Source organism: Acinetobacter indicus CIP 110367, from assembly GCF_000488255.1.
Classification (GTDB): domain Bacteria; phylum Pseudomonadota; class Gammaproteobacteria; order Pseudomonadales; family Moraxellaceae; genus Acinetobacter; species Acinetobacter indicus.
The window spans coordinates 748,769-805,853 of record NZ_KI530745.1 but is presented as its reverse complement, the minus strand read 5'-3'; the positions used below and the strand labels follow the sequence as shown (position 1 = coordinate 805,853).

Annotated in this window: 57 protein-coding genes and 3 pseudogenes (2 of these 60 cut by a window edge); 32 read left to right on the top strand and 28 right to left on the bottom strand. The window is 45.0% G+C overall.

The genetic code is table 11. The annotated features are described in order from the left end of the window. The 4 genes and pseudogenes from P253_RS03920 to P253_RS15975 all read left to right on the top strand — a co-directional run. Window positions 1–2,148: the 3' portion of a TonB-dependent receptor gene (locus P253_RS03920; RefSeq protein WP_016658152.1), read on the top strand. The gene continues 42 nt to the left of window position 1, outside the view; only the last 2,148 of its 2,190 coding nucleotides appear in the window; its start codon lies beyond the left edge, outside the window; it ends in the stop codon at window positions 2,146–2,148. Between the two features lie 246 nt (window positions 2,149–2,394). Further along, window positions 2,395–3,729, top strand: coding sequence for an ISNCY family transposase (locus P253_RS03915; protein ID WP_016658153.1), 1,335 nt, complete (start codon window positions 2,395–2,397; stop codon window positions 3,727–3,729). A gap of 166 nt (window positions 3,730–3,895) precedes the next feature. Beyond that, a pseudogene (locus P253_RS15980) lies at window positions 3,896–4,612 on the top strand (ISNCY family transposase); the annotation flags it as partial. After that, a pseudogene (locus tag P253_RS15975) lies at window positions 4,613–5,224 on the top strand (M15 family metallopeptidase); the annotation flags it as partial. A 14-nt stretch (window positions 5,225–5,238) separates the two neighbouring features. On the opposite strand, the gene P253_RS03900 reads toward P253_RS15975, so the two are convergent. From P253_RS03900 to P253_RS03875, 6 genes are all read right to left on the bottom strand, one after another. Continuing rightward, complete coding sequence (locus P253_RS03900) at window positions 5,239–6,003, bottom strand: alpha/beta fold hydrolase (protein ID WP_016658156.1); 765 nt, start codon at window positions 6,001–6,003, stop codon at window positions 5,239–5,241. A gap of 141 nt (window positions 6,004–6,144) precedes the next feature. Beyond that, entirely contained in the window at window positions 6,145–7,020 is an 876-nt protein-coding gene (locus P253_RS03895) for an MBL fold metallo-hydrolase (RefSeq protein ID WP_016658157.1), read from the bottom strand. Continuing rightward, window positions 7,017–7,439: a DUF6691 family protein gene (locus tag P253_RS03890; protein ID WP_005177782.1), complete on the bottom strand. Its 423-nt coding sequence runs from the start codon at window positions 7,437–7,439 to the stop codon at window positions 7,017–7,019. Before P253_RS03890 ends, P253_RS03895 begins: the two co-directional genes overlap by 4 nt. Window position 7,440: 1 nt before the next feature. Continuing rightward, window positions 7,441–7,857: a YeeE/YedE family protein gene (locus P253_RS03885; protein ID WP_016658158.1), complete on the bottom strand. Its 417-nt coding sequence runs from the start codon at window positions 7,855–7,857 to the stop codon at window positions 7,441–7,443. A gap of 495 nt (window positions 7,858–8,352) precedes the next feature. Continuing rightward, window positions 8,353–9,099, bottom strand: coding sequence for an ATPase (locus P253_RS03880; protein WP_016658159.1), 747 nt, complete (start codon window positions 9,097–9,099; stop codon window positions 8,353–8,355). A 3-nt stretch (window positions 9,100–9,102) separates the two neighbouring features. Then, complete coding sequence (locus P253_RS03875) at window positions 9,103–9,360, bottom strand: hypothetical protein (RefSeq protein ID WP_005177774.1); 258 nt, start codon at window positions 9,358–9,360, stop codon at window positions 9,103–9,105. Between the two features lie 1,063 nt (window positions 9,361–10,423). Between P253_RS03875 and aroQ the strand changes: the two genes are divergently transcribed. From aroQ to accC, 3 genes are read left to right on the top strand one after another with little or no spacing between them, the layout of a single operon-like run. After that, window positions 10,424–10,879, top strand: coding sequence for a type II 3-dehydroquinate dehydratase (aroQ, locus tag P253_RS03870; protein ID WP_016658160.1), 456 nt, complete (start codon window positions 10,424–10,426; stop codon window positions 10,877–10,879). A gap of 16 nt (window positions 10,880–10,895) precedes the next feature. Then, window positions 10,896–11,318 carry an acetyl-CoA carboxylase biotin carboxyl carrier protein gene (accB, locus tag P253_RS03865; protein ID WP_005177770.1) on the top strand — a complete coding sequence of 141 codons (423 nt, stop codon included), beginning with the start codon at window positions 10,896–10,898 and terminating at the stop codon, window positions 11,316–11,318. A 17-nt stretch (window positions 11,319–11,335) separates the two neighbouring features. After that, window positions 11,336–12,700: an acetyl-CoA carboxylase biotin carboxylase subunit gene (gene accC, locus P253_RS03860; protein WP_016658161.1), complete on the top strand. Its 1,365-nt coding sequence runs from the start codon at window positions 11,336–11,338 to the stop codon at window positions 12,698–12,700. Window positions 12,701–12,765: 65 nt separating this feature from the next. Here the strand turns inward: accC and P253_RS03855 are convergent, their stop codons facing one another. Then, window positions 12,766–13,257 (bottom strand): hypothetical protein, encoded by a 492-nt coding sequence (locus P253_RS03855; protein WP_034597534.1) that lies wholly within the window; start codon window positions 13,255–13,257, stop codon window positions 12,766–12,768. A 197-nt stretch (window positions 13,258–13,454) separates the two neighbouring features. On the opposite strand from P253_RS03855, the gene P253_RS03850 reads away from it, so the two are divergent. Continuing rightward, entirely contained in the window at window positions 13,455–14,942 is a 1,488-nt protein-coding gene (locus P253_RS03850; protein WP_016658162.1) for an amidase, read from the top strand. 48 nt (window positions 14,943–14,990) lie between these two features. Here the strand turns inward: P253_RS03850 and P253_RS03845 are convergent, their stop codons facing one another. Continuing rightward, window positions 14,991–16,151, bottom strand: coding sequence for an MFS transporter (locus P253_RS03845; protein WP_005177761.1), 1,161 nt, complete (start codon window positions 16,149–16,151; stop codon window positions 14,991–14,993). A gap of 456 nt (window positions 16,152–16,607) precedes the next feature. Between P253_RS03845 and P253_RS03840 the strand changes: the two genes are divergently transcribed. The 3 genes from P253_RS03840 (at window position 16,608) to P253_RS03830 (ending at window position 18,026) form a co-directional block, all read left to right on the top strand. Next, window positions 16,608–17,144, top strand: coding sequence for a cytochrome b (locus P253_RS03840; protein WP_035363082.1), 537 nt, complete (start codon window positions 16,608–16,610; stop codon window positions 17,142–17,144). Window positions 17,145–17,400: 256 nt separating this feature from the next. Then, window positions 17,401–17,640: a DUF2171 domain-containing protein gene (locus tag P253_RS03835; protein WP_005177756.1), complete on the top strand. Its 240-nt coding sequence runs from the start codon at window positions 17,401–17,403 to the stop codon at window positions 17,638–17,640. A gap of 38 nt (window positions 17,641–17,678) precedes the next feature. Further along, complete coding sequence (locus tag P253_RS03830; protein ID WP_016658164.1) at window positions 17,679–18,026, top strand: four-helix bundle copper-binding protein; 348 nt, start codon at window positions 17,679–17,681, stop codon at window positions 18,024–18,026. A gap of 375 nt (window positions 18,027–18,401) precedes the next feature. Here the strand turns inward: P253_RS03830 and P253_RS03825 are convergent, their stop codons facing one another. The 4 genes from P253_RS03825 to P253_RS03815 form a co-directional block, all read right to left on the bottom strand. Further along, on the bottom strand, window positions 18,402–18,638 hold the full coding sequence (locus P253_RS03825; protein ID WP_005177751.1) for a hypothetical protein: 237 nt from the start codon (window positions 18,636–18,638) through the stop codon (window positions 18,402–18,404). A 401-nt stretch (window positions 18,639–19,039) separates the two neighbouring features. Beyond that, complete coding sequence (locus P253_RS03820; protein WP_005177749.1) at window positions 19,040–19,372, bottom strand: hypothetical protein; 333 nt, start codon at window positions 19,370–19,372, stop codon at window positions 19,040–19,042. Between the two features lie 118 nt (window positions 19,373–19,490). After that, window positions 19,491–19,634 carry a hypothetical protein gene (locus P253_RS15840; RefSeq protein WP_005177747.1) on the bottom strand — a complete coding sequence of 48 codons (144 nt, stop codon included), beginning with the start codon at window positions 19,632–19,634 and terminating at the stop codon, window positions 19,491–19,493. A 177-nt stretch (window positions 19,635–19,811) separates the two neighbouring features. Further along, window positions 19,812–20,045 (bottom strand): hypothetical protein, encoded by a 234-nt coding sequence (locus tag P253_RS03815; protein ID WP_005177745.1) that lies wholly within the window; start codon window positions 20,043–20,045, stop codon window positions 19,812–19,814. 209 nt (window positions 20,046–20,254) lie between these two features. Between P253_RS03815 and P253_RS03810 the strand changes: the two genes are divergently transcribed. Then, complete coding sequence (locus tag P253_RS03810) at window positions 20,255–20,737, top strand: CinA family protein (RefSeq protein ID WP_005177742.1); 483 nt, start codon at window positions 20,255–20,257, stop codon at window positions 20,735–20,737. 74 nt (window positions 20,738–20,811) lie between these two features. Further along, window positions 20,812–21,432: a hypothetical protein gene (locus tag P253_RS03805; RefSeq protein ID WP_016658166.1), complete on the top strand. Its 621-nt coding sequence runs from the start codon at window positions 20,812–20,814 to the stop codon at window positions 21,430–21,432. A gap of 76 nt (window positions 21,433–21,508) precedes the next feature. Here the strand turns inward: P253_RS03805 and prpC are convergent, their stop codons facing one another. Further along, window positions 21,509–22,648 carry a bifunctional 2-methylcitrate synthase/citrate synthase gene (prpC, locus tag P253_RS03800; protein ID WP_016658167.1) on the bottom strand — a complete coding sequence of 380 codons (1,140 nt, stop codon included), beginning with the start codon at window positions 22,646–22,648 and terminating at the stop codon, window positions 21,509–21,511. 4 nt (window positions 22,649–22,652) lie between these two features. After that, window positions 22,653–23,537, bottom strand: coding sequence for a methylisocitrate lyase (gene prpB, locus P253_RS03795; protein WP_016658168.1), 885 nt, complete (start codon window positions 23,535–23,537; stop codon window positions 22,653–22,655). A gap of 226 nt (window positions 23,538–23,763) precedes the next feature. On the opposite strand from prpB, the gene P253_RS03790 reads away from it, so the two are divergent. Next, window positions 23,764–24,414, top strand: coding sequence for a TetR/AcrR family transcriptional regulator (locus P253_RS03790; RefSeq protein WP_035363013.1), 651 nt, complete (start codon window positions 23,764–23,766; stop codon window positions 24,412–24,414). A gap of 114 nt (window positions 24,415–24,528) precedes the next feature. Further along, window positions 24,529–25,443 carry an ornithine carbamoyltransferase gene (gene argF / locus P253_RS03785; protein ID WP_005177730.1) on the top strand — a complete coding sequence of 305 codons (915 nt, stop codon included), beginning with the start codon at window positions 24,529–24,531 and terminating at the stop codon, window positions 25,441–25,443. Between the two features lie 76 nt (window positions 25,444–25,519). On the opposite strand, the pseudogene P253_RS03780 reads toward argF, so the two are convergent. Beyond that, window positions 25,520–26,773, bottom strand: a pseudogene (locus P253_RS03780) (MFS transporter). A 358-nt stretch (window positions 26,774–27,131) separates the two neighbouring features. Between P253_RS03780 and P253_RS03775 the strand changes: the two are divergent. Then, window positions 27,132–27,605: a hypothetical protein gene (locus P253_RS03775; protein WP_016658171.1), complete on the top strand. Its 474-nt coding sequence runs from the start codon at window positions 27,132–27,134 to the stop codon at window positions 27,603–27,605. A gap of 83 nt (window positions 27,606–27,688) precedes the next feature. On the opposite strand, the gene P253_RS03770 is transcribed toward P253_RS03775, so the two are convergent. From P253_RS03770 to rpiA, 7 genes are all read right to left on the bottom strand, one after another. Beyond that, window positions 27,689–28,042 (bottom strand): YnfA family protein, encoded by a 354-nt coding sequence (locus tag P253_RS03770; RefSeq protein ID WP_005177718.1) that lies wholly within the window; start codon window positions 28,040–28,042, stop codon window positions 27,689–27,691. A 111-nt stretch (window positions 28,043–28,153) separates the two neighbouring features. After that, on the bottom strand, window positions 28,154–30,430 hold the full coding sequence (gene clpA, locus P253_RS03765) for an ATP-dependent Clp protease ATP-binding subunit ClpA (RefSeq protein ID WP_005177712.1): 2,277 nt from the start codon (window positions 30,428–30,430) through the stop codon (window positions 28,154–28,156). A gap of 9 nt (window positions 30,431–30,439) precedes the next feature. Next, on the bottom strand, window positions 30,440–30,856 hold the full coding sequence (gene clpS / locus P253_RS03760) for an ATP-dependent Clp protease adapter ClpS (protein ID WP_035363010.1): 417 nt from the start codon (window positions 30,854–30,856) through the stop codon (window positions 30,440–30,442). An 18-nt stretch (window positions 30,857–30,874) separates the two neighbouring features. After that, complete coding sequence (locus tag P253_RS03755; RefSeq protein WP_016658173.1) at window positions 30,875–31,621, bottom strand: DUF6776 family protein; 747 nt, start codon at window positions 31,619–31,621, stop codon at window positions 30,875–30,877. A 79-nt stretch (window positions 31,622–31,700) separates the two neighbouring features. Further along, window positions 31,701–32,756, bottom strand: a complete 1,056-nt coding sequence (gene argC, locus P253_RS03750; RefSeq protein ID WP_171066689.1) for an N-acetyl-gamma-glutamyl-phosphate reductase — start codon at window positions 32,754–32,756, stop codon at window positions 31,701–31,703. A 183-nt stretch (window positions 32,757–32,939) separates the two neighbouring features. Next, complete coding sequence (locus P253_RS03745) at window positions 32,940–33,620, bottom strand: M48 family metallopeptidase (RefSeq protein ID WP_016658175.1); 681 nt, start codon at window positions 33,618–33,620, stop codon at window positions 32,940–32,942. 109 nt (window positions 33,621–33,729) lie between these two features. After that, window positions 33,730–34,401: a ribose-5-phosphate isomerase RpiA gene (gene rpiA / locus P253_RS03740; protein ID WP_005177689.1), complete on the bottom strand. Its 672-nt coding sequence runs from the start codon at window positions 34,399–34,401 to the stop codon at window positions 33,730–33,732. 107 nt (window positions 34,402–34,508) lie between these two features. Here rpiA and ilvA point away from each other — a divergent pair, with 107 nt between their 5' ends. The 3 genes from ilvA (at window position 34,509) to P253_RS03725 (ending at window position 38,218) form a co-directional block, all read left to right on the top strand. After that, a complete protein-coding gene (gene ilvA / locus P253_RS03735; RefSeq protein WP_016658176.1) occupies window positions 34,509–36,047 on the top strand; it encodes a threonine ammonia-lyase, biosynthetic in 1,539 nt (512 codons plus the stop codon). A 144-nt stretch (window positions 36,048–36,191) separates the two neighbouring features. Beyond that, a complete protein-coding gene (locus tag P253_RS03730; RefSeq protein ID WP_016658177.1) occupies window positions 36,192–36,842 on the top strand; it encodes a potassium channel family protein in 651 nt (216 codons plus the stop codon). Window positions 36,843–36,853: 11 nt separating this feature from the next. Beyond that, a complete protein-coding gene (locus P253_RS03725) occupies window positions 36,854–38,218 on the top strand; it encodes a TrkH family potassium uptake protein (RefSeq protein ID WP_016658178.1) in 1,365 nt (454 codons plus the stop codon). A gap of 71 nt (window positions 38,219–38,289) precedes the next feature. Here the strand turns inward: P253_RS03725 and P253_RS03720 are convergent, their stop codons facing one another. The 3 genes from P253_RS03720 to P253_RS03710 all read right to left on the bottom strand — a co-directional run bounded on the left by P253_RS03720 (window position 38,290) and on the right by P253_RS03710 (window position 42,991). Beyond that, window positions 38,290–39,435, bottom strand: coding sequence for a phospholipase A (locus P253_RS03720; RefSeq protein ID WP_016658179.1), 1,146 nt, complete (start codon window positions 39,433–39,435; stop codon window positions 38,290–38,292). 21 nt (window positions 39,436–39,456) lie between these two features. Beyond that, window positions 39,457–42,396 carry an insulinase family protein gene (locus P253_RS03715; protein WP_016658180.1) on the bottom strand — a complete coding sequence of 980 codons (2,940 nt, stop codon included), beginning with the start codon at window positions 42,394–42,396 and terminating at the stop codon, window positions 39,457–39,459. 145 nt (window positions 42,397–42,541) lie between these two features. Continuing rightward, window positions 42,542–42,991 (bottom strand): GNAT family N-acetyltransferase, encoded by a 450-nt coding sequence (locus tag P253_RS03710; RefSeq protein WP_005177673.1) that lies wholly within the window; start codon window positions 42,989–42,991, stop codon window positions 42,542–42,544. Between the two features lie 136 nt (window positions 42,992–43,127). Between P253_RS03710 and P253_RS03705 the strand changes: the two genes are divergently transcribed. The 8 genes from P253_RS03705 to P253_RS03670 all read left to right on the top strand — a co-directional run bounded on the left by P253_RS03705 (window position 43,128) and on the right by P253_RS03670 (window position 49,153). Further along, entirely contained in the window at window positions 43,128–44,132 is a 1,005-nt protein-coding gene (locus P253_RS03705; RefSeq protein WP_016658181.1) for an adenosine kinase, read from the top strand. 14 nt (window positions 44,133–44,146) lie between these two features. Then, the gene (locus tag P253_RS03700; protein ID WP_171066698.1) at window positions 44,147–44,455 is read left to right on the top strand and encodes a Rieske (2Fe-2S) protein; all 309 of its coding nucleotides are present in this window, start codon (window positions 44,147–44,149) and stop codon (window positions 44,453–44,455) included. Window positions 44,456–44,482: 27 nt separating this feature from the next. Continuing rightward, window positions 44,483–45,100 (top strand): OB-fold-containig protein, encoded by a 618-nt coding sequence (locus tag P253_RS03695; RefSeq protein WP_016658183.1) that lies wholly within the window; start codon window positions 44,483–44,485, stop codon window positions 45,098–45,100. A gap of 699 nt (window positions 45,101–45,799) precedes the next feature. Further along, window positions 45,800–45,991: a cytochrome oxidase putative small subunit CydP gene (gene cydP, locus P253_RS03690; RefSeq protein ID WP_005177663.1), complete on the top strand. Its 192-nt coding sequence runs from the start codon at window positions 45,800–45,802 to the stop codon at window positions 45,989–45,991. Next, the gene (locus P253_RS03685) at window positions 45,991–47,577 is read left to right on the top strand and encodes a cytochrome ubiquinol oxidase subunit I (protein WP_005177660.1); all 1,587 of its coding nucleotides are present in this window, start codon (window positions 45,991–45,993) and stop codon (window positions 47,575–47,577) included. The genes cydP and P253_RS03685 overlap by 1 nt, the downstream gene beginning before the upstream one ends. Next, window positions 47,574–48,719, top strand: a complete 1,146-nt coding sequence (gene cydB, locus P253_RS03680; protein WP_005177659.1) for a cytochrome d ubiquinol oxidase subunit II — start codon at window positions 47,574–47,576, stop codon at window positions 48,717–48,719. Before P253_RS03685 ends, cydB begins: the two co-directional genes overlap by 4 nt. A 26-nt stretch (window positions 48,720–48,745) precedes the next feature. Next, entirely contained in the window at window positions 48,746–48,847 is a 102-nt protein-coding gene (gene cydX, locus P253_RS15400; protein ID WP_002120988.1) for a cytochrome bd-I oxidase subunit CydX, read from the top strand. Window positions 48,848–48,850: 3 nt separating this feature from the next. Then, window positions 48,851–49,153 (top strand): cyd operon YbgE family protein, encoded by a 303-nt coding sequence (locus P253_RS03670; protein ID WP_005177656.1) that lies wholly within the window; start codon window positions 48,851–48,853, stop codon window positions 49,151–49,153. A gap of 364 nt (window positions 49,154–49,517) precedes the next feature. Here P253_RS03670 and aroC read toward each other — a convergent pair whose 3' ends face one another. The 3 genes from aroC to P253_RS03655 all read right to left on the bottom strand — a co-directional run bounded on the left by aroC (window position 49,518) and on the right by P253_RS03655 (window position 52,180). After that, entirely contained in the window at window positions 49,518–50,609 is a 1,092-nt protein-coding gene (gene aroC, locus P253_RS03665) for a chorismate synthase (protein WP_016658184.1), read from the bottom strand. Between the two features lie 14 nt (window positions 50,610–50,623). Then, window positions 50,624–51,634: a 50S ribosomal protein L3 N(5)-glutamine methyltransferase gene (gene prmB, locus P253_RS03660; protein ID WP_016658185.1), complete on the bottom strand. Its 1,011-nt coding sequence runs from the start codon at window positions 51,632–51,634 to the stop codon at window positions 50,624–50,626. Window positions 51,635–51,802: 168 nt separating this feature from the next. Next, complete coding sequence (locus tag P253_RS03655) at window positions 51,803–52,180, bottom strand: lysozyme inhibitor LprI family protein (RefSeq protein ID WP_035363079.1); 378 nt, start codon at window positions 52,178–52,180, stop codon at window positions 51,803–51,805. Between the two features lie 197 nt (window positions 52,181–52,377). Between P253_RS03655 and P253_RS03650 the strand changes: the two genes are divergently transcribed. From P253_RS03650 to P253_RS03630, 5 genes are all read left to right on the top strand, one after another. Next, window positions 52,378–52,683 carry a hypothetical protein gene (locus P253_RS03650; RefSeq protein ID WP_005177647.1) on the top strand — a complete coding sequence of 102 codons (306 nt, stop codon included), beginning with the start codon at window positions 52,378–52,380 and terminating at the stop codon, window positions 52,681–52,683. 165 nt (window positions 52,684–52,848) lie between these two features. Continuing rightward, window positions 52,849–54,222, top strand: coding sequence for an ABC1 kinase family protein (locus P253_RS03645; RefSeq protein ID WP_005177645.1), 1,374 nt, complete (start codon window positions 52,849–52,851; stop codon window positions 54,220–54,222). A 224-nt stretch (window positions 54,223–54,446) separates the two neighbouring features. After that, window positions 54,447–55,742 carry an acyl-CoA dehydrogenase family protein gene (locus tag P253_RS03640; RefSeq protein WP_016658187.1) on the top strand — a complete coding sequence of 432 codons (1,296 nt, stop codon included), beginning with the start codon at window positions 54,447–54,449 and terminating at the stop codon, window positions 55,740–55,742. A 26-nt stretch (window positions 55,743–55,768) separates the two neighbouring features. After that, the gene (locus P253_RS03635; RefSeq protein WP_016658188.1) at window positions 55,769–56,968 is read left to right on the top strand and encodes an acyl-CoA dehydrogenase family protein; all 1,200 of its coding nucleotides are present in this window, start codon (window positions 55,769–55,771) and stop codon (window positions 56,966–56,968) included. Between the two features lie 115 nt (window positions 56,969–57,083). Then, on the top strand, window positions 57,084–57,085 hold a 2-nt sliver of the coding sequence (locus P253_RS03630) for a GNAT family N-acetyltransferase (RefSeq protein WP_016658189.1). Its footprint extends 502 nt past the window's final position; just 2 of its 504 coding nucleotides fall inside the window; only part of the start codon is in view: it crosses the right edge, with 2 bases visible at window positions 57,084–57,085; its stop codon lies beyond the right edge, outside the window.

Here is a 57,085-nt window from a genome sequence, read left to right as displayed (position 1 = left end):
ATTTCTATGCATCTTTATGCAAAAGAGAGTAGCCCAGCAGCTGCACCAGAAAAACCGGATATCACTCAACTTTCAACAATGGTGATGACCGCCACACGTACACCTAAAACAATCGCCGAGATCGCAGGGACAGTACAAACCATTCATGGCGAAGCAATTGTTCAACAAGCTGGCGCAGGTCGAAAAGTCGCGGATATTTTAGCGCAGCTTGTACCATCTTTAGCACCTAGTAGTGGAACTACAAGTAATTATGGTCAGACCATGCGTGGACGTAATGTACTGGTCATGATTGATGGAGTTTCACAGACAGGTTCACGGGATGTTGCTCGTCAACTGAATAGTATTAGTCCAAATATGATTGACCATATTGAGGTGGTTTCCGGCGCATCCAGTATTTATGGTTCAGGTGCTACGGGTGGCATTATTAATATTATTACCAAACGCGCAGATAAATCTGAACCCGTAAGTTTTCAAACCAAGCTGGGCATCACATCAGCCGATAATTTCCGCCGTGACGGTTTAACTTACCAAGTAGGTCAAACTGCCTCATTTAGTAATGATCAAGTGGATGGATTTTTAGGCCTAGATTATACCCGCCGAGGTTCTCAATTTGATGGTCGAGGAGAGCGTATTTCATTAAGTCCTTGGCAGGGTAGCACAATGGATACCGATACCCTTGACATCAATGGTCGTTTAAACTTTGACTTAACAGATACGCAAACTTTCAGTGTAGGGGCGCAATATTATAAAGATAAACAGGATACAGAATATGGACCAGACTATTCCTACTTACAAACTGGTACTGAGCCTTCCCATAAAGCAATAAAAGGATGGAGCCTCGATAATCAGCCCTTTACAGAGCGCTATGCCGTTAATACCCAATATCAAAATCAAGATGTCCTTGGACAGACTTTGAATGTGGAGGCATATTATCGTAATGAAAAAGCACGCTTTGTACCTTACGGCTATTCGAAAGATGGGAGTAAGGTAAAGCAAAGCCAATCCAATATTGACTATGCCGGTATTCGTTCTACCATTCAATCTAATATACAGGTCGCAGATCGAGATTTAAAACTGACTTATGGCCTCGACTATGACTGGGAAAAAGACCATCAATGGGCAGATTACTATACACCTAGTCATAATGGTCTGGTTTATACCGCTACAGGGGAAAAACAGGGTTTCGGTCCTGATACAGAAATTCAGAATATTGGCACATTTGTCCAAGGAGATTATGCCTTAACAGATCGTCTAAATATTCAGGCCGGTGTGCGTTATCAATATGTTCAGGCAGACACTGACAGTTATTTAACCGCACGTAAACCGATTACTTTAATGGCGGCTGACTCCACCCATTCGGACAAATTTCTATTCAATTTGGGTGCAGTCTATGAGTTAACAGACGCGCAGCAAGTTTATGCTAACTTCTCACAGGGTTATAGTTATCCAGATGTACAACGGGTGCTGCGTGATGTGGCTGCTTATACCTTAACGACTTCTGGTATTGCACCGATTACAGTAAACAGCTATGAATTAGGCTGGCGTTTAAATCAGGACACGGGCTTAAATCTTGGCTTAACCGGCTTTTATAATACCTCGGATCAGGTGGTACAGTTTAATGCTGACCGTTCTGTAAACGTAGTAGATGCTGATCAAAGAGTATATGGTGCAGAAGCGACTGTCAGCTATTCATTTATGCAAAACTATAAGGTCGGAGGTACTCTAGGTTATACACGTGGGCAGTATAAAGATGTTGCCGACAATTGGCATGAATTAAATGCTTTTGCCATTTCTCCAACCAAAGGAACTTTATTCGCTGAATGGAATAACGACGCTGGCTATGGTGTCCGTGCACAAATACAGGCCATTAAAGGTACCAATAAAGCCTATAAGGATGACCAGCAATTAAAAACAGCCGGTTTGACTGACAGCAATAGTGCTGCAGATATTAAAGGCTACACTACTATGGATGTATTGGCCCATTTTCCAATGGCAAAAGGGCGCGTAGATTTTGGTATTTATAATCTTTGGGATAGCCAATACAAAACTGTATTTGCTCAACAGGCTGCGGTAACAAATGCCAATTCTTTATTAGCAATTCCTGCCGAAGGCCGAACTTTCGCCTTAAGTTATACCATTAACTATTAATTTTAATAATGGTAGTTCTTGAACAAGTATTTAAGCATCGGATTATGAGTTCACAGCTCATATATCTCCAGTGGAGTTGTGCCAGCATACAGTTTGTATAGGGCACAATCCCCGACATTCTATTTAACATAATATACATTATACGAAATATAGCTGTTAGAACCCATTCAAAATGTCTATATTCTCACCAATAAAAATGTCTAGTTTATGATGGTTTTTATCACCATGGACTGGATATAAATATAGATGCTGATCACTATGTCTGACAAAGAAATTCAACGGCTTGCAGTTCTGCAAGACGTTCGAGATCAACGTATTACCCAAGTCCGTGCTGCTGAAATCCTCAATCTTTCAACCCGTCAAATTACCCGGTTATTGCAGAAGCTCAATCAAGATGGTGTCTCAGGTATGGCACATGCCAGTCGTGGTCAACCTGGCCATCGTCGCCATGATGACTTGTTAAAATCAAAGTGCCTTTCCATTATTGCTGAACATTTGCTGGGTTTTGGACCCACCTTGGCGCATGAGAAGCTCAGCAGCATGTTTGACCTGAATATCCCGGTAGAAACGCTTCGGCGCTGGATGACGGCCAATGACCTGTGGATTCCTCGATCCAAGCGCCTGAAGCGTCCATATCAGCCACGTTATAACCGTGATTGCTTCGGTGAACTGATTCAGATTGATGGCTCATATCATGACTGGTTCGAAGGACGCGCTGCTAAGTGCTGTTTATTGGTGTATATCGATGATGCTACTGGCAAGCTGTTGCATTTGCGCTTTTGTGAGGCGGAAACGACCTTTGACTATATGCTTTCAACCCGAGCCTACATTGAGCAATACGGCAAGCCCTTGGCCTTTTATAGCGATAAACACTCGGTATTTAGAGTCAACCAGAAATCCAGGCAAGACAGCCAGATCACGCAATTTGGGCGGATTCTGAATGAGTTAAACATTGATATTATCTTCGCCAATTCACCCCAGGCCAAAGGTCGCGTAGAGCGAGCGAATAGAACCCTTCAGGACCGTTTGATCAAGGAGATGCGTCTGGAAGGTATCAGCTCGATTGAGCAAGCTAATGCCTGGTTGCCCTGCTTTATTGAGCAGTTCAATCAGAAGTTCGCCAAATGTGCGCGAAACTCAAAGAACCTGCATCGACCATTAACCGAATCTGATCTTGAACTGGATGATATTTTTACCTGGCAGGAACCGCGTAAGGTCACCAAGAACCTGACGATTACCTATGACAAATGTATTTATCTGCTTGAACCGACAGAGCTGAATCATAAGCTTGCTGGGCAATACATTTCATTTCTGGAGTATCCGGATGGCACTGTGGCCCTCATGCATGAAGGACGAAAGCTCAACTACAGCATCTTCAATAAATTGGCTGGGCTGCAGCAAAATGAGATTGTTGAGAATAAACGGTTAGGTTCAGTCCTGGCGCATATCCAGCAACAACATGAAGAATTGGAGAAACAGAATAAACGTTCCCGTGCCAAGAAAAGTATGCCGAGCCGTAAAGCTCAGAAAGCTGTTATTGAACAAAGAAATTTAAATCCTGTGCTTGACTCTTGTGGTTAAAAACAGGACATTTTAAATGGTTTTTCGCATAGACATTTTAATTGGTGAATAACAATAGCTGTAACTCCAAAATAGAAATGTCCGGTTTCTCCAAAGTAAAAATGTCCGCTTTTAGAATATGCACTTTTGCAATTTTCTTAGCGGACGGTTTGATATGTTGGTGTCTATGTCGGATAAAGAACTTAAACGATTGTCGGTCTTGCAGGAAATCTGCGATCAACGCATAACTCAATCCCAAGCTGCTCAGCTACTTCATATTTCAGAACGTCAGATCAGACGCTTACTGCAGAAATACAAAGCCCAAGGTCCAGCTGCATTAGCCCATGCCGGTCGTGGCTAAATCAGCAATTCTAAACTTCCTGAAGAACTCAGACTCAAGTGCCTCAATATTGTTTCTGACCAACTCCATGGTTTCGGACCCACTTTAGCGCATGAAAAGCTCACCACCGTACATGGATTCGATCTTTCAGTAGAAACCCTGCGTTCTTGGATGATTGCAGCTGACTTATGGATGCCTCGATCCAAGCGCCTGAAACGACCGTATCAGCCTCGTTACAACCGGGATTGCTTTGGTGAACTGATCCAAATTGATGGCTCACACCATGACTGGTTTGAAGGACGCGCTGCTAAATGCTGTCTGCTGGTGTTTATCGATGATGCTACAGGAAAATTGCAGCATTTACGCTTCTGTGAGTCAGAATCAACCTTTGACTATATGATTTCAACACGCTTATATGTCGAACAGCACGGTAAGCCTTTAGCGTTTTACAGCGACAAACATTCAGTCTTTAGAGTGAATCAAAGCAGCAAGAAAGACACCAAGATTACCCAGTTTGGACGTGTACTCAGCACCCTGAATATCGATATCATCTTCGCTAATTCACTGCTGTCGCCACCACCTGAAGTAGAAGAAGCACTGGTTGAAGCCGCCGTGGTTGAGGCCATGCAACTGGAAAATCAGTGGGCGGCTGTGCCGGCAGATCAGCATAGTTATGATCCAGCGGTGGAAGATTTACATGCTCATTCTCATGTCAATCCATCAATTGTGAGCGCTGACCGAAAGTGGCATAAGATGAATCCGCGTTATAAACAGCGCCTGCTGATGGTGTTTAAAATCATGAAAGAACGCCACGGCTATGAGCTGGTGCTATTGGAGGGTTATCGTAGTCCGGAGCGACAAAACTCGCTGTCCAAAAATAAAAACACCACCCGTGCCCGTGGTTATCAAAGCTATCATCAATTTGGTTTAGCCGCCGATGTGGCCTTTAAACGCAATGGCAAAGTGGTGATTTCCGAGCGTGACCCGTGGGCAATGCGCGGTTATGAACTGTATGGCGAAGTGGCGGAGTCGGTTGGTCTGACCTGGGGTGGCCGCTGGAAATCCATTAAAGATTATGGTCATACCGAATACCGGATGCCAGGCTTAAAGAAAACCCGGGAAATGGCAGAAAAGCTTACCTCGGAAGGTCAGCTGATGGCCAATGCACTCGATTAAAAATAATACCGGGCTTATGCAGATAAAAACTGCTGGATTTTATCGACCACTTCAGCAGTTTTCTCTGCATGCAGCCAATGGCCAGCATTTTCAACAGTTTCAATGCTGGCCTGACTGAACTGCTGTTCAATGGCAGCATAGTGTTCCGGTTTAGATAAATATGGAGATGCACCGCCACGAATAAATAAACTTGGTGCATCCACCTGAACTGGCTGCCAAGATAAAATTTTCGAATAAGATGCATAAAGCGCATCGACATTAAATAACCACTGCCCTTTACTAAACGATTTCATCAGAAACTGAATCACCGCATCTTCACGCAAATGCTGCTGCATAATCTGGGTGGCATCCTGGCGCGATTCCACTTGTGCTTTTTTGACGGCAAATAGCGCATCAAACACCTGATCATGATGATTTTCCTGATAGGCAAATGGCGTCATGTCCAGCACTACCAGTTTTTCTACCCGCTCTGGTGCAAGGTCAGCCAGTTGCATGGCAATTTTTCCGCCCATGGAATGGCCAATCACGATAAATTTTTGTACCTGAATCGCATCCAGGGTTTCCAGTACATCTTGCGCCATCTCGGTATAGCTCATGCTCTGGCGATGTTCTGATTTTCCGTGGTTACGCACATCAATCTGGATGACCGGATAACGTTCCTGTAACGCACGTGCCAACATACCCAAATTACTCAGGCTGCCAAATAAACCATGAATAAGAACAACCGGAATGTCGGTGCTTGATAGATGTTGTTGTGAAGTCTGGAAATTGAGCAGCATTTTTGATTCCTTGAATGCATCGGTTTTGGCTTTCTCGATATTATAGGATAAGTGTTTTATTAAAATTGTATTTCTGCTTAGGCTATTTTGTATCAGGCCAAAAATATCGGCCAGTTGCACGAAAGCATTGGCCGATCCAGTTTATTTGTTGAAATAATTGAGTGGCAGTTTCAGATAGCGCGTGCCATTGGCTTCCGGTTCAGGGAAATGTCCGGCCACCATATTGATCTGAATGGCAGGCAGAATCAGTTTTGGCATCGATAAACCGGCATCACGGCGATTACGCATTTCTACAAACTCAGCTTTTTGCGTGCCATCGTGAATATGGATATTCTCGGCTTTTTGCTGCTGGATACTGGTTTCGTGTATAAAGACCTCACGCCCTTCAGGTAGATAGTCATGGCATAAAAATACCCGTGTCTGCGCTGGCAGCTCATACAGTTTTTGCACGGAATCAAACAGTTGCTCTGCACTACCCTTCGGGAAATCGCAGCGCGCAGTGCCATAATCCGGCATAAACAAGGTATCGCCGACAAAGACTGCATCACCAATCACATAGCTTAAACAGGCTGGTGTATGCCCTGGTGTTGGAATATTGTAGGCCGTTAATTCACCAATACTGAATTGCTCATGATCATCAAACAGATAATCAAAGGCTTGATGCGCATTCAAATATTTCAAATCCAGATTATAAATACGGCCAAACGTATCCTGCACCACAATAATCTTGTTACTGATGGCAATTTTTCCACCCAGCTTTTCTTTTAAATACTGGGCTGCGGTCAGATGATCTGCATGCACATGGGTTTCTAAAATCCATTCAACGCTTAGGCTATTTTGCTGAATATAGCTAATAATTGCGTCTGCACCTTCAGTCGAGGTAGATGCCGAAGCCGCATCATAATTCAAGACGCTATCAATAATTGCACATTGCTGCGTGGCCGGATCGGTCACTACATAGCTGAATGTATTGGTCTCTTTGTCAAAAAAATGTTGTACAACTGGCGTAGCGGTCATGATTTTTTCCCTAAAAGTCGATGATGGAGATACATGCCATACATCATCGCAGCAATAAAGTACAGCGCCTGATAATAGCCCAAACCAATTAACGTAAAGCTAGGTGCAGGACAAATGCCGGCAATTCCCCAGCCAATCCCAAACAAAGCGCTGCCGATAATCAGTTTAGAATCTAGCTGATTTTGCCGCGGTAACTCAATGGCCTCATGATACACCGTCTTAGGTTCGGCCTGACGTACTGCCTTTTGAAACGGAATAAAAGCCACGGCGATGGCACCCATCATCACAAAAGCCAGACTGGCATCCCAATCCCCAAAAATATCCAGAAAACCTAGTACTTTTTCCGGATTGGACATACCCGAAATCATCAGGCCCAATGAAAATAATCCGCCAAATAGAAACGCCCAGATATTTTTCATTTTAGAATGCTCCTGTGATATGGCGGATGACATACACTGTCAATACGCCCGTCAGCATAAAGGTCAAGGTCGCTACCATCGAACGTTTGGATAAACGGCTGATTCCACAAATACCATGACCACTGGTACAACCCGAACCTAAACGGGTCCCAAAACCAACCAAAATACCGGCCACCACCATCATGAGTGGTCTGGCGTCAAGTTCAATCTGTGGCTGCTGCCAGATTCCATAAATAAACGGCGTAACAAACAGTCCCAATAAAAACCACAGCGCCGGTGTTTTAAAGATGGTGCTTGGCTGCATCACCTGAGCCAGCAAACCACTAATCCCTGCGATTCGTCCGTTCACATATAAATAGCCGACCACGGCGGCCCCTAATAAAAGACCACCTAAAAACGCAATCAGGAAATCATGCATCGCCATACACTCAAAACATTATATGTTTTTATAATATATAAAATATCAATAAATAGCTATCCTTTCTTACAAAGAGCTAACCATCTTCCCCCCTTCCTTTATTCTGGCTTTTGCGTTGTCATTTGCTGATTAAGGAGAGTATTGCTTAGGCTATTTTAGGGATAAAGGAATGAGAATGAAGCGTTTAAAAAATAAGGAAAATAAAAAAGCTTCCACTGACTAGAGGCTTAGCGCGGCCAGCACATCTCTAAAATAGGACTTGGATAAAGACTATTTTAGTTTAATAAACCGCCTTACAGGTCGTAAATGGAAAACAGTTTGCTAGAAAAATCATGTGAATTAATTAGCTGATCTTGATAGTTGGGCAAATCCCCCGAATATATCCTCGGGGAATTTTGTACTTCGGCAGAATATTATGTAGTTTGGCTTTAATTTCTTGGCGTTTTAAAGCTGCTGATCAGAAATAGAGATGAGTACCCATCCAAGTGAACTGACTTACTCAAAAGCATTTAAAACTTTCTCTACAAACCACTCTGGCAACACCTGCGCCTCGGGATTTATTTTTAACAGCTCGGCATTTTCAATCTCGGCCAGAAAAGATGCGGCTTGACCATCCGTCGAGTTATCAAAAAAGTAGGTTCGATCTGTGGCATCCACCGCCTGCATTAATAAATCCATACTGCGGTAGTAACGCTGTTTAATCTTTTGTTCAGGCACGCCATGCCCGCCCTTCTCTACGCGATACTGCACCCGCGCAATATTAATCAGCGGATCAACCGTGGAAACATAGTACAGATAGGTTTTAAATCCGTGGCGTTTTGCCTCATGTAAAAATTCCACTTTGGAAATATGCGACATCACTGTTTCAAAGGTAAAACTCACCTTTAAACGTAAAAATTCCAGGCGAATATAATCAATAATACGCGCGCATAAATAGGAATCGATTTCTGCAGGATCAAACTGTACGCAGCTTGCACTGATTAACACCGGTGGCTGACGTAATAAAGGCACCCATGTATTTGCCTGCGGTCGTTGTTTTTGTTCTAGAAAGGAAATTAAAGCGGCTGCATTCAATGCCCGATGATAATGGTCCAAATGCAAAACTGCAGAGTGTTTAAGCTGATATTCGAGTTCATCTGCATTTAAATATGCCCCAATATGATGGGGCAACAAATATTCCTTAATGGTACTTTTTCCTGAACCATTCGGACCTGCAAACATCCTGATGCGGGGTTGTGGCATAAATTAGTGAACGGTCTGTAATTTCTTTTTGCGTGTCAAGGTTTTTGGAAGATGCTGCGCACTACGATAAGCCGCCGATACATCTTTCATTACGCTTTCCTGACCATTCGGCTGGCGCTGTACCAGTTGCTGATCTTTCACATACACCACAGTTGAAGACGCACATGCCTGCTTAAAGGCATCACGAAATGCGTGAATCGCCAGTTTTGGAATCATATCATCCTCCACCTTGCCTGCTTTCATAATCGTATAAGCTGTCATTGGACAACTCCTGTTCACACTGTGTGTAATATGTCTTTATCTTAGCACATCAGGGCTATTTGTCTATTTATACAGCACTTCGCCGATACAGAGTTGTCACAGGCTGAATTAGATAGATCTGTCTTACTTAGGCTAAATTAAGATATTTGTCGCTTTTAAGAAGATTTCCCCTTAATTAAAGCAATACTGTTATTTTTTAATTCTAAAATCAAGGCCCTACTCGCCAAACCAGTTTAGGCAATACGTGAACTATCAAATTTTGCCAACCTTGCCTGAACGGCTTTCGTACAGAAAGACACAAAACTGTCTTTTTCAATGAAAGAATTGGTCAATGACTTCCTGAAAATAAATCTAACGCTTTTGACTTCAACCTGCTCTCGTGTTCGTCACAATGACTATCCATGATCAGGATTGCTCTTTTCCTATTGGTGCTTTAAATACTCGAATACACCCTCTATCTGAAAGATCAGCCCAACTATAAAGCACATGCTAAACTGATCTAAACAGCACGCTAATGACTGATCTAAGTACTATATCCCAAGCACAGAATAAAGATAAATATTTGTAATTCAATAATAAATTAAGATAGCAACACGGTAGTTTAAAGCCAGATAAAACAGAATCTATAGCGGCAACCTCTCAGCAGATATATTCAATGGTATAAATTTTAAAACGCGGCCAATTCAATATAGAAATCAGGAGGAGGATAAAAACTCCCCAAATTCAGGGATAGCATTCCGGGGGAAATCCAGAGATAAAACCGGATGCACATGCAGGCCATCTACTTGGGCTTAAACTCATCAAACTATTTTGCGGCAAACCTGTGAATGGTTTTGGTCAATTCTCATTACAATGTAAAAAACCGTAATTTCGTGCAAATTTGGAATCTTTTAACATTGCGAATTGTATGCAAAGTTTGCATGATATAGCCATATTTTGCGACATGCTTTTCACGTAAATTTAAAGAAATTATAAAAAAAATGTGGAATTTCATGCCATAATAAGCAAACTTTGCAGACATCTTGCAAAGACTATTTGCAACTTATTAATTGGAGCAGGCTGGATGAGTTCAACCATTTTGGTTATTCATGGACCGAATTTAAATTTGCTAGGAAAGCGAGAACCTGAGGTTTATGGACACCTTACCCTTGAGGATATAAATCAGCAGCTCATGACACAAGCGCAAAATGCATCATTTTCGGTAGAAACTTTCCAGAGTAACTGGGAAGGTGCCATTGTCGACCGAATTCATCAGGCAGGTCAAGAAGGCGTTCAATTCATCATTATTAATCCTGCAGCCCTGACCCATACCTCAGTCGCAGTACGTGATGCACTTCTTGGCGTTGCCATCCCGTTTATTGAAGTCCATCTGTCTAACGTGCATGCACGTGAAGCATTTAGACATCATTCATATTTGTCCGATAAAGCTGTAGGCGTGATCTGCGGATTGGGTGCAAAAGGCTATGCTGCTGCACTTGACTACGTTATCGAAAAAATTCAACTCACTTCGCAATCTTAATTAGGAATACTGTCTCATGGATATCCGTAAAATCAAGAAACTCATCGACCTGATGATTGAATCTGACTTACAAGCGATTGAAGTTAAAGAAGGCGATCAGGCGATTGCGCTTACTCGTCGCAGTCCAGTAGTAGCGGCAGCAGTTCCAGCAATGCCTGCTCCAGCAGCAGATCTGCCATCAGCACCGAAATCTTCTCCACGTGGCGCAGTTGAAACTTCTCCAATGGTTGGCGTGTTCTATGCAGCACCAAGCCCAGGTGAAGCACCTTTTGTGAAAATCGGTCAAACCGTTTCTGCAGGTGAAACCTTAGGTATTATCGAAGCCATGAAAATCATGAACCCGATTGAAGCAACTCAAAGCGGCGTGATTGAAGAAATTCTAGTTAAAAATGGTGAAGTGATTCAGTTTGGTCAACCACTCTTCCGCTACCGCGCTTAAGACCACGGGGACTCACAATGTTGCAAAAAGTTTTAATTGCAAACCGTGGTGAGATTGCGCTTCGCATCACCCGGGCCTGCAAAACTTTAGGAATCAAAACTGTCGGTATCTATTCCGATGCCGATAAAGACCTGATGCATTTACGTTTCTGTGATGAAGCCGTGTGTATCGGACCGGGCGCGAGCAGCGACAGTTATCTGAATATTCCTGCGATTATTACCGCAGCAGAAATTACCGGTGCTGATGCCATTCACCCGGGTTATGGTTTCCTGTCTGAAAATGCGGAATTTGCCGAAATTGTAGAAAGCTCAGGCTTTATCTTTATTGGTCCGCGTCCAGAACACATCCGCTTAATGGGGAACAAGGTTTCTGCCATTACCGCCATGCGTAAAGCCGGCGTACCGACGGTACCAGGTTCTGCCCATGCAGTAACACCACAAAATGCCCTGGCTGAAGCCAAAGAAATCGGCTTTCCACTGATTGTTAAAGCAGCTGCCGGTGGTGGTGGTCGTGGTATGCGTATTGTTGAACGTGTCGATACCCTGCTGGAATCGGTACAAGCGGCGCAGCGTGATGCGGAAATGTGGTTTGGTGATGATACGGTCTATATGGAACGTTTCCTGCAAAAGCCTCGTCACGTTGAAGTGCAAGTACTGGGCGATGGTAACGGCCATGCCATCCATCTGTATGACCGTGACTGCTCTTTACAGCGTCGCCATCAAAAAGTTCTGGAAGAAGCACCAGCACCAAACCTGCCAGAGCAAGCACGTGCAGATATTTTAGAAGCCTGTGTCAACGCCTGTATGATGATGCAGTATCGCGGTGCCGGTACTTTCGAGTTCCTGTTTGAAGATGGCGAGTTCTTCTTTATCGAGATGAACACCCGTGTTCAGGTAGAACACCCGGTAACTGAAATGGTCACAGGTATTGATATTATTGAACAACAACTGCGCGTTGCCGGTGGTTTAGGCCTCGACATTCAGCAGGAAGATGTTCAGGTGAAAGGTCATGCCATTGAATGCCGTATCAATGCGGAAGATCCATCGACCTTCCTGCCATCACCAGGCAAGATTGAAAACTTCTACGCGTCTGGTGGTGCCGGTATCCGCTTAGATTCACATATCTATCCGGGCTATAGCATTCCGCCTTATTACGACTCGATGATCGCTAAACTGATTGCGCATGGTAAAGACCGTAGCACCAGTATTGCGCGCATGCGTCAGGCGCTGGATGAAATGATTTTGACCGGTGTGAAAACCAATATTCCATTACATAAAGATCTGATCTTGCAAGATGAAAACTTCTGCAAACAGGCAATGGATATTCACTACCTGGAAAAGCATTTGTTAAAGCAGCTTGAAGGTGCCAACAAGGAAGCCTAAGCGTTTCCTTGTGAAAATAAAAAAACCGCTGATTTCAGCGGTTTTTTTATGGCTGAATTTCAGCTTTAAGGCAAAACACGGCGCAAAGTGGCAAAGCACTGTTCGGCTTTTTCATTACTACAGAAATGAATAGTATGCGGGTTTTTCCATTGCACAAAATATTGTGAAATCTCCCCGGTCTGATCCTCCTGATAACCGGAACAATCGACCTCATTATTGTCATATTTAATTTGCATGATTAAGGCAGGTAAACTGCTGGCCGGATCTTCTGCCGGCTGATAGTCATAGATGCCAGACGACCATTCCTGACCGCTTTTGATAATGACATCGTTATCACCCCGAAAATTATAATATTCAATACATTTGCGGTTATTTGGAATTTCCATGCCCCACAATCCCACAATTTCAGGACGGGTAATGACACGAACGGTATTGGCATTGACAGGCGCTTTTGCAGCGGTTGCGGCAGCACTATTTGTTGTTGTCGTTTTTGTTTCATTGGCCATCACGGCAGTGCAACATACTAACATTAAACTGGTGAGATAAAGTTTTTTCATACATTGATTCAATGATATAAAGTACCCGCTAACGTTAGCATATTTTTTGCAATAAACTTAGTGCATAAACATAACTCAACAATTTTTTTAAGCCCCAAAATCGCTAATTTTTACTGTTTAAATTTTAATCTCGCCTTGCAACTTTGCGTAAAATCTCTTACAACAGTTTCTGACAATTTATATTTTCAGGATTGAAAATGAAGTTACAAGAATATTTAAAATATGATGGTCTGGGGCTGGCCGAATTAGTGGCAAAAAAAGAAATTCAGGCATCGGAACTGCTGGAACTGGCCGTACAACGCGCCGAACAAAGCAAAAGCCTGAATGCAATTATTATTCCGATGCATGAACATGCCCAGCAACGCGTACAAGGACCATTGTCTGGTCCATTTGCTGGGGTACCCTTTCTGGTCAAAGACCTGTTTCAGGAATATGCGGGCTACCCAACTTCTTATGGCTGTCAAGGCTTAAAAAGAATGGGCTATATTCCCGAAACAAACGCTGAAATTGTCAATCGTTGGGAACAGGCCGGAATTGTGACTTTTGGCCGTACCAACACTCCTGAATTCGGAATCAAAGGCATTACCGAACCGGATGCTTGGGGCAGCTGTAAAAACCCGTGGCATTTAAAACATAATAGTGGAGGCTCATCGGGTGGTTCTGCGGCTGCTGTGGCCGCCGGTATTGTGCCACTGGCCGGTGCCGGCGATGGCGGTGGCTCGATTCGTATTCCCGCCTCTTATTGCGGCTTGTTCGGTTTAAAACCGAGTCGTGGCCGCACACCATGGGGACCCTCAATGAGTGAGGCTATGCACGGCGCCGCCATTCAGCATGTGTTGACGCGCAGCGTCCGGGATAGCGCTGCCATGCTTGATGCAACCCACGGCGAAGAACACAGCTCTTTATTTAAGATTCAGCGCCCGGAAGGTCAATATCTGCAGCTGATGCAGCAAGCACCAAAAAAACTGAAAATTGCGTTTAGCACCCGCTCTCCAATTGGCACCGCTGTATCTAAAGATGCTATTCAGGCGATTGAGCACACTGTAAAACTCTTAACCAGCCTTGGGCATGAAGTAATTGAAGATCAGCCAGCTATTGATGGCATGCAACTAGCCAAAGATTTTATTACCACCTGGTTTAGCCAGTTCTCTTATATGCTCAGCCAGATTCGCGCGCAGTATCCTTCACGTGATGATGATTTTGAACTGGATTCACTGGCGCTGGCCGCATTTGGCGCCAAAACCTCTGCGCTGGACTATATTCACAACCTGAATAACTGGGGCGTTTATACCACGCAAATGAACCAGTTCTTTGACCGTTATGATTTATATCTGACCCCAGCCACAGCCTCGGTAGCTCCCCAGAATGGCGAAGTTAAAACGCCAGCCTGGCAAAAACCGGTGTTAAAAGCCTTGTTGAAAGTCGGACAGGCGCATCTGTTAACCCAAGGCAAACTGGTCGATCAGATTGTACGGGAAAACCTGAAATGGGTACCTTTTACCCAGCTGGCCAATATTACCGGCTTACCGGCGATGTCTGTGCCACTGTACTGGAATAAACAGCACTTGCCTTTAGGCTCTCAGTTTATTGCACCTTTTGCTCGTGAAGATGTATTACTACAACTGGCTGCACAACTGGAACAGGCTCAGCCGTGGTTCCCGCAATATCAGCACATCAAAATTTAAAGACTTGAATAGCCTGATTCAACAGCCGGTCGATATGACCGGCTTTTTCTACGCCTGTTTTTGTAGCTGTTTCGGTAAACCAAAGACCAGCAACAAACCCAGTAATGTAGATAAGCCAGCCCAGATAAAGACAGTTTGCCCTGAAAAAATATCCCAATAATAACCAGCCAAAATACTTCCCAACGCCACACCCATACCCCACATAGTGCTATAGATAGCTTGCCCTCGTCCTTGCTGACCCAAGCTGAAATTCTGAAAAATCACCCGCATCGCAATCACATGGAATAAGCCAAAACTAAAGGCATGAATGGTCTGGGCAAAAAACTGGGCGATAAAACTGTCAGGTACCAAACCAACAACAATCCAGCGTAAACCGGTCAGCAGCAAACAGGCCATCACCAGTGTTCGCCATGACCAGCGCGACAAGAAAAAGGTTGCATAAGCAAACATGATAATTTCTGCAATCACGCCTACTGACCACAACAAACCAATTATTGAAGTACTAAAACCAGCCTGACTCAGATAATTGCTATAAAAACTGTAAAACGGCGCATGCGAAAATAGCAGAATAAACTCAATGAGGAAAAAACAGGCCACCACAGGTCGTTTTAACACCGGCCACAAAGGTTCCAGCTGTTTTTGGGAACTAGGTGCAGCGCTGGGTTCTTTAATGCTAAAAGACCAGATAAATGCCAGAAACGCGATACATAGCAACAATACTGGCAGCATGGAGATTGGAATAATTTCCAGCAACGCGCCGATACCAAATACCGCAACAATAAAACCGACCGATCCCCATTTACGCACCTTGCCATACAGCTGTTCACGTTGATCGCCCAGCCAGAATAAGGTCACTCCTTCAAACTGGGCCAAAATGGCATTCTGGAAAAAGCTGAAAATCAGCATCAACAATGCCACTGACTGGAAACTATTCGGAATGATAAACAGCATGAACCAGATACAGGCTTCCATCCAGGTGGCAATACGCACCAGCAACATGCGTTTCCCGGATTTATCGGCAATCCAGCCCCAAATAAAAGGGGCAAAAAACCGGGTGATAATTGCAATGGAAGACAGAATCCCGATTTCCTGATAATTAAAGCCCTGATCTTCCAGATACAGGCTCCAAAACGGCATGAAGGTTCCAACAATGGCGTAGTAGAAAAAGTAGAAACCGCCGAGCCGTGTACTGATTGCAAGTGATCGCATTAGCCGCCCAATCCTTGCATGTTGAATCTGTAATGGAACTTGATGAGTGCATTGGGTTGCATGTATTTGCCTTTGCTTGCAGTTGAGGACACTGCTGAGAAACTCTGCCGAATTTCAGTATTTTAGCACTTGCTTTGTGATGCAACTCAACAGATTGAAAAAAGAAATCCTCAAGATGAGATCAGATGCAGATCATTTAATATGCAGCCAGAAGCCCCTTATCTTTCGTGATCACTGATCATCTGGGCGATTTAACTCAATAAATCGTCTAGTAGCGCAATCTATTACAAGCTTCTTATCGAAGCTCAGAATTGACCAATGAGCGCTCTTGCGATTGTTTATATAAGTCACAAATTTTTTCGTTTGTCATATCACCCGTCATCGAATGAATGTGTGATCACCCCAAATCTGGAACGCTACGTTGCATTTGTCCGGTTTCCGAGCAAACAAGAACAGATTAGGATAAAACGGATTCAGGTCTTACACTGGCTTATGGCAATTATTTTTATTGCGGCCTGGATTATTGGTTTTTATAGCGGTAACTTTTTGAGTTATGAAGCAGATGGCAGCTTTAAAGGCGATGTCATTAAATTGCATAAAAATATTGCCACCACGCTCATCTTCCTGATTGTCATCCGAATCTTCTGGCGCTATACCCATCCTGTGCCAAAACTCCCCGACACCATGTCACCCCTTATGCAAAAACTGGCTCATCTGGGCCATTTAGCCCTGTACTTTATGCTACTGGCCTTGCCGATTACCGGCTGTTTATTTAGCTGGAGCGCCGGCCATCCAGCACCAGTGCTCTATCTGTTTGAAATTCCACGGATGGTACAAGCCAATCCGGAGCTGTTAGCCATCGTTAAACCCTTACATATCTATTTATCCTGGGCAGCAGGCCTATTATTGATAGGTCATGTACTGGCGGCATTAAAACATCATTTTATTGACCGCGATCATGTTCTAAAAAGTATGATTTCGAGCGATAAATAAATATCGGTTTTAAATCAGAATAAATCAGGCAGTTTATCCACTTAAACTGTCTGATATAAATAGGACAATCCTGTCATAAATAAAATACTTTTGTATATAAATAAAACCCACGCCTCTCTTTATTCTATTTAAAAGCATGTAACCGTTTAATACGACGTGAATATCTGCCGCTGATTTGTATCGCTTTTATTGCTTTTCATCTTTTGCGCGATAGCTTGCAGTAGAGTGAAAAAAATCCTGTTCTTGAGTCAGCAGTATGGCCAAGTTTCGTCATCATGAACTGCAACAACATGCGGAGGTCTTTACCGCTAACGGCGTTCATCTGGGCCAAATTGAACAGTTTCTGGATTTAGATCGAATCCAACTAAGTCAGGATGCCGAAGGCAAAGCACATCTGATCCCGCTATCTTGGGTGGGTGATATTTGTGAGCAGCGTATAATCCTGATTAAAAACCTGCAAGAAGTACAAGAAACCTGGATTGAAATACCGCAATAAATTTTGATATCAACCGGACTTTATTCGAGGATCTGCTTATGAATCAGCTGCCGCATCTTTCATCCGTTCAACAATCTTCGCTTTCAATACAGGCCTGTCTGGAATGCATTGTTGCCTGTCAGCGCTGCGCAGATGCCTGTTTACACGAAGAACATGTGCAGATGATGCGAACCTGCATCCAGCGCTGTTTGGACTGTGTTGAAACCTGCAAACTCTGTGTTGCCTTTGAAGTTCGCAACTCGGAGCTACATCATTTAGCCATGGACCTGTGTGCCAAAGCCTGTGAACTGTGTGCCGAAGAATGTGGCCAGCATGAAGATGAACATTGTCAAAACTGTGCCCGCGCCTGTCGTGCCTGCGCAGAAGCCTGTCAGATTGAAGGTTAATATGGTTTAACGAATCTCAACTGGAAAATAAAAACCACCCGAAGGTGGTTTTTATTTTTAAAAGAGCACGACTCTGGTTTGCCCTAATAAGTAAATCAGACAGGTGATAATACATGAAGCACTCACCAGAACCGTAATATCTAAAGACCGTCGTGTATTCACTTTCATATCCATACTCCTTTCTTATTATTGTTCTGTTCTTATACCAAGAAATAGTGATATGACCAATTGCATTATATTACAAAAGCTCACCTATTTATAATATACATCCCCTACATGTATATAAATCCAGAATACTTGGTAATTTATATTAAATTTATATCACCAAAATTAGCAAAAAATAACATTTACTTTTTATCTATTTAAAAATACGGATTATTCTTTTTCCACAAAACTTAATTCATACTCATCTTGGGTCACTTTTAGCTTGATTCCACGATAACGGCGCTTGTCCGGATCGAGTGCAGAATCTCGGACTTCCTTGGAAAAACGCATATCATGCATAAAATGCGCATACAATTTATAGCCCAAACGTAGTTTTTTCGGTTTCTTGCCCTCTTTTAGGCACTTATCAATGGCCTGATTTAAAAACTCCAAGCTGACATCGTTCATCTGCTTTAACCTCACTTTAACCTTTATTCATTAGTTTTAAATATAAGTAGCAAAAGTTTCATTTTTAAGAATATAGAAAAAATAATATATATATGTATAATATAAAAAATATCAGTTATTTAGCTTTGCTCGATTTTTACCATTGTTTAAAATATTTTAATAAATTACATTTCTATTAAAAACTGAAAAAAAAAGAGTCCATACGAGGGATGTATGGACCCAAACTCATAAAGAGGAAAGTCAAGAGAAAATAAGAACTTACAGCGCATATTTCCTGATTAAAATTGTCCTATTTTCCTGGATTTCCAGCATTGGCAAAAGCTTCCATTTTTTATTTTTTTTAAACGATAAGTCATATTTTTCAAAGTAATTTCAAAACGTTACTTGTCACATTTTCTTGACTAAGGTGCTGGCGTTAGCTGATAACCCAAGCCTTGCGCCGCACCCAGTTGTGTGGCCGAAATGGTAAAGATGGCAGTCTGGCCAGTACTGGCACCACACACGGTAATATGTACCAGACCATCATGCCCGAGTGCTTCATCATAAACTTCTATCCCGGCCTGCTGCAGTTGCTCTTTTAGCTGCTGTAAACGCACTTTGGGATCATCCCCCTCACACTGCTTTAAACCTAAGGACTTGGTCACATCTACCTGTTGTGCTGGTGTAGAAGGTACGCTTTGACAGGCCATCAGCGTACAACTGGCAAACATGCCAAATAATAAACCGATCTTCATCTTGCATCTCCTTGATCAAACTGCTGCGAGCTCTGCGCTATACTGACGCTTCCTGTCCTGCAACACGTTTGATTTAACTATGAGAAATTAGGAGCTGATGGATAAGCATCCCCCAGACTTAGCGCTGCACGGCGGTATCCTGTTTATCTCTTGGATGTTGTGGATGCGGATTCTTTTTATTTGGAATCACTTGTGAATCGGTCTTGGGTTGAGGTTGCTGTTGCTGGGTCTTTTCATTCGAGGTTTTTTCTGGTTTAGCCATCATCGACTCCTGTCTTTATTGTTGTGTTGAACTGTTTTTATTGTTCATGATTTAAGACAGCCGCGCTGTATGGCTTTGGTCAATATTTCAGCTTTCTTGTTAATTCAGGCTTTGTTATTGCAACAGTTTTTAAAAATAAGGTAGATAAAAAAAGCCGCCCGCAGGCGACTTTCCGTGTTATGCCACAGTCACGACTTTGACAATAATACGTTGCAGGTTTTCTGGCTCTGCTGCGTTCTGGACGCGTTTCAGTTCTTTACTAATCACTTTAAACTGATGGTTCTGATAAGAAATTACTTCAGGAATCTGGTCAAAATATAAAGCATCGGCCTGTAATTCTTCCTGGAAAAGTAAGGTTCCTAACTGGTAGTCGAGGTCTTTTAAGACCATATATTTCACAATCGTTTTCATTGTATTAACCTACTTTCACTAAGCACTTTATTTTTAGTTTTACCATTCTTTTGCAACGGAATAAACCGATAATTTCGAGTTTCGCCTAACTGCTATACAATTGAAACTGGAACGCGCTATCTTTAGCGCTAAATGCCTGAATCCGCAACAAGATTGAGGCTGATCTCACTTAAAATCGCTTGGAAAAGAAGAAGAAATGGAGATTCATCATGCTGAAACGCTGCTGTGATGCACTAGAACAACAGCAACTGACCATTGCTTTTATTGAAAGTGCCAGCTCAGGCTATTTATGCAGCCAGTTTTCAATTTATAAAAATAGCGGCGCAGATATTTTACTCGGGGCACTGGTCAGCTATGACCCAAGTATTAAAGCCAACCTGTTACAGATTGATCCGGCACTGATTGCGCATTACACGGCGGAGTCTGCAGAAATTACCGCGCAGATGGCCTTGCATGGCCAGGCTCTGTTTAAACAGGCCAATATTGTGGTGGCCTGTACCGGCTTGCTAAAACCCGGTGGCAGCGCCTCTGCAGAGAAACCCGAAGGCACTTTTTATATTGCCATTCACTATCAGCAGCAATTGCATAATTTTCATTATCTGCTCGATGGCAGCCCGATTGAACGGCTGGATCAGCTGACCCAATTGGTGGCACAGGAAGTATTGGCACTTATTCTATCTTCACCTGCTTAGATACACTGTTTCTCATCTTTTCTCCATGATTTTAGCTTAAAGTAAAACCATATCCTGCAATGTGGAGTCGAAGTATGAAACTGATTCAACCATTCTTATTTTCTGCTTTGGCCTGTCTGCCCATCATCAGTTTTGCCACCGTCGGCGGCCAGCAACGGATTGAAGTGCTGGGCTATGACCAGAAAGATCAAAAAGTCTATCTGCTGCGCCATTATGAAGATGGCCGTGGCCGTTTGCCACAGCTGTATTATTACAACTTTAAATCTAAACAGCCGAATCAGCTGGTTCAGGTCAATTCGCTGTATATTAACCCCAAAACCAAAAAGATTGACTATGACCAGCAGCCTACCCGCTTTAATGCCGAGTTGGCCAAAATTAAAAACCGCCTAAACCCCTTAACCAAGCTTAGAACGCAACAGGCACAAATTAAGGTTTTGCACAGTAGCAAACGTAGTGCCGACTGGATTAATGGTACGGAACCAGTGCCGCAGTGGCAGTATTGCTATCGGGTTGATGCGGGGAACTTCCGCAGTACCGTCCAGCAAGCCACCAGTTACAAGCAAGGCTTGAACATTCACCAGGCCTATAACATCCCGCAGCAGTCCAAAATGCTGGTGACTGTAAAATATTTAGGTATTCCGTTTGAAATGGGCTATCCAATTGAAGATCCGGTTCTGCTCAGCAACTCTCAATAACAGCAAAAATGGAGCGAAAAAATATAGCAGCAAAAAATAAAGCCTCAGATGAGGCTTTATTCAAGTACACGGCAGATTAAGCCGCCGAGGTACGCTCTGCAATTGGCACCACTTTGCGCAGTTCTGGACCGGTATAATCTGCACTTGGACGAATAATACGGTTATCCGCACGCTGTTCCATCACATGCGCCGCCCAACCGGTCACACGCGACATCACAAAGATTGGCGTGAACAGCTTGGTCGGAATACCCATAAAGTGATAAGCCGAAGCATGGAAGAAATCTGCGTTACAGAACAGTTTTTTCTCGCGCCACATCACTTCTTCACAGCGGACCGATACCGGATAAAGTACAGTATCACCCACATCTTTGGCCAGACGCTCTGACCAGACTTTAATAATGCCATTACGCGGGTCATTGTCCTTATAAATAGCATGACCAAAGCCCATGATTTTCTCTTTACGCTCCAGCATGCCCAGCATTTCACGCTCAGCTTCTTCTGGAGAGGTCCAGTTTTCAATCATTTCCATGGCCGCTTCATTGGCACCGCCATGCAGTGGACCACGCAGTGAACCAATCGCGCCGGTAATACATGAATGCATATCAGACAAGGTCGATGCACACACGCGTGCAGTAAAGGTGGACGCGTTAAACTCATGCTCTGCATACAGAATTAATGACACGTTCATCACCTGTTCATGCAGCTCATTTGGTTTTTCACCACGTAACAGATTCAGGAATTGCGCGCCGATTGAATCATCATCGGTGTTTTCATCAACACGTACGCCGTCATGGCTAAAACGGTACCAGTAACAGATAATGCCCGGTAAAGCGGCCAGAATACGGTCGGCAACATCTTGCTGTACATCAAACGACTGTTCGGTTTCCAGATTGCCAAGCATCGACACGCCAGTACGCATTACATCCATGGGATGTGAATCGGCCGGAATACGCTCCAGCACTTCTTTTAGTGCATCTGGTAACTGACGTAAAGATTTCAGCTTGGCTTTATAGCTGGTTAGCTGTTCGGTGGTAGGTAATTCACCAAAGAAGATCAGATAAGCGACTTCTTCAAACTGGCAGTTTTCTGCCAGATCCTGCACGTCATAACCACGATAGGTCAGACCTGCGCCGCTTTTTCCAACCGTCGATAATGCGGTTTTCCCTGCGACTTGTCCGCGCAATCCAGCGCCAGTCAGTACTTTTCCTTCAGCCATTGTTTTAATTCTCCTGCTTGAACAGTTTATCTAATGTGTTTTCAAAGGTGTGGTAATCTAAAAATTCATATAATTCTTTGCGTTGCTGCATTTTATCCAGCACATGGGTTTGTGTGCCATGCTCACGAATCGACTGCATCACTTCCAGCGCTGCTTTTTGCATTGCACGTGTTGCCGACAATGGATATAACACCATACGCACGCCCTGCTCAGCTAGTTCATCAGTGGTGTAATACGGCGTATCACCAAATTCGGTAATGTTGGCCAGTACCGGTACACCGACTGCATCACAAACAGTTTTGTACATGGTAATGTCGGTCATGGCTTCTGCAAAAATGGCATCTGCACCTGCCTCGACACAGGCACAGGCCCGGTCAATAACCGCCTGCAAACCTTCTTTTTGCAAGGCATCGGTACGCGCCATCACCACAAAGTTGGGATCAGTTTTGGCATCGACTGCCGCTTTAATACGATCCACCATTTCCTGCTGGGTCACAATTTCCTTGTTCGGGCGATGGCCACAGCGTTTTTGCGCCACCTGATCTTCAATATGCACCGCAGCAGCACCTGCTGCAATCATTTGCTTGATGGTACGGCCAATATTAAATGCACCGCCCCAGCCGGTATCAATATCCACCAGCACAGGTGTATCGACACGTTCTGTAATACGGCGTACATCTTCCAGGACATTATCGAGGCTGGTCATGCCCAAATCCGGCAAACCGTAGGAATAATTGGCGACACCTGCACCCGATACATAAATGGCTTTATAGCCGACCTGTTTTGCCATCATGGCTGCATAGGCATTGACTGTACCGATAATTTGTAAGGGCTTTTCCGTGTCCAGCGCCTGTCTGAATCTTAAGCCTGCAGATGTTTGTTCTGTCATCGTCCTTTCCACAGTAGTTTCTAATTATTGAGGCTTGAGTATACTCAGAATCTTTGCCTAAACCATGACCAATTAGAATAAAGTCCCTAAAACTTTAGTCAAATATTCAAGTAAATCTGTAAGAAAAAAGTCAATACATTTCCGTCTACGCTATTCCATGCCAAGCGGTCATATATTTGCTACAATTATATTTATTCCTTACCAATTGGCGGCCTGCTCCCTGATTATGCATGATTTGGCTCAGTTAGAACCCTTTAGCAAAGATGTCCCTCCGACCAAGCGTGGGCATGAACGCTGTCTGGCTTTATTATTGAGCGCCAATGACCTGTTTCTGGAACATGGCTACGATGCTGTCTCGCTGGATGATATCGTGCATCATGCCGGTGGTTCCAAGGCCTTTATCTATAAATATTTTGGCAATAAAGAATGCCTGTTTACCGCCATTTGTGATTATCGTGCGGAAAAGTTCTTTAAAGACATTTGCTTACCCTTTGAATCTTTTGAGGGTGATTTACGGGCTTATTTAATTCATACACTAGATAATTTTAAAAACCATTTAAGTGTGCCGGCCAATTCTGCCTTTTTAAGGTTAATTTTGGAGCGCACCCAGCACAATGTGGAACTGGCGCGTTATATCTATGAACAAGGCCCCAAGCATTTGCAAACTTCCATTGCACATGCGCTGGATCATGCCGCCGCCCAGGGTCTGATTCGCTGTGAGAATTCACTTTATTCAGCGCAGCTGTTCTTTGGCATTCTGCGTAATCTGGAATGGCGGATTTTAATGGGCTTGCCTGTTCAGGATGACCCGCAAACCACAGATGACTATATTCATTACTGTGTCGATCACTTTCTGCAAGGTCACCAAATCGTCTAGTTTTTTGCAATTTCGATTCAATATAGTATATTAGCCGATTCCCTGTTTTATTTAACCAACCAACAACTAATTGTTGTTTTGATTTCAATTTCAGCAATTATTGTGGAGTAACGAATGGCTCTACGTCACTTTCTCACTTTACGCGACCTGTCGACTTTAGAACTTAACCAGATTTTGCAACGCGCAATTGAACTTAAACGCAAGCAGCATCAGCATGAAGTTTTCCAACCTTTTATTGGTAAAGTTTTGGGCATGATTTTTGAGAAGTCGAGTACCCGTACCCGTGTATCGTTTGAAGCTGGTATGAATCAGTTTGGTGGTAGCGCAATTTTCTTATCTCCACGCGACACCCAGTTAGGTCGTGGTGAGCCTATTGAAGATTCAGCACGCGTGATTTCAAGCATGCTGGATATTGTCATGATTCGCACCTTTGGACATGACATTGTGGAGCGTTTTGCTTCTTATTCCAAAGTGCCGGTGATTAATGCCTTAACTGACGATCATCATCCATGTCAATTACTGGCCGATATGCAAACCTTCCTTGAGCATCGCGGTCCAATCGAAGGCAAAACCGTGGCCTGGATTGGTGATGGCAACAACATGTGTAACTCGTATATTGAAGCGGCACACATGTGGGGCTTCAAGCTGAAAGTGGCCGCACCTAAAGGTTATGAGCCACAAGAAAAATTCCTGTCTGAATTTGCTCACTGTGTTGAACTGGTCGATTCTGCTGAAGATGCCGCAGTCAATGCCGATTTAATCGTGACCGACGTGTGGGCCAGCATGGGTCAAGAAGAAGAACAGAAAATCCGTGAACAGGCATTTGCCAACTATCAGGTTAATGAACGCCTCATGGATCTAGCGCATCCAGATTGTCTATTCATGCACTGCCTGCCTGCACACCGCGGTGAAGAAATTTCAGAAAATATGCTGGATCATAAAAATTCTGTGGTTTGGGATGAAGCGGAAAACCGTCTACACGCACAAAAAGCCCTAATGGAATTCCTGATCAACGAGCATTTAAAATAATTGCTAACCGCATCAAGATAAAAAAGCACCGTTCATTCCCGGTGCTTTTTTCGTTTTGATCAAGTCATGATCCGGATTAATGATCATCTTTTAAATAGCGCGCTTCACGAGGAATTTGCAGACTATAGAAGAAACAGATCACCAGCATCACAATCACATAGATAAAGAAACTGTTTTCAATACCGGCTGATTTAAACTGTAAAGCCACTGAAGGGGCTGAGCCGCCAAATACTGCATTACCAACCGCATAAGAGAAACCAACACCGAGTGCACGCACATGCGGCGGGAACATTTCCGCTTTTACAATTCCACTGATCGAGGTATACAGACTTAACAGCATCATCAGGAAAATCAACAGCAAGGCCACCATCATGGGTGAATCACTAAAGGCACGCATCCCGATTGCCATAACAGGATAAATGGCAATCGCCATCAGACCACTAAACAGCAGCATCGAATTTCTGCGACCAATCCTGTCTGATAAAATCCCGAAGAATGGCTGCGCCACCATCAGAATAAAAATACAGCCCGTCATGATTAGCCCGACCGTCTGCGAATCAATGCCGATATTGGTCAGATAGGTTTTGGAATAAACCGTAATCACATAGAAACTAAGTGAACCCGCCGAGGTATAGCCCACCACCAGCAAGAAAGTTTTCCAGTGATTTTTAAACAGCTCTTTTAAGCTGCCCGACTCTTCTTTATCGCTGTCTTCATGTGACAACGTTTCTTCCAGACGGCTTCGTGCCAGCAGTGAGGCAATGGCAGCCAGACCACCAATCACAAACGGAATACGCCAGCCGCCATCCTGTAACTGCTGCTCGGTCATAAAACTCAGGAAAATTACACCCAGCAAGCTGGCCAGTAACTGTCCGCCGGTTAAAGTCACATATTAGAACGAGGCAAAAAAGCCGCGCTGACCTTTTAAACCCAGCTCACTCATATAGGTGGCAACCGCACCATATTCCCCGCCAACCGACAAGCCTTGTAACAAACGCACCAGCAACAGCAGGAACGGTGCCGCCATCCCGACTTGCTCATAAGTCGGCAATGCAGCAAACAGAAAGGAACTGAAGGCCATTAGGCAGATGGAAATCACCATGGACTTTTTACGGCCATGTTTATCGGCAATACGTCCAAACAGCCAGCTGCCAATCGGACGCATAAAGAAGCTTGCCGCAAATACCCCCCAGACATAAATGGCCTAGGTAGAACTATCCATGTTCGGTGCAGTCAGCGCTTGGGTAAAGTAAACCGCAAATACAGCATAGATATAGAAATCGAACCATTCGACGAGGTTGCCCGAGGCCGCCCCGATAATTCCCTTAATTCGACTGGCTTTTTCCTGTTTGGTTTAAGCTTGGCTCAAGGTTTATCTTCCTCATTTTTAATTTATTGAAATTTCTCATGTATAGGCGATAAGCTCTTGCCACATAAGGAGATATTTTTGCTTAAATACAGCATAAGCACGTTGCTAATATAACTTTTAATGGAAACTTCACACAAAAAATAAAATGTAATTTTTGATCAATTTTTTAGTTAAAAAGTCTTTAAACACAATAATTTATAGATAAATAGATTATATATTTCTTAAATTTATAGAGATAAAGCCAGATCGGATGGTTGCTTATCCGCCCTATTCATGTTGATATAAATGTCTAGAATACAGCTCATAATGTGTGACTCGAATGAACAATAAAATCTATTTGTCGACAGTTTTAGCCCTCGGACTCAGTGCCCTTTCATTCACCAGCCATGCCAGTGAACTGGACCAGTATCTGCAACAAAAACAGATCATTGATGCCGAGTACAAAATCAAGAATACGACCGGACTTAATGAAATTCTGAATATTATTAGTGTGGAAGATTCACGCACCCTGCCGTATCAGGTCGATCAGAATACGATTATTGAACAGATGCAGCTATTTGCAGACCGAGTTGAAGTGAAAGGTTTGATTAGCAGCCCGGATTTCGAGCAGTTTGCTCAGGATGTTGGCCATAGCGAAGTGAAAAAAATCATGAAAAAGAATTTACTGCAGAATTGCGAGATGATTTTTGAGCATCAGTTCCAACGCGTCAATCCCTACCGGATTGAGCTGCAGTTAAGCTCGGCGCAGCAGCAGTATCAGTTACAGCTAAAAAATTCGGAATGTCAATTCTAAACCAACCCGATTACTCACTAACTGCGGTAGTAAATCCTGCCGCAGTAAATTCCCATTTTCAGCCCACAATGACAATAGAAAAATTAACGCACCAGGCCTTGTGGCTGCAAAATAATAATCAGCGCGCCGCACATCACCACCAGACCACCCAGCAGATCCCAACGACTTAAACTGACTTGATCGACAAATTTCAGCCACATCAGCGCGGTAAAAATGTAAATTCCACCATAAGCGGCGTAAATTCGCCCTGATGCTGCCGGATGCAAGGTTAACAGCCAGACAAATACCGCTAGAGCCAATACCGTAGGCAACCAGAGCCAATGTGATTTCCCCTGATTCAAAATTAAATAAGGAAAGTAACAGCCCAAAATTTCCGCCACCGCCGTCACCAAGAACAGACAAACCGTGGTCAGAATTTTAGTGATAGAAAAATCCATAAAAACTCACAATACAAGTGACGCGCAGCTTTCCAATAGAAAGGCAAAAAAGGTAAGCCTTAAGCAAACAAAAGCCCGTGCGTACACGGGCTTTTATATTCAAGTACAGGATTAAGCCGGTTCAGCGGTTTGATCTTCAAATACTTCGAGTTTCAAACCGGTGGCTTTACCGTTTTCTTTCTTGACCGATACAGCTACATTGCCGCCATGTTCCGCCAGCTCACCAAACAGGATCATCTCTGCCAGTGGTTTCTTCAGGTGTTCCTGAATTAAGCGCTGCATTGGACGTGCACCCATTAAACGGTCATAGCCATGTTCAGCCATCCATTCACGTGCATCCTGATCTACTTCAAGAATGACTTTTTTCTCATCCAGCTGGGCTTGCAGTTCAGTCAGGAACTTGTCGACCACGCTTTCAATCACGCTGGTCGGCAAGGCTTTAAACTGAATCACGCTGTCCAGACGGTTACGGAACTCAGGCGAGAAGGCCTTTTTCATTGCTTCCTGGTTGTCATTACTGTTGTCCTGTTCCATAAAGCCAATGCTGACACGAGAAATACTTTCTGCACCAATATTGGTGGTCAGTACCAGCACCACATTACGGAAGTCTGACTTACGCCCGTTATTATCGGTCAATGAGCCATGATCCATAATTTGCAGCAACAGGTTAAACACATCCGGATGGGCTTTTTCAATTTCATCGAGTAGCAGCACACAATGCGGATTTTTATGAATCGCATCGGTGAGCAAACCACCCTGATCAAAACCGACATAGCCCGGCGGCGCACCAATTAAACGGGACACCGCGTGGCGTTCCATGTACTCCGACATATCGAAGCGGACCAGCTCGACACCCAGCAATTTGGCCAGCTGCTTGGTGACTTCAGTTTTACCCACCCCGGTCGGGCCGGCAAATACAAAACTACCCACTGGTTTATCAGGCGATTTCAAACCGGCGCGTGACAGTTTGATGGCAGATGCTAACGCTTCAATCGCTTCATCCTGACCGAACACCACACGTTTCAGATCACGTTCCAGATGCTCAAGCACAGTCTTGTCATCTTTAGACACCGTTTTCGGTGGAATACGGGCAATTTTCGCCACAATATCTTCGATATTTTCCACGGTAATCAGACGATCTTCCTGTTCATCTTTCAGACGGCGCTGTGCACCGGCTTCATCAATCACGTCAATGGCCTTGTCTGGCAAGAAACGGTCATTAATGTATTTAGATGACAACTCAACCGCAGAAACCAGTGCTTTATCATCATATTGGACATGGTGGAAATCTTCAAATTTTGATTTCAGGCCACGTAAAATATCAATGGTTTCAGGAATTGATGGCTCATTGACATCAATTTTCTGGAAACGACGCGACAAGGCATGATCTTTCTCAAAGACCTGACGATATTCCTGGAACGTGGTCGAACCGATACAACGCAAAGTGCCATTGGCTAGCGCCGGTTTAATCAGGTTCGAGGCATCCATGGTGCTGCCCATGCTGGAACCGGCACCAATAATCATGTGGATTTCATCAATAAATAAAATCGCTTCCGGCTTTTTCTTTAACGCATTTAACAGCTGTTTCAGGCGTTTTTCAAAATCACCGCGGTATTTGGTTCCGGCCACCAAGGCACCAATATCCAGACTGTAAATTTCTGAATTGAGCAGTGGTTTTGGCGCTTTACCATTCACGATTAACCAGGCCAGACCTTCGGCAATTGAGGTTTTACCCACCCCCGGATCACCGACCAGCAGCGGGTTGTTTTTGCGACGGCGACATAAGATTTGCGCGGCGCGTTCAATTTCTTTTTCACGGCCAATCAGTGGGTCAGTTTTGCCCTTCACCGCTTCATTGTTGAGGTTGGTGGTATACAGCTCCAGCGGACCGCTATTGGCCGAAGTTGAGCTTTCCCCATCGAGTTCTTCAATTTCTTCTTCGGCTTGCGATTCTTCTTTACGCGTACCATGAGAAAGATACTGAGTTAAGGTTAAACGGTTAATTTGATGGCGTTTTAATAGATATACGGCAAAAGAATCCCGTTCCGAATACATCGCAACCAGAATATCTGCGCCTTCGACTGTGCGATCACCACCACTGGATTGCACATGGAAAATTGCTCGTTGCAAAATACGGTCAAAGCTTTCCGTTGGATGCGGTGCCTGATCGCTGTTTTCACCGAGTTTAGGGGTATGTTGTTCTACATATTCTTCAAGTTCTTTGCGCAGCACAATAATATCTGCCCCGCATGCTTTTAGCGCATTTACTGCAGAATCATTGTCGAGCAAAGCCAATAATAAATGTTCTACCGTCAGAAACTCATGTCTCTTTTGACGAGCCATGCTAACAGCCAAACGTAATGATACTTCTAATTGACGACTGAGCATGTAACCCCCTTAGTTTTTAGGCTCAATCTGACAAAGTAATGGATGACCTTGAGATCGAGCGTAATTATTGACTTGGTTTGCTTTGGTCTCTGCGATGTCTCGCGGATAAACCCCTGCAATACCTTTTCCTTCGTAATGTACAGTTAGCATTACTTGAGTCGCTTGGTCAAGATTCATTGCAAAGTATTGTTGTAAAATTTCAATTACAAAGTCCATTGGGGTGTAGTCATCGTTCAATAAAACGACAGCGTATAGTGGTGGACGCTTTAATTCAGGCGGCGCCGTCTGTACGGCAATGTCTCCGTCCTCATGCTCATTCGGCTCATCCGTACTTAAACGCGGATTAAAATGCCAGTCCACCATGCCGGACTGCTGAAAAGACTGTTTGATTTCGTTTAAACAAATTGGTCGTTTGTTACTTCGCATAAGAGATTTATTTCACAGTTATTGCGCAGTGGCTTCTGCTTGCGGAATTTCAGAGATAAAGGCAGAAGGCGCTTCCGTGGCTTTTCCACGTGCCCAGCTGAATCGTTTGGTCACAGGGGTACTACCAGTTAAACGCACTTCAATAAATTGCGGACTAAAGCCTTTTGGCATGGTCCAGCGACCGGTCAGGCGCTCATAATTATCAAAATTGAAATTATTGTCTTCCATAGGCACCACCAGCACCTCGGTGCCCTGAATCAGACGCAGTTCAACATTACCTGAAGCACGGCGCTTATTCGGGCTGATCTGCACCAGATCGAGCTGATATTCATAGGCATTATCGGGTAAAGGTTTAATCCCAATATTCTGGATGGTTAGACTTAAACCACCCCGATCACGCAGCACTTCACGGTATAAATTGCCCATGCCATCGGCCTGGATTTTATCATTACGTGCCTGATTCAGTGCCGCATACAGGTCATTGGCATTGCTGACCGCTACATCACGCTCCTGAACCGCTGCATTCAGGGTTTTATTCAAGGTTTCCAGACGAACTTTCTGTTCCTGTACGACTTCAACCAGCTGCTCTGCATCGGCATCATAACCGACCACAGTCAAACCCTGACGATGCCCCACCGAATAGCCCAAAAAGCCGCTGCCTAACATTAATACAGCTGCACCGAGTACGAGAGGTAAATTGCTTTGCATAAAAGGTTTTTTCGGTGGCGTCGGTTGTGACGTGGTATTGGTATCCGTATTCTGCATCGTCATCTCTTGTTTTGATTGCATTCAAACCACACATTTAAATCGAAATCTAAATGTGTGTGAAGTCGAAAAGCGTTTCTTATGGTAATAGACCAATCACCTCGAGGCCAGCCTGCTCTGCAAAGCCAAACATCAGGTTCATGTTTTGTACTGCCTGACCGGCTGCACCTTTCACCAGATTGTCCTGTGCCACCAGTACGACCAGTTTCTTCGGTTGCGGCTTGTACAGCGCAATACGCAACTGGTTGGCACCGCGTACTGAACGTGTTTCTGGTGAGCTGCCTGCCGGCATTACATCTACAAACTGCTCTTGCGCATAGAACTGTTCATATAGCGCCTGTACATCAAGTGCATCACCTGCATCGGTCAGGTCAATATACATGGTGCTGAGCATGCCACGAATCATCGGTACTAAATGCGGTACAAACACAATGTGGTTAAACACATCTTTTTGACCGGAAATATTTTCCAGTGCTTCCACAATTTCCGGATGATGACGGTGACCTGCCACCCCATAAGCCTTGAAGTTATCGGCATTTTCAGAGTAAATCATGCCCAGGCTGGCTTTACGGCCGGCGCCGGATACGCCCGATTTGGCATCAATAATAATACTTTCAGGTTTAATCAAGGTTTCAGCAGATTTTAATAATGGTGCCAAACCTAATTGCACGGTAGTTGGATAACAGCCCGGGTTGCCAATCACCTGTGCAGTTTTGATCTGCTCACGGTTCAGTTCAGATAAACCATAGACTGAATCTTTAAGAATCTCTGGGCAGGCATGTTCCATGCCGTACCATTTTTCGAATTGGGCCAAATCCTGTAAACGGAAATCTGCCGCCAGATCAATCACTTTGGCATTGGCAGCAACCAGATCGGCCGCGTGTTTCATGGCAACACCGTGCGGCGTGGCAAAGAACACCACATCACACTGTTTTAAATCTTCAATATTTAAATCTGAATAGCATAAATCGGTATGACCACGCAGACTTGGGAACATATCATCGACACGGCGACCAGCTTCAGTACGTGAGGTTAATACAGTGACCTGTACCTCTGGATGTCGTAGTAAAAGACGTAAAAGTTCAACGCCTGTATAACCTGTACCGCCGACAATACCTACTGAAATCACGTTCATACCTCAATCAAGTGTGCTATGTTCAATAAAGCAGTAGTATGACAGGAAGTTTGTGCTTTCTAAACCTTTTTACTCGGTATTGATGGTTTTTTGTCTTATGTATCTATTGGATCGATCAGAGTACTGATTTTTCAAGAAAATGAACGAGGAATGGGTGAGTTCAACAAGGATGACCCGGCACCCTCACCCCAACCACCAATACGGCAACTGAAAGCGTTTTAAAAATTGTCGATGCTGCTGAAACTCAGGATCATGCCGCGCCACCTCTGCCCAAAAGCGCGGGCTATGATCAAAATGGCGGGTATGCGCCAACTCATGCACACAGACATAACGACAAATCGCTTCTGGCATTAATACCAGCGCACTATTCAGCATAATATCGTGGCGGGCCGAGCAACTGCCCCAACGGGTTTTCGGCTGGCGGATATTGCAGCCGTTAAAGTTCAGCCCGGTATCCAGACTTAACTGTTCTAAATACAGCGGCAAATGCTGCTTGGCATAGGCAATAATAAAAGTTTTTAAATAAGCTTCAGAATGACGATCACTAATCCAAAGCCGTAAAGCAGATTCATCCCAGATAAAATTCTGTTTCTGGCTCTGATAACTAATCTGAATAGGCGTATTGAGATTAAACAGTTGTAATTCAGCAGGCAGGCTCTGATCAACCCGCTGCAACTGGGCCTGTTGCGCTTGCCAGGTTTTTAACAGCCAGCTTTCGGCATCGGCAATAAATTTCTGGATTTGACGATTGCTACAAAAAACAGGCGCCGTGACTTTAATCTGCTGACCATCGACACGTAAACGCAGTCGCGTCGCACGAACATTACGGGTGATTTGAATTTCAGGAAGGTCGGATAATGTCATTATTGTTCTTTTTAGAGAGTCCTCCCCGAGCCTCCCTTAATAAAAGAGGGGAAAAGCCCCTCTTTTTTAAAGAGGGGTTTGGGGAGATTAACTCTTAAAGCTGTTAAGTTTAAATTGCTGTACGCTCTTCAATACCGTTATTGGTTGCAACAATAGCAATATCAGCTTTGTTTAAAGCAAAAATACCGTTACACACCACACCCGGAATGTCATTGATGGTTTTTTCCAGTTCCAGTGCGTTCAGGATGTTCAGGTTATAAACATCTAAAATCACATTGCCGTTATCGGTTACCACACCTTCACGGTACGCCGGATCACCCCCAAGTGCGACCAGCTTGCGTGCCACAGCAGAACGCGCCATTGGAATTACTTCAACCGGTAGCGGGAATTCACGGCCCAACTGTTCAACCCATTTTGAATCATCGACGATACAAACAAATTTTTTCGCAATCGACGCGACAATTTTTTCACGGGTTAACGCCGCACCGCCACCTTTAATCATGTGCATATGACGGTCAATTTCATCTGCGCCATCGACATAGGCATCTAAACCGCCCACGCTGTTCATATCCACGACTTCAATACCCAGCTTTTTCAGGCGCTCTGCCGTTGCTTCAGAACTGGCTACAGCCGCTTCCAATTGCAATTCAGGCAATAAATCGATGAGGAAATTGACGGTACTGCCTGTGCCTACACCCAGAATCCCGCCTTTAGGCAAATGTTTTAAGGCTGCTTTTGCCGCAGCTTGTTTCTTCTCATCTTGGGTTGCATACAGACTCATGACTTCGCTCAACTATTTTTTGACATTTGATGCTGATTTTACAGCCCAAATGTACAGGGGTTTGTTACAATAAACCCCTATTTTAAACTGTTAGATGGAAGATTAACATGCTGTCTCGTTTGGTTCGACAAATTTTACAAGCAACAGTCTACGATGTTGCAATCGAAACCCCACTCGAAGCAGCGCCACGAATTAGTGAACGACTGAATAACAACATCCGCTTCAAGCGGGAAGATTTACAACCGGTCTTTTCTTTCAAACTACGCGGTGCCTATAACCGTATTAGCCAACTACCTAAAGCGCAGTTAGAACGTGGCGTGATCACAGCTTCAGCCGGCAACCATGCTCAAGGCGTGGCTCTTTCAGGAAAAAAACTGGGGATTCGTGCCATTATCGTGATGCCTAAAACCACGCCAGATATTAAAGTACAGGCGGTAAAACGTTTAGGTGGCGAAGTAGTACTACACGGCGATTCGTTTGATGTAGCCAACAAATATGCCATTCAGCGTGCCCAGGATGATGGCATGACCTTCATTCCACCTTATGATGATGAACTGGTCATGGCCGGCCAAGGCACCATCGCCAATGAAATTTTACGCCAATGGCGCGATGTCGATTATGTCTTTGTTGCCGTAGGTGGTGGTGGCCTAATTGCCGGTGTAGCAGCGTACTTGGGTGATGTCGCTCCGCACGTCAAAGTCATTCCAGTGGAATATGATGAATCGGCCTGTCTGAAAGCAGCCTTAGAAGCTGGTGAACGTATTGTTCTGCCTTCGGTCGGTTTATTTGCCGATGGTACTGCGGTGGCACAAATTGGTGAAAAACCATTTGAGGTCATCCGTCTTCAAAAATCAGATAATTCTGGTCCAATTGTTGAACCTGATGTGGTACTGGTCAATACCGATGAAGTCTGTGCAGCAATTAAAGATACCTATGACGAATGCCGTAGTATTGTAGAACCATCTGGTGCAATGGCGTTGGCAGGGATTAAAAAATACGTCGCTGAACACGGCATTCAAGGCAAAAATATCGTGTCTATTGTTTGTGGTGCCAACATGAACTTTGACCGTTTACGCTATATCGCGGAACGTACTGAACTCGGTGAGCGTAAAGAAGCAATCTTTGCCGTGACCATTCCTGAACAGAAAGGCGCTTTCCTGAGTTTCTGTCGTGCCCTGCAAGGCCGTAACATCACCGAGTTTAACTATCGTGCCAGTGATGAATCGGCGGCACAGGTCTTTGTCGGCATTAGCTTAAAAGGCGGTGAAAAAGAACGTAATGACATCTTTGAGGCCTTGAAAGTGCAATATGATGTTGATGATCTGTCCGATGATGAAGTGGCCAAACTGCACATCCGCTATTTAATTGGCGGTCATGCCGATATTGAAAATGAACGTCTGTTCCGGGTGGAATTTCCGGAGCGTCCAGGCGCCCTGCTGACCTTCCTGGAGCGTTTAGGCCCGACCCATAACATCACCCTGTTCCATTACCGTAACCACGGCGCCGCCGAAGGCCGTGTGCTGGTGGGTCTGGAAGCCAGCGATGCCAAACAGAACCCGGACGGGCTGATTGAAACCCTGGAAAGCATTAGCTATCCATATGCGGAAATTAGCAATAACTTAGGTTATCAGCGCTTCCTGAAATAAAATCCAGTTTAAAAAACCGCCATTTGCTGGCGGTTTTTTATTGGTTTACACAAACACCCTAAGAAAAATGATGTAAATATCCACCTGATCTTTAAAATAAATTTATATTCACGCTAACCATAAAAATGTAATTAGGAACACACTATGGCGCAATTTGCAGTCATTGGCTTAGGCAGTTTTGGTGCCACCGTTGCCACGCAACTGGTCAGCCTGAAACATGATGTGATTGGCATCGATATTAATAAAAAATATGTGGAAAATATTGCCGAGGAAATTACCCACGCCGTGATTGCCGATGCCACCGACGAACACGTGCTACAGGAGCTGAATATTCAGAACTGTGATGCGGTGGTGGTGGCCATTGGTGAAGATATTGAAGCCAGTATTTTATGTGTGCTGCATCTGAAAAATATGGGGCTGGAAAAAATTTATGTCAAAGCCAAGTCCAAAGCCCACCATATGATTCTGACCCATCTACAAGTCAGCAAAATTATTCATCCGGAAGAAGATATGGGCGTCCGCATTGCCCAGTCACTGAGTTATCCGATGGTCAGCCGCTATATGGCGCTGGAAGATGATCACTTTATTGTCAAAGTCGAGGTGACTGAAGCCTTAAACGGCACGCGCTATCATGAATTTATCGGTCATGCGCCAGAAGTGAAAACCCTACTGCATAAACGCGGCAGCGAGATTCAGCTCAGCCTCGATCCGCAGTTAATTATGCAGCAAGGCGATATTCTGGTGCTCGAAGGCCAGCTTGATCAGCTGAAACGCTTATCCAAGCATTTTAAATAGCCATGAATCACATGACGAAGAATAAGACTGCCTATAAAAATACGGCGAAGCCCAGCACAGCAACCACGGTCAATTTAAGCCCGCCGAGTCTGCTCGCACTGGGATTTTTAAGCTTTATTGTGATCGGCACTCTATTACTGAAACTGCCCTTTTCCCATCAGGGGGATCTGAGCTGGTTACAGGCTTTATTTACCGCCACCTCTGCGGTGACCATTACCGGCTTGTCGGTGGTCAATGTCGGTGAAGCCTATACCGTATTTGGCCAGATTGTGATTATGCTGTTGCTGCAATGCGGCGGGCTGGGCTTTATGACTTTCGCGATTCTGGCTGCCATGAGCCTGTCACCAAAAATTGGCTTAAAACAGCAGATGATGGCACAGGAAACCATTGGTCAGACCAGTCTGGCGACGGTGGGCTTTACCATTAAAGGCGTATTACTCTATTCGCTTTTTTTTGAAGGCATCGGCACCTTTATTCTGACCCTGGCCTGGCTGCAAGATTATGATTTTCTGGAAGCCTTTTTCTATGCTGCCTTTTATAGTGTTTCGGCTTTTAATAATGGCGGATTTTCATTATTTCCCAACAGTTTAATGAGCTTTGCCGACCAGTACCTGATTACCTTTACCATCAGCATGCTCTACATTATTGGCGGTGTGGGCTTTGTGGTGCTGATGGACATTAAAAAAACCCGGCGCTGGCATAAACTCAGCGCCAACAGCAAGCTGATTCTCTCCACCATTCTGGGCTTAAACCTGTTTGCCTTTATTACTATCTGGCTGCTCGAAGCCAGTAATCCTGCGACGCTGGCCGCCATGAGCCTGACTGATCAGGCCTGGAATGCCTGGTTCCATGCCACCGTGCCCCGTTCTTCCGGCTTTAACAGTCTGGATATTGCCAGCATGAGTGATGCTTCCAATTTGCTGACCATGTTTCTGATGTTTATTGGTGGTGGCTCTTTAAGTACCGCCGGCGGCATTAAAGTCGGCACCTTTATTATTGTGGTATTAAGCGTGATCAGCTTTTTAAGACGCGCCGATGAAGTGCGAGTGTTTAATTATTCAGTGCCGGAAAAAACCACCTTTAAAGCTTTGGCTGTGGTGTCGATTACTGCATTTTTAGTCTTTGCCGGGATTTTCAGCCTGTTGCTGCTGGAACCTGAACATGAGTTTATGGATTTGCTGTTTGAGGCAGTTTCTGCAGCCTGTACCGTGGGTTTGTCTCGCGGAATTACAGGGGAATTACAACCCTTAAGTCTGGTGGCCTTAATGCTGCTGATGTTTGCCGGCCGTTTAGGCCCACTGACCCTGGCCTATTTAATTGCCACGCCCAAACGCAGCCGCCTGCAACATCCCACCACCGATATTCAGATTGGTTGATTCGCGAGTTTCGTTATCAGCTGAAAATAAAAAAGCCACTGTTCACAGTGGCTTTTTGCGGGTGCATGAATTTAGAACCAGTTCATTAATGATACACCTAGGCCGACATAGGTCGCGCGGTGGTTATAATCAATCAGGCTTTCTCCATAGCCATCAAACAGCTGGAAATGCCCTCTTAATTTGCCGCTAATCGGGAATACCCAGTCAAACTGGGCAGCGCCATGCGCATCATCTCCGCCTTTTAGGCTATGCCGTAACATCAGTGAGAAATCATGATCTTTCCAGCGGTAGAATGCCAGCATATCGCCACGGCCAATATAGTTTTTAATGTCCGGGTTGTTGTCATCACTGCGGTCTTCTTCAATGCGATACCACGGACGCAACATCAGCGCGAAATTGTTCTTTTCAAAGCCCAGATTCAAAATGACCCGGTTCCAGCTACGTGACAGCGGATCGGAACGGCCATTGGACTGATGGTTCAAGGTCAGGCCTAACAAGCGCCCATTCAAGCCCAGAATCTCATAATTAGTTCTGAACATTAAACTGGCTTCAGGTTCATAATTGGTTTCACGAAATGGGCGTGATTCTTCACCATTAAAAACCTGCCAGCGTGAGGACTGGGTATAACCGAGCCAGAGATCGCCATTATCGCCCAACAGGTTTTCAACCGCTTTGGTTTTTAGTGACAACTGGAATTTGGCTTCGGTTGATGTCAGGTTCTGCTGCTGTGCCTCAGTAACGGTATTGTTTTCATTGGGACTGGATGGACGTTCGTTTTTATCGGAGGTCCAGAAGCCCGGCATCAGATACACCGGTTGATAGGCCCGGATATTCCAGGTGCCCAGCTTGCTTTCGGGTGCCAGTTCCCAGCGTTTATCCAGTAACGACACGTTCGGATCAATATGTGAGCCTTCCAGTGAAAACAGGTTGTTCACCCCGGCCACAATTTTTTCCTTGACAGTTTCTGGTGGAGGGGCCAATTGCTGTGCCGCCTGACGCTCGGAAACCAGATCAGCCTTTTCCGCTTCCGGCAGCTTGAATAAAGCATCATAACAGGCTAAACGCTCGGCATTGGACTCCAGCGCCACACAGGCCTCCGGTGTCTGCGGAATGGTGACCACCGTTGCTTCCAGCGCCTGTACATGTGTCACAAACAAAGCGCTGAGTGCAGTAACACTCAGCGACCAGCTTGTGCGCTCAACAGGATTGAACGCCATAGAACTTCCTCTATTGTTTTTTTAATTGACTTGTTTGATCTGGAAACCCAGCTCCTGCAGCACTTCACGTTTCGCCACCGGTGCTACCACCGATTTCACCGGAGTTTGCTGACGTAAATAGACATCGGCCACACGTTTCAGATCATCTAAAGTAACCGCCAGTAAACGCTCACGCAGTTTGGTTCTAAAGGCCGGGGTGCGCGCATGCAATAAGGCATAACATGCGGTAATTGCTTCACCGGCTGGAGAGCCTGGTTTATCCATGCTGGCAATCAGCCCCAAAATAGCTTCTTCCAGCTGATGCGGTAACTGCTCGGCATTCAGCAACCAGTCCACACTGGCATCAAAATCTTTGAAGGTTTCAGCCAGACGCGGATCACGATAACTATAGAAACGGAACGAGCAGGCATTACCATCATAGCTGGCACCGCCACCATAGGCGCCGCCTTTTTCACGGATGGCACTGTGCAGGAAGCCATTGCGTAAATACGCCGCCAAGACCATCAGTGGTGCCGCATCTGGATGCGATACTTCCACCGCAGGATACGCTGCTGCACAGAACTGCACATTGGCCTGAATCAGCCAGGCTTCATCTGCATTGTTATTTTCAACAGGCACTTGAGTTAAAGCTGCCTCGTGCGGTTCAATTGCCAGCTTGTCCCACACGGTTTGAATTTCTTCAATCAGACGGTCTGATTGTGGCTCTTCACAGACCAGCAGGAACTGTTTTGGCGCTTGCAGCAACATACTGTGAATCAGCTTAAGCTCATCCATCAGCGCATCAAAAGCAGCATCATCCTGTTCAATTTTGCTGACCAGCTCGCTTAACCAGTTCAATGCACCCAGACCAGTATTGTGATAGTCACGCAGCGCTAAAGCACTGTGGTTACGTGAAGCGGCCTGCATGGCATAGCTATGTCCTGCACCCGATACCCGGGACTGCCAGCGCGTTTTACGTTGCTGTAATAGCTCGATAATCCGGTCTTTTTCATCAAAACGCAGTTGCTCAAAGGCAATTTTTAGCAGGCGGATGGCATCAAAATTATTCACCAGTGATTTGGTGGTTAAGGTCAGCCAGGCACTAATCCGGTTTTTGTCATCGACCTTAGAGCGTAAGGATGCCCCCATACCCAGACCGCCACTCACTGCAGTTTGCAGCTGTTGCAGTTCCAGATAATCATATTCACCGGCACCGACTTCACCCATTAAAATCGACAGCAGATTAAAATAAGGCGATTTCACGATCTCATCGGGAATACGCACCAAGACCTGCTGGTAATAAATACCGTTGGTACCGGCATGATACAGGTTTAATGGTGTATCAATGCGGTTGCAGATAATCTCACGTAGCTGCCCCTGTACAATTTGCAATTCTGCCGGCACATCTTCGAGGCCGACTTTTGGCAGCAGGTTTAAATCATCCGTGGTATCCTGACGCACTTTTAGCGCTTCGGTCTGGGCGATAATTTCTGCTTTTTGTGCTTCGGTCAGCTGCGCACCAATTTCAGCCAGACGGGCTTTTTCAGCTTCGGCATCTTTGGCTGATTTGCTGGCATCTGGGACCAGGGTCATTTGGACGCGATGCGGATTATCAATCAAGTGCTGCTGAATCAACTGAGACAGCCACATTGGATCTTTCAGTTCTTCTTTAACCTGTTCAATGGCACTGTCAACATCCCAGACATGCACCGGATCACTATGGTGAATCGCGCTGCTCAAGCCGTTTAGAATCAGGCTTAAACCGTATGGCATACCATCGCCGTTAATTTCACGCTGATGCAGCTCGATCTGGTGTAAAATGGCATTGACAGTATCGCTGTCGACCGGTTTAGACGCCACTTCTTGCAGTACCTTGAAGACGCCCTCTTTAAAGGTTGCTGCATGCTCAGGATTAGAACCTTGAATGGCACAGAAGAAAGTCATTTCAAAGTTGGAATCATCCACGCCCATAAATGGCCCGGTTGATTGCGCATAACCACAGGTTTCTAAATAATGACGCAGTGGTGAAGCCGAGTTTTCCAGTAACACACCTTCGACCAGACGCATGCCCAAACGCAGTTTAATATCACTGGCTTCTGGCAATAACCAGCTTAGAACATGGTAAGTTTTGTCTTTTAAATCTTCAGCATCGACCGCATAGCTTTCAGTTACGGTCACTGGCGCAGCCAAACGGCGCTCAGGTTTTGAATACAGGGTTTCGCCCTGTTCAAACTTGGCTAAAGCCAAGCTCTGGAACTGTTCTTGCAAGTCATACGCTGACTGATTACCAAAAGTCATAAATACCGCATTACTTGGGTGATAATGGGATTTATAGAAATCCACTAACTCTTGGTAAGTTAAGTCTGGAATATCTTTCGGGTCACCACCGGAATTGTAATGGTAGGTGGTTTCCGGGAACAAATGATGTGCCAACTGGTGATACAGCTGATCTGAAGGCGAACTCATCGCGCCTTTCATTTCATTAAAGACCACGCCTTTATATACCGGCTCACCATTTTCCAGCTCGATACGAATCCCTTCCTGGGCAAAATCCAGTGGATTCAGGTTGGCTGCAAAGGCTGCATCCAGATACACCTCCAGCAGGTTCTGGAAATCTTTCTGGTTTTGGGTGGCAAATGGATACGCTGTCCAGTCAGCTGCAGTAAAGGCGTTCATAAAGGTGTTTAATGAACGGCGAATCATCAGGAAAAACGGGTCACGTACCGGGAATTTTTCAGAGCCACACAGTGCAGTATGTTCCAGAATATGCGCTTCGCCCTTGGAATCCATGGGCTGGGTACGAAATGCCACCAGAAATACATTTTCATCATGATTGGTGGCCAAATGATAATGCACCGCACCGGTAACCCGATGCTTATATTCAGACACTAAAATGTCTAAGGCTTCAACATGGTGTTGACGTACCAACTGAAACGCAGGATGAACGGTTTGAGAAATGGTTTCAGTGACATCTACAGTCATGCGATCTCCTAATCATCAAAATAAAAAAACTAAAGCCATTATAGCTTTAGTTCTTGATATAATTCACGCTTAAATCCCGACTAAAATTATAGAAATTTGCAACCCTGGCAATTTTCAAACCCCAGTCCGAAGCTCATGCTGCCGTTTAAACCAAATATTTAAAATAATTATAATTGGGATGGTTTTCGACATAGACATAATTCTGCTTCTGGTAAAAATGCGCCGCAGATTTGGTTTCGGTATCCAGACATAGGGCCGAAAAATGAGGACGTGCCTTTTTCTCTAAGTATTGCAATAACAGCTTGCCCACGCCATGTTTACGATATTCAGGCAATACATAGAAACGGCGCACCCGGCCAATTCCCTGTTCCACTTCCTGATCATTCCACTGCTGGTTCAGGCCACCACAGGCAATCAGCTTGTCCTGATCATAAGCAAAAAGTAAAAACTCCCCAGGCTGATCGAAACGATTCTTGGCACTCTGATACTCATCAATTAAACGCTGTACAAAAGCAAAACCCTCTTTTGATGCCTGTTTCTCAAGCTCTACAATTTGCTCTGGTAATCCTTGCGCTTCTTTTATCTCGATATTCATTTCACTATCCTGATCTGCTTTACTAACTTTCCTCAATGAATAAAACCGTCTAAAAAATGAATTTTATTCACAAATCTACAGCAATCCTGAGCATTGGTGTAAACTTAGCATTTATTTTTTGATGTGATTGAACGACATGGCAACTGTTGACCTCTTTGCAATTGGTAATGCACTCATTGACCAGGAATTTCAAGTCTCTGATGACTTCCTTACTCAACAAAATTTGCAAAAAGGCACCATGCAGCTGACCGATGGCGAAACCCAAGCAAATTTATACAACAACTTACAGCAAACGCAAAGCTATAAAGGTCAAGCTTCAGGCGGTTCGGCTGCAAATACAACAGTTGCCTTTAGCGCATTGGGCGGTTCTGCCTTTTATGCCTGCCGCGTGGGCAATGATGACTTGGGTGAAATTTACCTAAATGGCCTGAATGATGCGGGCATTCGCACCACCGCAAAATCGGTCAGTGAAGGCGTAACCGGAACCTGTATGGTATTAGTCAGCCCGGATTCTGAGCGCACCATGCATACCTATTTGGGTATTACTGCAGAACTCACCGATGCACAAATTGATTTTGAACCCTTAAAAACCGCGAAATGGCTGTATATCGAAGGTTATTTATCGACTTCGGACAGCGCACGTCAGGCGGTAAAACAGGCGCGCGAAATTGCCAAAGCTCACCAGACCCAAATTGCCTTAACCTTATCTGACCCGGCAATGGTGCAATATGCGCGTCAAGGTTTAGATGAATTACTCGATGATGGTGTGGACCTGCTGTTCTGTAACCAGCAGGAGGCCATGATGTATACCGGCACCGAAACGGCAGAAGCCGCTTTGGAACAGCTGAAGCAAAAAAGCAAATACGTTGTCATTACAATGAGCGCACAAGGCGCAATGATTTTTGATGGTCAACATACCTTTAGCGTTGCAGGCCGTCAGGTGCATGCCATTGATGCCAATGGTGCGGGTGATGCCTTTGCCGGTGCATTCCTGTATGCCTTGAATGCCAACCTTGGCTTTAAAGCCGCTGCCGAGCTGGCCATTTTAATTTCCAGTGAAGTGGTATCACAATTTGGCCCACGTCTAGAGGTTGAACAGTACGCAACCCTTCTTCAGAGCTATAACAAGGAATGTGCCTAATGCATAAAATCTGCATGACCGAAGATATCCCTGAACGCGAAGCACGCTCGTTCGAGCTTCCAGATGGCGATACCATTTTTATTACCCAGCGCGATGGCATGTTCTATGCCTATCAGAACCTGTGCCCGCATTTGCAGGTTGAGCTTGAATTTCTGGAAAACCAGTTTTTAGACCTGGATCAGGAATTTATTGAATGTTCGACCCACGGTGCGCTGTTTGTGGTTGAAACCGGGGAATGTATTTCTGGCCCATGCCAAGGTCAAGCACTTGAAAAAGTAGAGATTACCGTGCATTCTGATGGCGGAATTTACTTAACAGAATAATTTTAAGCCCCATCTGCAGGTTACGCCATGCTTGAGTTTGTATTAGACATCGACTTAATTCCTTTTCATTTAAGTCTGATTGCACTTGTCTTGCTCAGCCTGGCGGAAATTGTGGGGCATTATTTTAATCTCAAGCCCAGCGCGATATTCAAGCAACTGTTTCCGCAGCGGCTGCTAGACTCTCCCTTACTCAATGTCAAATTTTCCAAACTGCTAATTTTCGTGTTTCTGCTCCTGAATTTTAGTGTTGCAGGCTATTTCCTGCAGTTTGCGCTCTATTCGCAGCAGCAAAGTTTTGTTCCATCGTACTATCTGATTTTACCGGCGCTTATCATTGCCCTGTTTTTTACCGTGTTTATGATTCACTGTCTGGATCAGGTGATTAAACCGCAAAAAACCATTCAGCATGTCAATTTGCTGGGCCGACTGGCCACCATTTCCAGTGGCAATGCCCGTCCCGGTTTTTCGGCTCAGGCTCGGGTTCGGGATGAATACGGCCAGCTGCATTACGTGCAGGTCGAACCGGAATTTGGTGAATTGGAATTTCAGGCACAAGTCATTTTAATCCGGCAAAAAAAATCCTATTACATTGCCAAGAAAATTTCCGCTTCGAACAATCTGTTCTATGGTGAAACTAGCAGCTGATTTAAGCTCGCTCATCTTTCAGCCACGAGTCAGATACACATCCTTACTTTGTCCAAGGTAAAGCTACAACGCCATATATCTCGCAGCTTTCCTTTCTTCCTTGCCGTGTACGTTCGTTCTTTCCGTTTAAGCTGCTCGATTCACTTTCTCTTGGCCTCAAGATCAGCTGTTCTGTGCATTGTGACTATCTCTATGGTTGTTCGCTGTAGTTATTCACTCTGCCCTCCACGTTGAAGACTAAAAAATTTTCCGTGTTGCTGCTTACTGCACTTTTATCGTACTTCATTGTGCATATTTGCTACAAATTGCTTCATTTTGGTGCTTGACTGTTTTCTGTGCAAATGCTTACACCTCAAGCCTTACAGCCATTTTTTAACACCCGATTATTGAATAAAAGTTAAAAATTAAAAGCTGGAATTTTTAATAAAATCGTCAAAATTTTTAAATATAACTATTTTAGTCAGAATTAAATTTTAATTCACAACATTTTAGTCAGAATAATCATTATTATAAATACAAGCGTTTTAGTCAGGTTTTTAACCGGAATACTTTTGATTAAAAATTAAAAAAAAGTTTTTATAAGTGCTTGTATTTTATAATATAAACAATATATTTTTATTTTAACTGTGCAGGCTATTTATTTTTTGTATTATTTTGTTTAATAATATAAGACACAGTTTAAAAAACAGGCTTGTTTCTATGAGCTTAGTCCCGAAAGATTTGAACCGTCGCGTAACCCGAGAAATAGCAGCCATTTTAATAATTAAGGTTGTTATTTTAATGGCGATTAAAAATATCTGGTTCGATGCCCCTACCATTCCTGAAAATTTTGACTCTCAAGTTGCTGAGCGTATTGCCAGCAATCCTTCCCAAATCAAGGAGACACGTTGATGATTTCTGAAAGCGTGGTCGATCTCTCGCGGTTCCAGTTCGCAATGACCGCGATGTATCATTTTATTTTTGTTCCACTGACACTTGGTCTTGCTTTTATTCTGGCCATTATGGAAACCACCTATGTGATTTCCGGCAAAGAAATTTATAAGGACATGACCAAATTCTGGGGAAAACTGTTCGGTATTAACTTTGCTTTAGGGGTAACTACCGGCCTGACCATGGAGTTCCAGTTCGGTACAAACTGGGCGTATTACTCGCACTACGTGGGTGATATTTTTGGTGCTCCGCTGGCCATTGAAGGCTTGATGGCTTTCTTCCTTGAATCGACATTTATTGGTCTGTTCTTCTTCGGCTGGGATCGTCTGTCCAAGGTACAGCACTTGTGTGTAACCTGGCTGGTGGCCTTGGGCTCAAACATGTCGGCACTGTGGATTCTGGTGGCTAACGGCTGGATGCAAAACCCCGTCGGCTCTGCGTTTAACTATGAAACCATGCGTATGGAAATGATTGATTTCGGTGCGCTAATTTTCAACCCGGTGGCACAGGTTAAATTCGTCCATACCGTTTCTGCCGGTTATGTTACAGGTGCGATTTTCGTTCTGGCGATTTCGAGCTACTACCTGCTGAAAAAACGTGACTTGCCATTTGCGCGTCGTTCTTTCGCGATTGCGGCTATCTTCGGTCTGGCATCTACCCTGTCTGTAATCTTACTGGGTGATGAATCTGGTTATGAACTGGGCGATGTCCAAAAAACCAAACTGGCTGCAATTGAAGCGGAATGGGAAACTCACCCGGCACCGGCTGCATTTACTCTGTTTGGTATTCCAAATCAGGAAACCCAGACCACCGATTATGCGATTAAAATTCCGTATGTGATGGGTCTAATTGCAACACGTTCAACCACTGAAGAAGTGACCGGGATCAAAGACCTGATTGCCCAGCATGAAGTGCGTATCCGAAACGGTATGGTGGCTTATCAGCAACTTGAACAACTGCGTGCAGGTGACACCTCACCAGAACTCAAAGCGGCATTTGATGAATCTCAAAAAGACCTGGGTTATGGCCTGTTACTGAAAAAATATACACCAAATGTGGTAGATGCGACTGATGAGCAAATCAAACTTGCTGCAGCAGACACTATTCCGCACGTTCCAAGCTTGTTCTGGGCCTTCCGTGCCATGGTGGCTTCTGGCTTCTTAATGCTACTCCTGTTCGTTCTGGCAACACTGGCTGTAGCAAAACGTAATGCAGAAAACAAACCTTGGTTATTAAAATTCGCCCTGATTGCCCTACCACTACCATGGATTGCTGCGCAAACTGGCTGGTATGTGGCTGAAGTAGGTCGTCAACCTTGGACTATTGGTGAAGTTCTACCAACATATCTCTCTGCATCTAGCTTAAGTACTGGCGATGTATGGGGTTCAATCATTGCATTAGCATCGTTCTATACCGTACTGCTGATCATTGAAATGTACCTGATGATTAAATTCTCTCGTCTTGGTCCAAGCTCGTTACATACCGGCAAATACCATTTCGAAAAATTGGAAGCTGCCAAAAAAGCATCTGAGGAGACTCAAGCATGATCGAATATGAATTACTCAAAATCATCTGGTGGGTACTGGTGGGCGTACTGCTCATCGGTTTCGCCCTCACCGATGGTTTCGATATGGGCTCTATGGCGATCATGCCATTCGTTGGAAAAAATGATGAAGAACGTCGTGCGGCAATCAACACGATTGCCCCACACTGGGACGGTAACCAGGTCTGGTTCATTACTGCTGGTGGTGCTCTATTTGCTGCATGGCCAATGGTGTATGCAACTGCCTTCTCGGGCATGTACTGGGCGCTGCTTTTAGTCCTGTTTGCGCTATTCCTGCGTCCGGTCGGCTTTGACTACCGCTCCAAGCTGGAAAACACTAAATGGCGTACTGCCTGGGACTGGGGTCTATGTATCGGTGGTGCAGTACCTGCGCTGGTATTTGGCGTAGCGTTCGGTAACATGTTCTTAGGTGTACCTTTTGAACTGGATGAGACTGTACGATCCAACTACACCGGCAGCTTCTTTGCCCTGCTTAACCCGTTTGCTTTGGTCTGCGGTATCGTGAGTCTGGCCATGCTGTGTGCGCATGGTGGTGCATGGTTAATGTTACGTACCGATGGTGCTTTACGCGAGCGTTCTGCCAAAGCCACCAAAATCAGCGGTATCGTGTTCCTGGTCTGCTTCCTGCTGGCAGGTGCATGGTTATACTTCGGTGGCATCCAAGGTTATACCCTGGTTACACCATATGACACCGGTAGCGCTGCAAACCCGTTAGCCAAAGAAGTGATGACCAATGCCAACCCGGGCTGGATGAACAACTACTCGGCTTACCCGATCACCATGATTGCACCAATTATGGGTATTCTTGGCGGTATCATTGTGATTCTGGCAGCCTCTAAAGGTAAAGCAGGTTTAAGCTTCACTGGTTCTGCACTGGCAGTAACAGGTGCGATTCTGACTGCAGGTTTTGCCCTGTTCCCATTCCTGATGCCATCGAGCATAGATCCTGTATCTAGCTTGACCATGTGGGATGCGGTATCTAGTCAAAATACCTTAACGGTAATGACTGTTGCAGCCTGTATTTTTGTGCCAATCATTTTGCTGTACACCACTTGGTGTTACTACAAGATGTGGGGCGTGATTACCAACAAACACATCAAAGAGAATTCGCATAGCCTGTACTAAGGCTATGCGCTAAAGGAGTAAAGATTATGTGGTATTTTGCTTGGATTCTCGGTATTTTGATGGCCTGTTTTGCAGGTGTACTGAGTGCGCTCTATATCGAGCATCATCAAGACCTGGATGAGGAATAAGTCATGACAGAGGTTGTAATGGAAACTCCAGTAATCGAAAAAAAACCGAATAAACTTGCGATGGTCATTTCTTGCTTATTGGCCTTTCCATTGGCAGCCGTATTATTACTTCATCCAGCTGCCATGTTGGATGCCGATGGCAATTACAGCCACAGTGCCATGATGTACATCATGATTGGCATTTCCGGCGGATTTATCCATGGTGTTGGTTTTGTCCCACGTTTCTGGCTGTGGAAATGGCTGTTTAGTCCATTTGTGGCCTGGCCATTAATGATCTGGGGCTATTACACCTGGTTCTTTTCTTGATGAAACAAGCTCCCTTCGGGGAGCTTTTTAATTTCTGGGAGATCCATTCTGATACAAAATGGGATCAGCACAATTTCATCACAAGATGATTTCCCACATCCTTTAAAAAAGATCAGCCCGATCTCTTTTAAAAATTAAAATCTATTTTTATCCAACCCCCGCTTTTTATTTATATCTGAATTGATGTCTATGTGGATGCTTAATTTAAGGTGGTGATAAAGCAACTAATATTTAGATTCAAGCTCAATCAACTTCTGTATTTATCTCATTGATCGTGGTATTTTCTTAGGAAATTTCAAACGGATACAACCTATCGCCATAAAAGAAGCCGGACATTCAGTCCGGCTTCTTTAATCTGGGATAATTAAGGCTCAATCGGTGCAAATGGCGCCACCACATCGGCATTTTGTGCACGGTGACGTAAGAAATGATCCATCAGCACAATCGCCAGCATCGCTTCCGCAATTGGTGCAGCACGCACACCCACACATGGATCGTGACGGCCTTTGGTCAGTACATCGGTATCTTCACGGTCAATGGTAATGGTTTTACCCGGTGTGGTAATAGACGCCGTTGGTTTAAGCGCAATCGCCACACGAATGGTTTGACCACTGGAAATACCACCCAAAATACCGCCAGCATGATTGGCCAGGAAGCCTTGTGTGGTCAGTTCATCACGGGTTTCATGACCGAACTGTTCCGCCACCGCAAAACCATCGCCAATTTCTACGCCTTTAACCGCGTTAATCGACATCATGGCATGGGCAATATCGGCATCTAAACGGTCAAATACCGGCTCGCCCCAGCCCACAGGTACTTTTTCGGCCAGAATTTCCAGTTTGGCGCCACAGCTGGTGCCTTGTTCACGTAATGAAGTCACCAACGCTTCAAAACGTGGCACAGCATCGGCATCGCCACAGAAAAACGGGTTATTCGGCACTTCATTCCAGTCCAGCTTTTCCGCTTTTTCTGTACCAATTTGGGTCACATGACCACGAATCAGAATCCCGAATTTTTCTGCCAGATATTTTTTGGCAATCGCACCGGCAGCTACACGCATCGCAGTTTCACGGGCACTGGAACGACCACCACCACGATAATCACGGAAACCGTACTTTTGCGTATAAGTATAGTCGGCATGACCCGGACGGAAAGTCTGGGCAATGTTGCCATAATCCTTGGATTTCTGGTCGGTATTGCGAATCAGCAAGCCAATTGGCGTACCGGTGGTTTTACCCTCAAATACCCCAGAAATAATTTCAACCTGATCTGGCTCTTTACGCTGGGTTGCAAATTTGGAAGTCCCCGGCTTACGGCGGTCCAAATCGTGCTGTAAATCGGCTTCTGTCAGTTCCAGGCCCGGCGGTACACCATCAACAATGGCCATCAGGCCTACACCATGCGATTCACCACAAGTCGTGACACGGAAGAGTTGTCCAATACTATTACCTGCCATGTGCAACGACTCCTTTATGAATTAACAGATTGAATGAATAAATCGCGGTATTGACGGCACTGTGCTGCGGTTAGGGCAAAAATGCCTGAACCACCTTTCTGGAATTGTAACCAGTGGAAATCGACGGTATTAAAGTTCTGTTTCATGGCCCATTCAGAGTTACCGACTTCAATCACAATCAGGCCATCTTCGGTTAAATAGTCTGCCGCTTGGGCCAGCATTTTACGCACCAAGTCCAGACCATCCTGACCGGCAGCCAACGCCAGCTCTGGCTCATGACGGAATTCATCTGGCAGATCGGCCATGTCTTCGGCATCGACATACGGTGGATTCGACACAATCAGATCATACTGATTTTCTGCTGGAATTTTAGAGAATAAATCCGATTCAAGCAGCGCCACCTGATACTGCATGTTGTGATGTTCGGTGTTAATGGCCGCAACTTCTAAAGCATCTTTAGAAATATCGGTCGCATCCACTTCCGCATCCGGGAAAGCATAAGCCAATGCAATTGCGATACAGCCTGAACCGGTACACATATCCAGAATACGACGTGGCATTTGCGGATTTGGATTGGCCGGCAAGTTATTATTGGCTTCGCCGATCTGGCCATTTTCATCCAGACAATATGGCGCAAAACGGTTTTCGATAAGTTCAGCAATTGGTGAACGTGGAATCAATACACGCTCATCGACATAAAACGGTTTGCCATAGAAATAGGCCAGATTGAGCAGATAAGAGGTTGGCGTGCGTTCATTAATACGACGCTCCAGCAGACTTAAAAATTCCTGCTTTTCGCTCGGCAGTAATTTGGCATCCAGAATTTCTGCATCGGCATTCCAGTCCAGCGACAGGGTTTGTAATACCAGCGCGGAACTTTCAGCAAAATAATCTTCTGTACCTTGACCTAGATGTGCATCATATTGACGTAATGCTGTTACACCAAAACGGATAAAATCACGAATGGTGACTAATGTTTCAGCGGCTTCCTGCAAATGTTCAGGACTAATAGTCGGTCGATCCACCTAAGGTCTCTCCAGAGTCAATTTTTTAAAACGCCTTATGATACCTTGTTTTGTACGCTTTTATAATGTCTCTGTGCGTAAAAGCCGGATTTCAATCTGATAAATTGATCTCAACTTTCACGACCTTAGTCAGATTTGGAATAAAGCCCTGAAATGCTAAGTACAGGATTAACGGGCAATAAATTTGCTCTGATAATAATTGGCCTGATCAATCACCTGTGCCAGCGTACAACGCGATTGCTGCAATTTGGCAACATCACCGTTCATGCCCCGATAGCATTGCTGCTTTAAACGCTGCTCCCACAGCGCATGTTGCTGGGCAATATTGGCCTGATGTGCCCCACTGGCCCGATAGTGAGACTTATAGCTTTTCTTTAAGCGTTTTTGCTGCTGTTTCAGTTCTTTATTGACACATTTTTGCAAGACCGATGTTTGCCCATAAGCATGATTGCTACATTGAATATACTGTTTTGAATAACTTTCCTGCGCATAGGCCGAACCCGCCAGCAGCGCCCAGGCCATTCCCCCGATGAATGCTAAACGCATCATATTCCCCTTGCTGCCAAACACAGCGATCATCTTTGTTTTAATTTATGTAAAGCATATTACTGAACTTCAAGCAAAAAACCTATAGCGATGAACAGGATAGAATTTCCAGATCTTCACAATTTCCTGCCATTTTGCGATTGAATCTGCAAAAATAGACCTTATATTGACTATGAGACTCCCGTGAACCTGTTGATATGAGTTACAAACACAATAACCTGCTGGCCATGCGTCAAAACTACTGGAATGACAACGATTCACCGCGTGTCTTGCAGGAAAAACAGTTTTTACAGCAGATGCTGGTGGAACGCGGCATTTTTCAGGATGCGACTTTGGATGATGCCAAATATCTGTTCTTTAACCTGCCCAGCATTATTATTGTCAAAGGCTATGCGCATGGTTTTCTGCATGAATCGGTACAAAGCCTGATTTTAAAATACATTGATGAAAACAAGCAGATGCTGCAACAAAAAAGTACCCTCAAGATTAAATTCCGGATGTGAATGAGCGAAATTGCATCTTTATAGATTTTGCTTAGGCTATTTCATAGAGAATGCAAAACTTAACTCGACATTCAGCAACTTGAACTTTTTTAATACGTTAAGACCCGTTAATATTCGTTAAACTATGACCTTTCTGCGAATTGCTGATTGAAGGATTAAATTTACATGTCAGATCAGAACGATAAGCTTAAACAATTGAAAACTTCCTCTATGGATCGACGCTTATCGATCGCGAAGGCATCGTTGCTGGCCGGGACACGTTGGGCCGCCTCCAGCGCCGGTTCAATCTTTTCCAGTGAAGAAGAAAAAGAAAAGAAACGCAAAAAAGCCATGAAAGAACAGGCCGATTATCTGGTCGCAGAAATTGGCAAACTGAAAGGCTCTATCGTTAAAATTGGCCAGATGATGGCGCTTTACGGCGAACATTTCCTGCCTGAAGAAATCACCCAAGCCCTGAATACCCTGAATAACCAGACTGTTGCCCTGGCCTGGCCTGCGATTAAAACCCAGTTACAGGACCAGTTAGGTTCCAAACTTAATGATCTCACCATTGACCATGAGCCTTTAGGTACCGCCTCTTTGGCTCAGGTACACCGCGCCACCCGTAAATCTGATGGTATGGAACTGGTATTAAAAATCCAGTATCCGGGTGTGGCCGATGCCATTGATTCGGATATGAGTCTGTTTAAAAACATGCTGAAACTGACCCGCATGGTGCCGCAAACCCGCGAATTTGATCAGTGGTTTGATGAAGTCCGCGAAATGATGCACCGCGAGGTCAATTATCGGATTGAGGCAGCCACCACACGCCGTTTTGCCGAGCGTTTAAAGCAGGACCCGCGCTATATCGTTCCAACCATTATTGAAGATTACTGTACCGATCAGGTGCTGTGCATGACCTTTGAACGTGGCGTACCAATCAACAGTCCGGTGATGCTGTCTTTACCACAAGAACGTCGTAACCTGCTTGGTGAAGCCTCTTTAGAAGTGGCAGTGCGGGAAATTTTTGAATGGGGCGAAATGCAGACCGACCCAAACTTCGGTAACTATCTAGTACGTCTGGGCAATGGCGCAGATGTACAGGATAAAATTGTGCTGCTGGATTTCGGTGCCATTCGCCAGTTTGATGACAACCTGCTCTCGGTCGCACGTAACCTGATTCAGGCCGGCTATCAGCATGACGCGGAGATGATGGTGAAAGCCATGACCGGTTATGAGTTTTTTGACTCCATTCCGCAAAGTATTAAGCCGGATATGGCCAAAGTCTTTTTACTGGCCACCGAAGCCTTTAGCAGTCCTGAAAACAACCCGGATTTACCAGCCGGTGTGATGGATGATCAGCATCGTTATGACTGGAAAAAAAGCCAGCTGCATAGCCGGGTGATGCAACAGGCCTCTAAATCCATGGCTTCACGTTATTTCAGTGTTCCGCCGAAAGAGTTTATGTTTATTAGCCGTAAATTTATTGGGGCTTATACCTTTATGACCGTGATTGATGCCAAAACCAATGTGCGCGACATGATCAAAAAATTCCAGTAAAGCCACACCCGACCCTAATGCAGCTAATGTCATTCGGGTCAATCCTCTACCTTCCCCGCTCTTTCCAAAAATTAAAAATATAAACAGAAGCAACTATTTAGATTCCTGTTTCATCTTGCAACAACCGTTTATCTTTGACAATTGAGTATGTCAGTTCTGACATGGTTTTTTAAACAGCCGCGTGTCAGCATAAAAATAATCACCCGCATGATGGAACAACAACAATGACCAATATGGTAAACAAGGCCCAAGGATTTGGACTGTCGCTGCTCACTCGGCTTGCCAGCAGCGAGGTTTTAGACCAGCTCAAACTGCGTAAATTTGTAGAAAAATCTTTATATCAGGGTGCCAAAGCCGGCTTTAAAACCTTAAGCGTGACCCAGAAAGCTTTTCAAAAGCACGATGATGTACCCAGACAGCGTTTACCCCATCAGCAAAAATCCCTGTTTGATTTAAGCCTGAGCGAAGAACAGCAAATGACGGTAGATACCATGCAGCAGTTTGCCACAGAGGTGCTTTATCCACTGGCGCATCAGGCGGATCATCTGGAACAGTTTCCCGAAGTGTTATGGCGACACAGTCAGGATTTGGGCCTGAATGATTATGCACTGCCGGAGGCTTTGGGTGGCGTGGCCAGCGAGCAGAATATTGTCACTAATATTCTGATGGCCGAGCATTTGGCCCAGGGGGATTTCAGCCTGACCGCAGGTTTATTGTCGACCTTTGGGGTAATCAATGCCCTGACCCGCTGGGGTTCTGAAAGCATCCAGTCACGTTATCTGACCAGTTTTGCAGAAGATTCGGAACTGCGCGCCAGCTTTGCCGTGCAGGAAGCTACACCGGCTTTTGATCCGCTGCGTTTAAATACACAAGCCACTTTTAGCCAGGGCCAGTACTGGATTCAGGGTGAAAAAACTCTGGTAATGCTGGGTGAAACGGCGGACTTGTATCTGGTAAGTGCTGAATTCAATGGCCAGCCAGAAGTATTTGTGGTGAAACGCGACAGCAGCATTCGTGCACAAAAAAGCCCGGCAATGGGGCTGAAGGCCACAGAAACAGTCACCCTCAGTTTTCAGCATACCCCAGCCGAACGTCTGGGCGATGATGATTTTGACTATAGTGCTTTTATTGATTTGGGTAATTTAGTCTGGTGTGCCATGGCGGTTGGGTGCTGCGAAGCCGTGAAAGCCTATTGTATTGACTATGCCAACCAGCGCACGGCCTTTGGCGAGCCCATCTCACATCGTCAAAGTGTGGCTTTTATGATTGCCGATATGGCGATTGAAATTGATGCGATGCGCATGCTAGTGCTGAATGCTGCCAGTCTGGCCGAAGCTGGACAGGACTTTCATCGGGAAGCCTATCTGGCACGCTTGTTATGTGCAGAAAAATCCATGCAAATTGGCACAAATGGCGTGCAGATTCTGGGCGGTCACGGCTTTACCAAAGAACATCCGGTCGAGCGCTGGTATCGTGATCTGCGCGCGACCGCGATTGTCCAGTCTGGCCTGCATGCCTAAATAACCATAAAAATAAGGAACAGCCCATGAATTTACAGAACCCGAAAAAATTTAAACTGCTGACTGATCAGGCACATGAGGTTGCCCTGAATGTCCTGCGTCCAATTTCACGTAAATATGATAAGGCGGAACATGCCTACCCGAAAGAACTGGATATGCTGGCCTCAGTGGTCGATGGCATGAATGCAGGTGGCGATGGCATGAACGCCGGCGCTGCGGTGAATAAACGTGGCGATACCGCCAGTGGCAATAAAAATGGCGTCAATATGTCCACCGCTTTAAGTATTGTCGAAATGTGTTATGGCGATACCGGCCTGCTGCTGAGTATGCCGCGTCAGGGTCTGGGGAACTCCGCCATTGCTGCGGTGGCCAATGACGAGCAGTTACAGCGTTTTCACGGCACCTGGGCCGCCATGGCCATTACCGAACCCGGCTGCGGCTCCGATTCAGCGGCAATTCGCACCACAGCGGTCGCAGATGGCGATGATTATATCCTGAATGGCGAGAAAATCTTTGTGACCTCGGGTGAACGTGCCGATGCCGTGGTGGTCTGGGCCACGCTGGATAAAAAGCTCGGCCGTGCGGCCATCAAGTCTTTTGTGGTGCCGAAAGGCACGCCCGGCATGACCGTAGAACGACTGGAGCATAAACTCGGGATTAAAGCCTCGGATACTGCAGCCATCAGCTTTGTCGATTGCCGGGTGCCGGCCAGCAACCTGCTTGGCAATGCCGAGATTGATGTCTCCAAAGGCTTTGCCGGGGTGATGGAAACCTTTGACAACACCCGTCCTTTGGTCGCGGCCATGGCCATTGGCTGTGCCAAAGCTTCCCTGGAACGGATCAAGCAGATTTTTAAACACGAGCTGGATGAGCATTATCAGACCGCCTATTTACACAGCTCTCAGATAACCGCGCAGATTTATCGGATGGAAGCCGAATGGGAAGCAGCGCGTTTATTAATGCTTAAAGCTGCCTGGATGGCCGATAACAAGCAACCCAATTCCAAAGAAGCCTCAATTGCCAAAGCCAAAGCTGGCCGTGTAGGGAATGAAATTACCCTGAAATGTGTAGAACTGGCCGCCGCTGTGGGCTATAACGAAGATGAGCTGCTAGAAAAATGGGCTCGCGATTCCAAAATTCTGGATATTTTTGAAGGCACCCAACAAATCCAGCAACTGATTATTGCCCGGCGTGAACTGGGTAAAAGCTCCAGCGAACTTAAATAAGATATTGAACGCAGCATCAAGCGACATTTAAAGTCCAATAGATGTGCCTCAAATCTGCTCAAGAGATGAATATTTAGTGATAAAATTCATCTCTTTATTTTTCACCGCTGCGCTTAT

What these genes read in the sequence shown, in the direction of transcription:
- prpB (WP_016658168.1), bottom strand. Translation starts at nt 23,537, where the DNA reads ATGACAGAACAAACATCTGCAGGCTTAAGATTCAGACAGGCGCTGGAC.
- aroQ (WP_016658160.1), top strand. Translation starts at nt 10,424, where the DNA reads ATGAGTTCAACCATTTTGGTTATTCATGGACCGAATTTAAATTTGCTA.
- aroC (WP_016658184.1), bottom strand. Translation starts at nt 50,609, where the DNA reads ATGGCAGGTAATAGTATTGGACAACTCTTCCGTGTCACGACTTGTGGT.
- P253_RS03710 (WP_005177673.1), bottom strand. Translation starts at nt 42,991, where the DNA reads ATGAATATCGAGATAAAAGAAGCGCAAGGATTACCAGAGCAAATTGTA.
- cydX (WP_002120988.1), top strand. Translation starts at nt 48,746, where the DNA reads ATGTGGTATTTTGCTTGGATTCTCGGTATTTTGATGGCCTGTTTTGCA.
- accC (WP_016658161.1), top strand. Translation starts at nt 11,336, where the DNA reads ATGTTGCAAAAAGTTTTAATTGCAAACCGTGGTGAGATTGCGCTTCGC.
- argC (WP_171066689.1), bottom strand. Translation starts at nt 32,756, where the DNA reads ATGAACGTGATTTCAGTAGGTATTGTCGGCGGTACAGGTTATACAGGC.
- P253_RS03885 (WP_016658158.1), bottom strand. Translation starts at nt 7,857, where the DNA reads ATGCATGATTTCCTGATTGCGTTTTTAGGTGGTCTTTTATTAGGGGCC.
- P253_RS03715 (WP_016658180.1), bottom strand. Translation starts at nt 42,396, where the DNA reads ATGACTGTAGATGTCACTGAAACCATTTCTCAAACCGTTCATCCTGCG.
- cydP (WP_005177663.1), top strand. Translation starts at nt 45,800, where the DNA reads ATGAGCTTAGTCCCGAAAGATTTGAACCGTCGCGTAACCCGAGAAATA.
- P253_RS03655 (WP_035363079.1), bottom strand. Translation starts at nt 52,180, where the DNA reads ATGCGTTTAGCATTCATCGGGGGAATGGCCTGGGCGCTGCTGGCGGGT.
- P253_RS03850 (WP_016658162.1), top strand. Translation starts at nt 13,455, where the DNA reads ATGAAGTTACAAGAATATTTAAAATATGATGGTCTGGGGCTGGCCGAA.
- P253_RS03880 (WP_016658159.1), bottom strand. Translation starts at nt 9,099, where the DNA reads ATGCCACAACCCCGCATCAGGATGTTTGCAGGTCCGAATGGTTCAGGA.
- P253_RS03805 (WP_016658166.1), top strand. Translation starts at nt 20,812, where the DNA reads ATGAAACTGATTCAACCATTCTTATTTTCTGCTTTGGCCTGTCTGCCC.
- P253_RS03755 (WP_016658173.1), bottom strand. Translation starts at nt 31,621, where the DNA reads ATGCAGAATACGGATACCAATACCACGTCACAACCGACGCCACCGAAA.
- P253_RS03775 (WP_016658171.1), top strand. Translation starts at nt 27,132, where the DNA reads ATGAACAATAAAATCTATTTGTCGACAGTTTTAGCCCTCGGACTCAGT.
- P253_RS03855 (WP_034597534.1), bottom strand. Translation starts at nt 13,257, where the DNA reads ATGAAAAAACTTTATCTCACCAGTTTAATGTTAGTATGTTGCACTGCC.
- P253_RS03720 (WP_016658179.1), bottom strand. Translation starts at nt 39,435, where the DNA reads ATGGCGTTCAATCCTGTTGAGCGCACAAGCTGGTCGCTGAGTGTTACT.
- P253_RS03650 (WP_005177647.1), top strand. Translation starts at nt 52,378, where the DNA reads ATGAGTTACAAACACAATAACCTGCTGGCCATGCGTCAAAACTACTGG.
- P253_RS03670 (WP_005177656.1), top strand. Translation starts at nt 48,851, where the DNA reads ATGACAGAGGTTGTAATGGAAACTCCAGTAATCGAAAAAAAACCGAAT.
- P253_RS03845 (WP_005177761.1), bottom strand. Translation starts at nt 16,151, where the DNA reads ATGCGATCACTTGCAATCAGTACACGGCTCGGCGGTTTCTACTTTTTC.
- P253_RS03790 (WP_035363013.1), top strand. Translation starts at nt 23,764, where the DNA reads ATGCATGATTTGGCTCAGTTAGAACCCTTTAGCAAAGATGTCCCTCCG.
- rpiA (WP_005177689.1), bottom strand. Translation starts at nt 34,401, where the DNA reads ATGAGTCTGTATGCAACCCAAGATGAGAAGAAACAAGCTGCGGCAAAA.
- P253_RS03815 (WP_005177745.1), bottom strand. Translation starts at nt 20,045, where the DNA reads ATGAAAACGATTGTGAAATATATGGTCTTAAAAGACCTCGACTACCAG.
- P253_RS03890 (WP_005177782.1), bottom strand. Translation starts at nt 7,439, where the DNA reads ATGAAAAATATCTGGGCGTTTCTATTTGGCGGATTATTTTCATTGGGC.
- P253_RS03875 (WP_005177774.1), bottom strand. Translation starts at nt 9,360, where the DNA reads ATGACAGCTTATACGATTATGAAAGCAGGCAAGGTGGAGGATGATATG.
- clpS (WP_035363010.1), bottom strand. Translation starts at nt 30,856, where the DNA reads ATGCGAAGTAACAAACGACCAATTTGTTTAAACGAAATCAAACAGTCT.
- clpA (WP_005177712.1), bottom strand. Translation starts at nt 30,430, where the DNA reads ATGCTCAGTCGTCAATTAGAAGTATCATTACGTTTGGCTGTTAGCATG.
- P253_RS15840 (WP_005177747.1), bottom strand. Translation starts at nt 19,634, where the DNA reads ATGGCTAAACCAGAAAAAACCTCGAATGAAAAGACCCAGCAACAGCAA.
- P253_RS03730 (WP_016658177.1), top strand. Translation starts at nt 36,192, where the DNA reads ATGGCGCAATTTGCAGTCATTGGCTTAGGCAGTTTTGGTGCCACCGTT.
- P253_RS03705 (WP_016658181.1), top strand. Translation starts at nt 43,128, where the DNA reads ATGGCAACTGTTGACCTCTTTGCAATTGGTAATGCACTCATTGACCAG.
- P253_RS03635 (WP_016658188.1), top strand. Translation starts at nt 55,769, where the DNA reads ATGAATTTACAGAACCCGAAAAAATTTAAACTGCTGACTGATCAGGCA.
- P253_RS03695 (WP_016658183.1), top strand. Translation starts at nt 44,483, where the DNA reads ATGCTTGAGTTTGTATTAGACATCGACTTAATTCCTTTTCATTTAAGT.
- P253_RS03830 (WP_016658164.1), top strand. Translation starts at nt 17,679, where the DNA reads ATGAATCAGCTGCCGCATCTTTCATCCGTTCAACAATCTTCGCTTTCA.
- P253_RS03700 (WP_171066698.1), top strand. Translation starts at nt 44,147, where the DNA reads ATGACCGAAGATATCCCTGAACGCGAAGCACGCTCGTTCGAGCTTCCA.
- P253_RS03810 (WP_005177742.1), top strand. Translation starts at nt 20,255, where the DNA reads ATGCTGAAACGCTGCTGTGATGCACTAGAACAACAGCAACTGACCATT.
- P253_RS03685 (WP_005177660.1), top strand. Translation starts at nt 45,991, where the DNA reads ATGATTTCTGAAAGCGTGGTCGATCTCTCGCGGTTCCAGTTCGCAATG.
- P253_RS03825 (WP_005177751.1), bottom strand. Translation starts at nt 18,638, where the DNA reads ATGAACGATGTCAGCTTGGAGTTTTTAAATCAGGCCATTGATAAGTGC.
- accB (WP_005177770.1), top strand. Translation starts at nt 10,896, where the DNA reads ATGGATATCCGTAAAATCAAGAAACTCATCGACCTGATGATTGAATCT.
- P253_RS03915 (WP_016658153.1), top strand. Translation starts at nt 2,395, where the DNA reads ATGCTGATCACTATGTCTGACAAAGAAATTCAACGGCTTGCAGTTCTG.
- P253_RS03645 (WP_005177645.1), top strand. Translation starts at nt 52,849, where the DNA reads ATGTCAGATCAGAACGATAAGCTTAAACAATTGAAAACTTCCTCTATG.
- P253_RS03895 (WP_016658157.1), bottom strand. Translation starts at nt 7,020, where the DNA reads ATGACCGCTACGCCAGTTGTACAACATTTTTTTGACAAAGAGACCAAT.
- P253_RS03835 (WP_005177756.1), top strand. Translation starts at nt 17,401, where the DNA reads ATGGCCAAGTTTCGTCATCATGAACTGCAACAACATGCGGAGGTCTTT.
- ilvA (WP_016658176.1), top strand. Translation starts at nt 34,509, where the DNA reads ATGCTGTCTCGTTTGGTTCGACAAATTTTACAAGCAACAGTCTACGAT.
- prpC (WP_016658167.1), bottom strand. Translation starts at nt 22,648, where the DNA reads ATGGCTGAAGGAAAAGTACTGACTGGCGCTGGATTGCGCGGACAAGTC.
- P253_RS03745 (WP_016658175.1), bottom strand. Translation starts at nt 33,620, where the DNA reads ATGACATTATCCGACCTTCCTGAAATTCAAATCACCCGTAATGTTCGT.
- cydB (WP_005177659.1), top strand. Translation starts at nt 47,574, where the DNA reads ATGATCGAATATGAATTACTCAAAATCATCTGGTGGGTACTGGTGGGC.
- P253_RS03900 (WP_016658156.1), bottom strand. Translation starts at nt 6,003, where the DNA reads ATGCTGCTCAATTTCCAGACTTCACAACAACATCTATCAAGCACCGAC.
- P253_RS03820 (WP_005177749.1), bottom strand. Translation starts at nt 19,372, where the DNA reads ATGAAGATCGGTTTATTATTTGGCATGTTTGCCAGTTGTACGCTGATG.
- P253_RS03640 (WP_016658187.1), top strand. Translation starts at nt 54,447, where the DNA reads ATGACCAATATGGTAAACAAGGCCCAAGGATTTGGACTGTCGCTGCTC.
- argF (WP_005177730.1), top strand. Translation starts at nt 24,529, where the DNA reads ATGGCTCTACGTCACTTTCTCACTTTACGCGACCTGTCGACTTTAGAA.
- P253_RS03725 (WP_016658178.1), top strand. Translation starts at nt 36,854, where the DNA reads ATGACGAAGAATAAGACTGCCTATAAAAATACGGCGAAGCCCAGCACA.
- P253_RS03770 (WP_005177718.1), bottom strand. Translation starts at nt 28,042, where the DNA reads ATGGATTTTTCTATCACTAAAATTCTGACCACGGTTTGTCTGTTCTTG.